We start from the raw sequence: 56,907 nt of genomic DNA on the forward strand, positions 1-56,907 counted from the left end.
CAGCACACCGAGCATCGGCGTGGTGCTGTTCGGCGACGTCCACCATACGATCGGCGACCTGCTGCGCCAGGCCGATATGGCGATGTACGAGGCCAAGGCCGCCGGCCGCGCCACCTTCCGCTTCTTCGATCCCGGCATGCAGGCGGCGGTCGATGCCGCCACCCGGCTGGAAGCCGACCTGCGCCAGGCGCTGGCGGCGCGCCAGTTCGCGCTCCACTACCAGCCGGTGGTCGACGCCGACGGCAGCCTGGTCGGGGTCGAGGCCCTGATCCGCTGGCACCATCCGCAGCATGGCCTGGTCTCGCCAGCCGCCTTCATCGGCCAGGCCGAAAAGGCGGGCCTGATCGTCGCCATCGGCGACTGGGTGCTCGAAGAAGCCTGCGCCCAGCTCGCGGCCTGGGCCGCGCACCCCGCGGCGGCCCGCCTGTCGGTCGCGGTCAACGTCAGCGCCGGCCAGTTCCACGGCAGCGGCTTCGTCGACCGGGTGCGCGCCATCCTCGAACGCAGCGGCGCCGATCCGCGCCTGCTCAAGTTCGAGCTCACCGAAAGCATGCTGTTGCACGACGCCGAGGACATGGCCGGGCGGATCGGCGCCCTGCGCGCCTGCGGCATCGGCTTCGCGCTGGACGACTTCGGCACCGGATATTCCTCACTCAACTACCTGCGCCGCCTGCCGCTCGACCAGCTCAAGATCGACCAGTCCTTCGTGCGCGACATGCTGGCCAGTCCCAGCGCCGCCGGCATCGTGCAAGCCATCGTGCACCTGGCCGACAGCCTGGGGCTGGACCTGGTGGCCGAAGGCGTCGAAAGCGCCGAACAATGGCGCCACCTGCGCGACCTCGGTTGCGAGCGCTTCCAGGGCTTCCTGTTCGCGGCGCCCATGCCGGCAGCCGAACTGATGCATCGCTACCACCTCGGGGCCGCCGTCCGCGCGGCCTGATCCCCGTCCTCGCCTTGTTCCCGGCCGTTTGGCCGGGGCGTTTCGTCTCATTCTTGCTACCTAGTCACAAATAGGAATAGGAATGATTCGTATTTGTGTCTAGAATGTTGCCGGTTAGACCTCTTTACATAAATTTACAGCTGTAATTACAGCCCTCAAAACAACAACGGAACCGAGATGCCCACACCTACTTTCCACGCGCCGCTGCTGCGCCGCACCCTGCTCAGCCTCGCCATCGGCGCCCTGCCCTTCGCCGCCCACGCCAACGTCGGCGGCGCTGCCGCACCGGCCGACATGGCGACCGTCGTCATCTCGGCCTCGGGCTTCGAGCAGACCATCCGCGAAGCGCCGGCCTCGATCACCGTGCTGACCCGCGAACAGCTCGAGAAGGAACGCTTCGGCAACCTGGCCCAGGCCCTGGAAAGCGTGGAAGGCATCGACGTCGCCGCCGCCGGCGACAAGACCGGAGGCATGAACATCAGCGTGCGCGGCATGCCGAGCGACTACACCCTGATCCTGATCGACGGCCGGCGTCAGAACGCGGCCGGCAACGTGACGCCGAACGGCTTCGGCGGCACCTCGACCAGCTTCATGCCGCCGGTGAGCGCCATCGAGCGCATCGAGGTCATCCGCGGCCCGATGTCGACCCTGTACGGTTCGGACGCGATGGGTGGCGTGATCAACATCATCACACGCAAGGTCGGCAAGCAATGGGGCGGCACGGTGTCGGCCGACTACACCCTGCAAGAGGAATCGCGCTTCGGCGACGTCAAGGGCGCCAAGTTCTACCTGAACGGTCCGATCGCCACCGACGTGCTGGGCCTGGCGCTGCGCGGCAGCGTCCTGCGCCGCAATGAAGCGACCATCAGCTACGACAACCAGAACGGCGAAGTGAACCTGAACATGGGTTCCAACCCTGTCAAGGCCAAGGTCGACAACGTCGGCGCGCGCCTGGCCTTCACGCCCAACCGCTACCACGAGTTCACCCTGGACGCGGACCGCACCCGCCAGACTTACGACAACTCGCGCGGCCAGGTCGGCACCCAGAGCGTGCAAGGCGGCTATGCCCCGGAACAGAAATACAACCGCGACCAGGCCACCCTGGCCTACAAGGCGCGCCTGCCATTCGGCACCTGGGACAGCAGCTATATGGTCAACAAGACCGAAACCATCGGTCGCACCATCCCACCCGGCACGCCGGGCATGGTCGCCGGTAACGCGCGCGTGCTGGAAGTGGAAAGCAAGGTGTTCGACACCAAGCTGCTGGTCCCATGGGGCAACCACCTGACCACCATCGGCGCCCAGCACTGGGATGCCGAGATGATCGACGGCGTGGCGCCCGAAGCATTCGCTTTCACCCAAAAAGCGCTGTTCCTCGAAGACGAATGGCGCTTCCACGAGCGCCTGGCCCTGACCCTCGGCGCGCGCTACGACGACCACAGCATCTTCGGCGGCCAGACCAGCCCGCGCGCCTACCTGGTGTGGACGACGTCGCCGCGCTGGACCTTCAAGGGCGGCATCAGCAAGGGCTATAAAACCCCGCGCGTCGAGCAGCTCTCGCCCGGCATCAACGGCTTCGGCGGCCAGGGCACGATCCCCCTGGTCGGCAGCCCGAACCTGAAACCCGAAACCAGCGTGACCACCGAACTGGGCGCCTACTTCGACAACGGCGCCGGCTGGACCGCCAACGCGACCGTGTTCAACAACGAATTCGAGGACAAGATCACCAGCGGCACCGGCCTCTTGAACTGCTCCTACCGCCTGGGACCCAACCGCCCGGGTTGCGTCAGCTTCGGCAACTGGCCGAACGTCGATGCTTTCGGCCAGTCGATCAACGTCGACGAGGCGGTGACCCGCGGCCTGGAGCTGGCGACACGCTTCCCGATCGCCGCCGGCTGGGCCGCGAGCGCGAACTACACGTATACCGAGAGCGAGCAGAAAAGCGGCGCCAGCGCCGGCAAGCCGCTGTCCGACACGCCCGAGCACTCGCTCAATGCGCGCCTGACCTGGGACATCTCGCCGCAGTGGAACACGTGGCTGCGCGCCGAATACCGCAGCGAGCGCTATCGCGACCCGGGCACCTCGGCCGCCACCCGCGCCGCCAAGGCGACGCTGGGCGACTACAAGGCCTACGGCATGCTGCACCTGGGCACCGCCTACCAGCTCAGCCCGACCATCTCGATCAATGCCGCCGTCTACAACCTGCTCAACAAGGACTTCGTCGACTACCGTCCTTACCAGTCGTCGCCGACGGCGGCGCCGACCTATAGCAGCGTGTACGTCAACAATATGGATGGCCGTCGTCTGTGGGTGTCGATGAACGTCGACTTCTGACCAATCCGGTCAGCGCTTCTTCTTGCCTGGCTTTGGGCAGGGAAAGCGCCGGCGCAGCTCAGCCAGCACCAGCGGCGCCGCGTTCTCTTTGAGTTCGGCCGGCTTGCGCGTCGCCTTCAGGCGGCGCACCACGGCCAGGTTCAGTTCTTGCGGCAGCACTGGCCTCGCCAGGCACCATTCGCGGCCATGGCCGGCATCCTTGATGCCGTTCAGGTAAGCGTCCACCTTTTCGCGGTTGATGTAGTCGAGCTGGGTCTTCGGCTCCCTGAGCCGATGCTCGACCACTTCCTGGCCGGTCATCGCATTGAACGGATACACATAGGGAATCGCGGCCAGCGCGCCGGCTGGCATGCAGGCCACGAGCGCTATCCAGGCGCCGGCTTTCATGGAGTCTCCTGTGGAGCAATCAGCGCCCCATGGTGCGGCGGCGTCCCCTGGCGCCGCTCGCGGCCCCTCAATCGTGCGCCAGCCGCAGGTCCGGGTCGGCGTCGAACACCCCGGCCAGCCAGTCGGCAAAGGCGCGCAGGCGCGGATTGGCGATGCCGCCCTGCGGATACAGCAGCGACACCGGCATCGGCGTCGGGCACACGCCCGGCAACACCTCCACCAACCGCCCCGCCTGGCCACGCAGCTGGTAGCGCGCCAGCTGGGTCAATCCCAAGCCCTGCAGCGCGAGAATCAGGTTGGCGTCGGCGTCGTTGACCGAGACACTGCCTTTCACGGCAACCTTGCGCACCCCATCCGCCTCCTGCAACTCCCAGTCGAAGGCGCGCCCGGTGCGGCCCGAGAAATGAACGATGCCGTCGTGCCCCGCCAGCTCGTCGAGCGAGGCCGGCACGCCGCGCCGAACCAGGTAGTCGGGCGCGGCCGCGATCGTGAATTGCATCAGGCCGATGCGGCGCGCCACCAGGCTGGAATCGGGCAGCTCTCCCACCCGCAGCGCGCAGTCGATGCCCTCGCCGGTCAGGTCCACCAGGCGGTCGCCGATGCCGATGCTAAGCTCAATGCCGGGCCAAGCGCGGCGGAATTCGGCGATACGGGGCAGCACGATGGCGCGGCCCAGGGCGCCCGGCAGGTCGATGCGCAACCGTCCCTGCATGCGGCGCCCGTCGACGCCCAGGAAATCGGCTTCCGCCGTCTCGATCGCGGCCAGGATGGCGGCGCATTGTTCATAGTAGCGTTCACCGTCCCGCGTGAGCGACAGGCGGCGCGTGGTGCGCTGCAAGAGCTGGGCGCCCAGGTGGCGCTCGAGGTTCTGCATGGTCGCCGTCAGCGAGGCGCGCGGCAGGTTGAGCGATTCGGCGGCTTTCGTGAAGCTATTGGCCTCGACGATCCGCACGAAGGTCTGCATCGCCTTCACCTTGTCCATGATTGTTCACATTAAATGAATTGTATGTGGGCATTATGCCCTAATTATCTTTGCCTCATGCCTGCCTAGAATGGAACTGTTCAAATAGCCCATCGAGGAGCACGCCATGACAACAAGCACCCAAACATATATATCGAGCGGCATGACGATGCTGCTGGCCGCCGCCGCCGGCATCATCGTCGCCAACCTGTATTACGCCCAGCCGCTGGTCGGCCCGATCGGCGCCGCTCTCGGCATGCGCCCGGCGGCCGCCGGCCTGGTCGTCACCCTCACCCAGATCGGCTATTGCCTGGGCCTGCTGTTCATCGTGCCCCTGGGCGACCTGGTCGAGAACCGGCGCCTGATCGTGAGCGGCCTGGTCGCCACCGGCGCCGCGCTGGCGCTGGCCGCGAATGCCGGCGCGGCCTGGCAGTTCCTGCTGGCCGCCCTGGCCATCGGCCTGGGCGCCGTGGTGGCCCAGGTGCTGGTGCCGTTCGCGGCCCACCTGGCGCCGGAAGCCACGCGCGGCCAGACCGTGGGCAAGGTGGTCAGCGGCCTGCTGCTGGGGATCATGGTGGCGCGTCCGGTGGCCAGCGTGCTGGCCGGCTTCGGTGGCTGGCAAGCCGTGTTCGGGATCGCCGCGGCGCTGGTGCTGCTGCTGGCCGTGGTGCTGCACTTCAAGCTGCCGCAGCGGCGGCCGGCCGCCACCCAGCGCTATGGCGCCCTGATCGCGTCGCTGTGGCCGGTGCTGGCCAACACCGTCGTGCTGCGCCGTCGCGCGCTGTACCACGCCGGCCTGTTCGGCGCCTTCAGCCTGTTCTGGACGGTGGTGCCGCAAGCCCTGGCCGGCCCGGACTTCGGCCTGAGCCAGAACGGCATCGCGCTGTTCGCCCTGGTCGGCATGGCCGGCGCGGTGGCCTCGCCGATCGCCGGTCGACTGGCCGATGCTGGCCATACCCTGGGCGCCACCGCGATCGCGCTGGCAGTCGGTGCGCTCAGTTTCATGCTGCCGCTGTTCGCTCCGCACTCGAAGCCATTGGCGCTCGGCCTGCTGGCCGTGGCGGCCATCGCGCTCGACGCCGCCGTCGCGGCCAACCTGGTGCTGGGCCAGCGCGCGCTGTTCGCCCTCGGCGCCGAGATCCGCAGCCGCCTCAACGGCCTGTACTTCGCCCTGTTCTTCGCCGGCGGCGCGCTCGGCTCGGCCCTCGGTGGCTGGATCTACGCCGAATATGGCTGGCATGCGGCGCTGGTGACCGGCATGCTGCTGCCTGCCCTGGCGCTGCCGGCCTGGTTGTGGGAAGCGGCCGAACACACGGCCAGCCGCCAGCAAGCCTGAAGCGGGGCCTGCATGACCGCCCCGAATGTGCTTAAATCAGGCATCGCAATCACTCCCGGGGCCAGCATGCAAGCCAATGAAACCACCCCGCCGGCCGCGCCGGCGGAACTCGACGAAGCCACCCTCGAATGGGTGCGCAAGGTATTCCAGCACGCCCGCGCCGGCGAGGCCGAGCCGCTCGGCGCGCTGCTGGCCCAGGGCTTGCCGCCCAATCTGCGCAACGAGCGCGGCGACAGTCTCTTGATGCTGGCCTGCTACCACGGCCACCACGATGCCGCACGCGTGCTGCTGGAGCACGGCGCCGATCCGCAACTGATGAACGATGCATCCCAGACGCCGCTGCACGGCGCCGCCTTCAAGGGTGACCTGGCGGTGACGAAACTGCTGCTCGACCACGGCGCCATCGCCGACCATGCGGGACCGGCGGGCAAGACCGCGCTGATGTTCGCCGCCATGTTCAACCGGGTCGAGATCGCCCGCCTGCTGATCGAACGCGGCGCCGACCCGTCACGGCGCGATGCCGACGGCGTCAGCGCCCACGATCTGGCGCAGCGCATGGGCGCAGCCGACACCGCGGCGCTGCTCGCGCCGACGGCCTGAGTCAGCGCCCCGGACGCCGGCGCAGGGTGAGCCAGGCCGCGGCCATGCCAAGGCCCGCGAGCAGCACGCTGGACGGCTCGGGCACCTCGCCCTTCTTCGGCTCGCCGACCAGCAGGCCGGACGAGCCCGAGCAGGCGGGTCGGTCATAGGCGCAGCCGAAGGGCTCGTCGCTGTGCGCGTTCAGCATCGTGAACAGGCTGCCCGCGCTGCCCAGCGTGAAGTGCGAATTGCCGTCGGTGGCGAAGATGGCGCCGCTGAGCAGACCGCCGGGCAGGAAGGTCACGTCCAGCTTGATCTTGTCATAGTAGTGCTGCGGCAGCTGGCGGTAGCCGTAGTCGATGTAGTTGTGCCGGTAATCGCCCGAGAACGGCTCTTCGTACCAGTAACGCAGCGACAGCAGGCTGTCCTGGGGATTCAGGCACGGTCCGTCCAGGTCGCACATATTCGTGAAGTCGAGGTAGAGGCTGCCCTTGGCAACCGCCGCATCGGAGAACACCAGTTCCAGGTTCAGGCCGGGCGGCATCGAATCGGCGGCCTCGACCTGCTGCCAGGAATACGTCACGGCGGCCTGCGCCGGCTGGGCCAGCAGCGCGGCCACGAACAACAACGGGGTAATACGAAACATCGACACGCTCCTCATGGTTACTCACCATGGATGAGCAAGAACCGGGCCTATGAACCTGCCGACGGCAACTCCTTGATTTATCGAACGATTTTTCGAGCATTGTAAATACACTGGCGCCGAGTGTTAAATTTCTCGACAACTCATCCATTCGGACTAGGTCGAAAAGATGTCCCGCCGGGCCTGTTTTTGATGTATTGTGAATGCATCTTAACCAGGAGGTCCGCATGCGCGCCAACCCTGCCACCGATCTGCCTCGCAACTCCCAACCCGGCCTGGCATCCGGCGATGCCCCGCTGTGGCGGCTGGGCTTTCGCCCCTTCTACCTGCTGGCCGCCGCCTTCGCCGCCGCGGCGGTGCCGGCCTGGCTGCTGGCCTATCTGGGCCTGCTGCCGCAAGGGCCGGTGAACCTGCTGTGGCATGTGCACGAGATGGTGTACGGGTTCGCGGTCGCGGTGGTCGCCGGCTTCCTGTTGACGGCGGTGCAGAACTGGACCGGCCTGCCGACGCCGCGTGGCCGCAGCCTGCAGGCCCTGGTGCTGCTGTGGATCGCCGGGCGCTGCGCCGCCCTCGGCGCGCCGCCGCTGCTGTATGCCGTGGTCGACGTGGCCTTCCTGTTCGCGGTGGCGGGCGTGATCCTGCGCCTGCTGCTGCGCGCCGACAACCGCCGCAACCTGCCGATCTGCCTCGTGATTGCCCTGCTGGGGGTGTGCAACCTGGTCTTCCACCTGGCGATGCACGGCGTGCTCGCGGTCTCGCCGCTGGCGCCCGTGCACGGCGCGATCCTGCTGCTGGTACTGCTGGTGGCGGTCATCGGCGGCCGGGTCGGCCCCATGTTCACCCGTAACGGCGCGCCGGGCAGCCGCGCGCGCAGCCTGCCGCGGCTCGACCTGGCCTGCATCGCCTCGATCGCCGTGCTGGCCCTGTGCTGGCTGGCCGGGGCGCCCGGCTGGGCGCTGCTGGCGGCGGGCGTCGCGGCGTCGGCGTTCAATGGCGCGCGCTTCATCCTGTGGGATCCGCTGTCGACGCTGCGTACGCCGCTCCTGTGGTCGTTCCACCTGTCGTATGCGATGCTGGTGGCCGGCCTGCTGGCCCTGGGCCTGGCTGGCGTTGGCGTGGTCTCGGGCAGCGCCGCCCTGCATCTGCTGGCGGCCGGCGCCATGACCGGCATGATCGGCGCCATGATCACCCGCACCGCGCGCGGCCATACCGGCCGCACCCTGCAAGCGGGGCGCCCCGAGGTGGCGATGTTCGCGCTGCTGCCGCTGGCGGTCGCCACGCGCCTGGCCGCCAACCTGTTCGACGGCCCGGCGCGCGGCCACACGCTGGCCCTGTCGGCCGCACTGTGGTCGCTGGCCTTCGTCGTCTACCTGCTGCGCTACGGGCCCTGGCTGGCCAGTCCGCGCCTCGACGGCAAACCAGGATGATGGAGATGAGCGCACGAGACGCCTTACCCCCGGCCCCTGGATCGCCCGGCCCTGGCCGTGCTGGTCGACGTCTTCTACGACCAGGTCAGGCGCGATCCGCTGCTCGGCCCCGTGTTCGCCGGCGTGATCGCGGACGGCGAGTGGGACCACCACAAGGGACGCATGGTGGCGTTCTGGAGTACCGCGATGCTCAAGGCACGCGAATTTCGCGGCAACGTCTTCGGCAAGCACCAGGCCATGCCCCAGCTCACGCCGGCGCACTTCGCGCGCTGGCTGGCCCTGTTCGAGGACACGGCCGGCACGCTGTTCGCGCCGGCCGACGCCGACGCCCTGGTCGACGCGGCGCGCGGCATGGCGCGCGGCCTGCAGATCGGGCTGTTCGGCCGGGCCGCCTGAAGCGGAACTGCCCGTCAGCCAGCCGGCGTATATTTGCGTACCGCCACCGGACGATCGACCAGCGCCGGCAGGTCGGCCACCAGGGCCGCCATGTGCGCACTGGCGTCGTGCAACGCCACCGCCTCGGCATCGCGCCAGTATTCCACCATGATGAACTCGCGCGGGTCGTCGTTCGAACGCTGCAACTCGTACAGGATGCAGCCGGCTTCCTTGCGGGTCTCGCTCGTCATCTCCTGCATGCGCGCCGCGAGCGCGTCTTCCTGGCCTGCCTTTGCGTACAGGGTGGCGATGATGGTCACTTGTGGGTTCATGATATTCCTTCGTAATGGAGGCGCCACGGTCCGAAAATCGCCTGGCGCCGCCCAGCAGTATAGGACGTCCCGCGACCGCCTGCCGGGCGCCCACGATTTCCACCCAGGCATCCGCATCCCCTATAATCGTAGCCGCCCCCCGCCCTGCCCGGGGGCGAGCTACCACCACTACCTAGGATTCCGATGAAAGCCCTGCCTCTTGCCGTATTGCTCCTTGCCTCCGGTTCCGCGCTCGCCAATGACGCTGCCATCCTGAAATGCCGCGCCGTGACCGACGTCGCGGCGCGTGTAGCCTGCTATGACGCGATCCCTGTCGGAGCGGCCAGGCCGGCGGCGGCAGGCGCACCGGTGGCGGCGGCCGCCACCGCCGACGAACACTTCGGGATGGAAGCGGTGAAGCAGCGCGAGGCGCAGCCCAAATCGGTGCAGAGCACCATCGTCGGCAGCTTCGATGGCTGGGGTCCGGGTTCGCAGATCCGCCTGGCCAACGGTCAGGTGTGGCGCGTGATCGACGGCAGCGACGCGGTCCTGGCGCCGCGTAACGACGCCAAGGTCAGCATCGAACGCAATCTGCTGGGCACCATCTTCATGCGCGTGGACGGCACCAACGCCTCGGCCAAGGTGCGCCGCGTCCAGTGATTCATTCCAGCGGGCGCGCCATGTAGACCGCGCCCGCCGGATACGTGAGCAGTCCCGCATCGCTCGTCGCCCGAGGCGCGAAGCCGAAGCCGTTCCAGAAGCGCGTGCTGTCCTGCACCGAGACCAGCGCAGCATTGGACAAACCCAGGCCGCAGCCGAGGTCCAGCAGGTGCTCGACCAGTGCGCGCGCGAGGCCCTGCCCGAGCCCGCGCGGGTCGACCGCCAGGTCGTGCAGGTAAAGGGTGTCGGCATCCTGAGCGACCTCGAACGTTGCCCCCAGGTCGGTCACCCGCCCCAGGCGCGACGGGTAGGCGAACAGGTAGCCGCACACACCGTCGGCATCGCAGGCGGCCAGGCAGGTCGCGGCGGCCGCAATCAACCGCGCTTTCACCACTGCAGCCGGTTCCTGCATCGCCGGCGGATAGCAGGCCGCCTGCACGCGCAGCACGGCATCGAGATCGGCGGGCAGCATCGGGCGGATGGTCATTGGCATGGCGGATCGGGAAAAAGCGTGCATCGTAGCACGCATGACGCACACGCTTGACGGCGCCCGCCTCATCCCTCATTCTATATATTCTGACAACATCGCAACATCGCCTTCCAGCGCGGCCGACCGGGCAGCGCGGGGTACCAGAACTGCCGCCGGCCCACCTGGCCGGTGTCGCGTGAAGGACGGGCACATTGCATCCAGCCCCTAACCGACAGGAATCACTCATGAGCAGCATCGCCCCGGCGTCCACCGGCCGCATCGAATACATCCTCAACGCCAGCTGCCCGGCCGGCACCGGCATCGTCGCCGCCGTGGCGACCTTCCTCGCCGAGCGCGACTGCTATATCTGCGCGCTGGAGCAGTTCGACGACGATTCGACCGCGCGCTTCTTCATGCGCGCCGTGTTTCGCCAGCAAGAACATTCGCCGCCAATCGAGCAAATCCGCAACGAGTTCGCCGAGCTGGTGGCCGGCAGCCTCGACATGCAGTGGAAGATGTTCGACCCGCTCGATCCGGTGCGCACCGTGATCATGGTCTCGAAGACCGACCATTGCCTGGACGACCTGCTGTACCGCCGCCGCAACGGCGAACTGAATATGCAGATCACGGCAGTGGTGTCGAACCACCTCGACCTGCGGCCGATGGTCGAGCGCGAAGGAATCCGTTTCGTGTTCCTGCCGGTCGACAAGGACAACAAGACGCAGCAAGAGGCGCGCCTGTTCGAGATTTTCGAGGAGACCGGTTCCGAGCTGGTGATCCTGGCGCGCTATATGCAGATCCTGTCGGACGAGCTGGCGCGGCGCCTGGCCGGCAAGTGCATCAATATCCACCACTCCTTCCTGCCCGGCTTCAAGGGCGCCAAACCCTATCAACAAGCCTTCGACCGCGGGGTCAAGCTGATCGGCGCGACCGCCCACTACGCCACGCCAGACCTCGACGAAGGCCCGATCATCGAGCAAGTGCTGACCCGGGTCGACCACAACTACCGGGTCGACCAGCTGACCCGTGTCGGGCGCGACAACGAATGCCTGGCGCTGGCGACGGCGGTCAAGTTCCATATCGAGCGCCGCGTCTTTGTCGACGGCAACAAAACGGTGGTATTCCGCGGTCCCTGAGCAAAATTACAACTAAGCTCAGGAATGGGTGCGTCACCTAACCGTGACGCCCCCGCTGCACGGGTAAGGTCATGGCTTCTCATAGAAGGGAATGACCATGGAACTTCACCAGCAGTATCCGGTCCGCCTGCGTATCAACGGGCAAGACCGCGAATTCAACGTCGAGTCCTGGGTGACCTTGCTTGACCTGTTGCGCGAGCGCGCTGGCATGACCGGCACCAAGAAGGGCTGCGACCAGGGACAATGCGGCGCATGCACAGTGCTGGTGGACGGCAAGCGCATCAATTCCTGCCTGACCCTGGCGGTCATGCAAGACGGCAAGGAAATCACCACGGTCGAAGGCCTGGCCAAGGGCGAAGACCTGCACCCGCTCCAGCAAGCCTTCATCGAGTGCGACGCCTTCCAGTGCGGCTACTGTACCCCCGGACAGCTGTGTTCGGCGGTGGGCCTGATGAACGAGGGCCAGGCCCAGTCGCGCGACGACGTGCGCGAGCTCATGAGCGGCAATATCTGCCGCTGCGGCGCCTATCCGCAGATCGCGGACGCCGTGATCCAGGTGATGGACCTGCGCAAGAACCAAAGTGGCGACAAGCCGGCCTTCACGACCGGGGCGGTGCTCGCATGAATCCATTCATCTTCACCCAACCGAAGGACCTCGATGGCGTGCTGGCGGCCTTGAGCGCCGGCGAAGCGCGTCCGATCGCAGGCGGCACCAACCTGCTCGACCTGATGAAGGAAGGCGTGATGCGCCCTTCGCAGCTGGTCGACATCAACGGGCTCAAGGTCGAGGGCCTTGACCTCGATAAAGTCGAGATCGGCGACGACGGCGGCCTGCTGCTGGGCGCCCTCGCCCGCAACGCCGACACGGCCTACGACCCTCTGGTGCGCGAGCGCTATCCGCTGCTGTCGAGCGCGATCCTGGCCGGCGCCTCGCCCCAGTTGCGCAATATGGCGAGCAATGGCGGCAACCTGATGCAGCGCACCCGCTGCGTCTACTTCTATGACGTCGGCACCGCCTGCAACAAGCGCGAACCCGGCACCGGCTGCCCGGCCAAGGACGGCGTCAACCGCCAGCACGCGATCCTGGGTACGAGCGAGAGCTGCATCGCGACCCACCCGTCCGATATGTGCGTGGCCCTGCGCGCGCTCGATGCGACCGTGCACGTCCAGTCCAGCAGCGGCAAGCGGCAGATCCCCTTCGCCGACTTCCACCGCCTGCCGGAAGACCGTCCCGAGATCGACAACACCCTGCAGCCGGGCGAACTGATCACCCACATCACCGTCCCGCAGGCCGACCGCTTCATGGCCCACAGCGCCTACATCAAGGTGCGCGACCGCCTGTCCTATGCTTTTGCCCTCGTTTCGGTGGCGGCGGCGCTCGACCTCGATGCCGGCGGCACGATCAAGGCCGCGCGCATCGCGCTCGGCGGCGTAGCCCATAAACCGTGGCGGGTCGAAGCGGCTGAAGCCCAATTGGTGGGCAAGGCGGCGGGCGAACAGGCCTTCGCCGCCGCGGCCGACGTCATCCTGCAAGGCGCGCGCGGCTACGGCCACAACGACTTCAAGCTGACGCTGGCGAAGAACGCCATCGTCCAGGCCTTGACCAGCGCCGCCCGCGGCACCGATATCGCCAGCGGAAGCGGCCGCAATCCAGAGGGAGACCGAGCATGACCGACCTGATTCCAGAATTGCGCGCCCCGAGCGCGCCGGCCGGCACCGGCCGCGTCAAGAGCGGCATGGCCGTCTCGCGCGTCGACGGCCGCGCCAAGGTCACCGGCCAGGCCCAGTACGCGGCCGAAGTGTTCGCCCCCGACCTGTGCTACGGCGTGGTCGTCAGCGGCACCGTGGCCAAGGGCCGCATCACCCGCATCGACACCGTCGACGCCCTCACCGCGCATGGCGTGATTTCAGTGATGACCCACGAGAACCGCCCCAAGATGCGCTCCTTCGACATCGCCTGGAAAGACATGACGGCGCCTGCCGGCTCGCCTTTCCGTCCCCTGTTCTCGGACCAGATCTTCTACAGCGGACAGCCGGTCGCGCTGGTGATCGCCGACACCTTCGAGGCGGCGCGCCACGCTGCCCAGCTGGTGCGGGTGCACTACGACGTCGAAGAACACGAGACCAACCACTTGGAACGCCTCGACGAAGCCTACGAACCGAAAAAGATGAAGGCCGGCTTCACGCCGCCCAGCTCCACCGGCGACGGCGAAAAGGCCTTCGCCAATGCCCCGGTCAAGGTCGACTCGCAGTACTACAACGGGGTCGAACACCATAACCCGATGGAGATGTTCGCCTCCACCGTGATCTACGGCGAGGATGGCCACCTGACCATCTACGACAAGACGCAAAGCTCGCAGAACAGCCGCTGGTACGTCTCGCACGGCTTCGGTATCTCGAAGGACAAGGTCACGGTGCGCAATCCTTATGTGGGCGGCGCCTTCGGTTCCGGCCTGCGTCCGCAATACCAGCTGCCGCTGGCCGTGATGGGCGCGCTGCAGTTGAAGCGCTCGGTGCGCGTGGTGCTCACCCGCCAGCAGATGTTCAGCTTCGGCCACCGCCCCGAGACCTGGCACCGAGTACGCCTCGGCGCCGACCAGGACGGCACGCTCAAGGCGATCTGGCACGAGGCGATCCAGGAGACGTCGCGGCTCGAGGACTACGTGGAAGTGATCGTCAACTGGTCCGGCCAGCTGTATGCCTGCCCCGACGTCAAGCTGGGCTACCAGGTGGTGGCGCATGACCGCTTCACCCCGCTGGACATGCGCGCGCCGGGCGCCGCCCACGGCGTGCACGCGCTCGAAGTGGCGATGGACGAGCTGGCGTATGAACTCAAGATGGACCCGCTGGCCCTGCGCCTGAAGAACTACACCGACGTCGCCCCGATCGAGGACAAGCCGTTCTCGACCAAGGAGCTGCGCGAATGCTACCGCCAGGGCGCCGAGCGCTTCGGCTGGGACAAGCGTCCGCTCGAGCCGCGCGCGATGCGTGACGGCGAAGAGCTGGTGGGCTGGGGCATGGCGACCGGGATCTGGGATGCGATGGTCATGGTGGCGCGCGTGAGCGCCGTGATGCACGCCGATGGGCGCCTGGTGGTCAGCAGCGCGGCGACCGACATCGGCACCGGGACCTATACCGCGATGTCGATCGTGGCCGCCGAACAACTGGGCCTGCCGATGGAAAAAGTGACCTTCCAGCTGGGCGACTCGACCTTGCCGATGGCGCCGATCGAGGGCGGCTCCTCGCATATGGCGACCGTGGGTTCGGGCGTGCACGGCGCCTGCGAGAAGCTCAAGAAGACGCTGCTCAAGATGGCCACCGGGATCAAGGATTCGCCCATCGACGGCGCCCGCATGCGCGACGTCGAATTCGGCGACGGCGCCATCTTCCTCAAGAAGGATCCGGCGCGGCGCGTCGAGATCGCCAGCGTGCTGCGTGAGGAGGGCAAGGACAGCGTCGAGGAGAAGTTCTTCATGACGCCGCAGATGCTCAAGCAGCGCAAGTACGCGCGCGCGGTGCACTCGGCCGTGTTCTGCGAAGTGCGCGTCAACGAAAAGCTGGGCATGGTGCGCGTGACGCGCGTGGTGAGTGCGATCGCGGCCGGGCGCATCATCAGCGCCAAGACCGCGGCCAGCCAGATCAGCGGCGGCGTGGTGTGGGGCATCAGCCAGGCCCTGCATGAAGAAACCCATACCGACGAAAAGTACGGGCGCTTCATGAACCACAACTTCGCCGAATACCACGTGGCGGTGAACGCCGACATCCACGACATCGACGTGATCTTCGTGGAAGAGGACGACCGCATCGTGAGCAAGCAGCTCGGCGCCAAGGGCGTGGGCGAGATCGGGATCGTGGGCGTGGCGGCGGCGGTGTCGAACGCGATCTTTCACGCGACCGGCAAGCGCCTGCGGACTACCCCGATGACTCCGGCCAAGCTGCTGATGGGCGATCGCGAGCTGCCGGTGCCAGCGCCGGTGTAAGCCGGTTCCGCTGGCGATATCCAGACGCCGACGGCCACCGCCGTCGGCGTATTCATTTTCGATTTTTCGGCTTCGGCTGTACAGTTTTTTCCGAACCTCGTCACACCCATGCGACATACGTATTTCCACGTAGTTGCATATCAATATGTTTACTGGTACAACCCTAGCTGCGTAAGACAACGCTAGAGCGCAGCGATGCACCGACAAAGGTGCGGGCCGCCGACCCCATACCAAGAACGAGATTGACGAGGACGACAAACATGAAGCTCAAGATGCTGTGCGCTGTCGCGTGCCTGGCTGCCTTCGGCAGCGGCCTGGCCCAAGCCCAGAACTACCCCACCAAGACCATCACCATGATCGTGCCGTTCGCGGCCGGCGGCCCGACCGACACGGTCGCGCGCCTGGTGGCGCAGTCGATGGGCACCACCCTCAAGCAGCAGATCATCATCGAGAACGTCGGCGGCGCCGGCGGCACCATCGGTGCGGCGCGCGCGGCCAAGGCCTCGCCCGACGGCTACACCCTGTTCCTGCACCACATCGGCCAGTCGACCGCCCCTGCCCTGTACCGCAAGCTGCCGTACAACGCGATCGACAGCTTCGAGCCGATCGGCCTGATCACCGACGTGCCGATGACCGTGGTCGCCCGCGGCAACTTCCCGGCCAAGGACATGAAAGAGCTGATCACCTACGTCAAGGCCAACAAGGACAAGGTCACCTACGCCCACGCCGGCCTGGGTTCGGCCTCGCACCTGTGCGGCATGCTGCTGCAGACCGCGATGGGCGTCGAGCTGACCACCGTGCCCTACAAAGGCACCGGCCCGGCGATGAACGACCTGCTGGGCGGCCAGGTGGACTTCATGTGCGACCAGACCACCAACACCACCAGCCAGATCAAGAGCGGCAAGATCAAGGCCTATGGCGTGACCACCAAGACCGTCGTGCCGTCGCTGCCGAACCTGCCGACCCTGGCCTCGGGCGCGCTGCCGGGCTTCGAAGTGGGCGTCTGGCACGGCCTGTACGCGCCGAAAGGCACGCCGAAGCCGGTCGTGGACGCGCTGGCCAACGCCCTGCGCGCCTCGCTGCGCGATCCGAACGTGGTCAAGCGCTTCAACGACCTGGGCACCGAGCCGGTGCCGACCAACCAGGCGACGCCGGAAGCGCTGCGCACCCACCTCAAGCAGCAGATCGACCTGTGGGGTCCGATCATCAAGAAGGCCGGCGCTTTCGCCGACTAAGCATGAGCATGTGATATCACGCACCGTGCCGGTCCCACCGGGACGGTGCGTTTTGCTGTACCTGTCTTACCTGTCTTACCTGCCGCACCGTAGCTGAAACACATTTCGAACCACTGCATCTGTAACACCGCATTTGCACCACAAAAAAAGGGGACCACCACGTGCCAGCATTCATACGCCACCCAAAGGATTTTTGGAGTGGCATCGTCTTTCTCTTATTCGGCCTCTCCGCCATAGTCATCGGCCAGGACTATGAAATGGGCACGGCCGGCCGCATGGGTCCGGCCTACTTCCCGTCCGTGCTCGGCGGCCTGCTGTCGCTGGTCGGTGCTGCGTCGCTGATCCGCTCGTTCTTCCGCGAGGGCGAACCGATCGGCCGCCTGTACTGGCGCGAACTGGCCCTGGTGCTGGTCGCCGTGCTGCTGTTCGGCTTCCTGGTGCGCGACGCCGGCCTGATTCCCGCAACCCTGGTGCTGATCATGATCAGCTCCTACGCCGGCCAGAAATTCAACCTGGCCAAGGCGATCGCACTCGCGATCGGCGCGGCGCTGTTTGCGGTGGGCCTGTTCGTCAAGCTGCTTGGCTTGCCGATGCCCATGTTCGGTCCCTGGTTCGGTGGAGCATAATTAAAAATGGAACTCTTCAGCAATCTCGCACTCGGCCTGGAAACGGCCTTTACGCTCCAGAACCTGTTCTACTGCCTGGTAGGCGTGTTCGTCGGCACCGCCGTCGGCGTGCTGCCGGGCTTGGGCCCGGTCGCCACCATCGCCATGCTACTGCCGGCCACCTTCGGCCTGCCGCCGGAATCGGCCCTCATCATGCTGGCCGGTATCTACTACGGCGCGCAGTATGGCGGCTCCACCACCGCGATCCTGGTCAACCTGCCGGGTGAATCGTCTTCGGTGGTGACAGCCCTTGACGGCTACCAGATGGCGCGCAACGGCCAGGCCGGCAAGGCCCTGGCGACCGCCGCCATCGGCTCGTTCTTTGCCGGCACCATCGCCACCGTGCTGCTGGCCGTGGCGGCGCCGCCGCTGGCCGATATGGCGCTCGAATTCGGCCCGGCCGAGTACTTCTCGCTGATGGTGCTCGGTCTGGTCGCCTCGGTGGTCCTGGCCAGCGGTTCGCTGCTCAAGGCGATCGGCATGGTCCTACTGGGCCTGTTGCTGGGCGTAGTCGGCACCGACGTCAACTCGGGTTCGGCGCGCTACACCTTCGACTTGCCCGAACTGGCCGATGGCATCAACTTCGTGATCGTGGCGATGGGCATGTTCGGTATCGGCGAGATCATCCGCAACCTGGAGCACGACGAAAGCCGCAACCTGGTGATGAAGAAGGTCCAGGGCCTGATGCTCAACAAGGACGATTTCAAGCGTATCTTCTGGCCAGTCATCCGCGGCACCGGCCTCGGCTCGATCCTGGGCATCCTGCCGGGCGGCGGCGCCATGCTGGCCTCGTTCGCCTCGTACTCGCTCGAAAAGAAAGTCTCCAAGAACGCGGCGCAATTCGGCAAGGGCGCAATCGAAGGCGTTGCGGCGCCTGAAGCGGCGAACAATGCGGGCGCCCAGACCTCGTTCATCCCGATGCTGACCCTGGGCATTCCGTCGAACCCGGTGATGGCGCTGATGATCGGCGCGATGATCATCCAGGGCATCCAGCCAGGTCCGGCCGTGATGACCGAGCAGCCTGGCCTGTTCTGGGGCCTGATCGTCTCGATGTGGATCGGTAACCTGTTCCTGGTGGTGCTGAACCTGCCGATGATCGGCATCTGGGTGCGCATGATCATGGTGCCTTACCAGCTGCTGTATCCAGCTATCCTGCTGTTCTGCGCAATCGGTGTGTTCAGCCTCAACAACAGCACCTTCGACGTCTACCTGATGGCGATCTTCGGCCTCCTGGGCTACCTGTGCGCCAAGCTGGAACTGGAGCCTGCGCCGATGCTGCTCGGCTTCATCATCGGACCGATGATGGAAGAGTACCTGCGCCGCGCCCTGCTGCTGTCGCGCGCCGATCCGATGGTGTTCATCGAGCGTCCGATCTCGGGCGTGATGCTGGGCCTGGCCGCGGCGGCGATGATCGTCGTGCTGCTGCCGTCGCTGCGCAAGAAGCGCGAAGAGGCGTTCCAGGAAGACTGATTCGACAGCACGCAAGTGCCACCCAGCGCCGGCCCTCACAGGCCGGCGCTTTTTTTTTGCTCAGTCGGCGCGGCGGCGCATCCAGCCGGCGACGAGGGCCAGCGCCGCGAACGACGCCACCGCGACGTCCGCCGAAACACGCTGCATGACGAAGCCGAACGCCATCGCACCCAGGGTCTGGCCCACCGCGAGCGCGAGAAAGGCCACGGTCACGCCGGTCGCGGGCCGTTCGGGCAGCGCCGAGATGCCCCACACCAGATAGACACCGGTCAGCATCAGGTAAGCGGCGCCGAACACGCCGCCGCCCGTAAACACCAGCCACGGCGGCGCGCCATCCAGGGCGACCGCGGCGACCGCCAGCCCCAAGGCAATGTGAAACACGAGGTGCACTGCGCGCATGCCGAAGCGGGCAATCAAGGATCCGGCCATGGCCCCCACCACGCCCGCACACCCCATCACGGTCCACAGCATGCCTACCTGGCGGCCGCTCCAGTCGAGATTGGCCGCCAGCAGGTCGGCGCCGAAACTCCAGACCACCGTGCTCGCGGCCCCGCTCAAGCCCGCGGCCGCGGCCAGGCGCTTCAGGTCGGGAGTCAGCGGCGGCAGCAAGGGCGCGCGCCCGGCCGGCTGCGCGGCCGCGCCGGCCAGCACCTTCAGCGTGGCCCAGGCCATCAGGATGGCGGCGCCGGCAAAGCCGGCATAAGCCAGCCGCCACTCGGCGCCCGTCAGCGCCGCGACGGGGCCGGACAGGGCAACGCCGGCGCTGGTGCCGGCATTGATGAAGGTATTGGTCGCGTCCTGGCGCGCCGCAGGCACCATCGAGGTCACGGCGGCCGCCAGCGCCGGCGAGGCGAGCCCGGTGCTCGAGCCGGCCAGGATGACGAAGGCGGCCAGCCAGGCGGGCGCGGCGCTGGCGGCGATCCCGATCATGCCGATGGCGCCGGCAGCTCCCGCGGCGACCGCCACGCGGCGCGGGCCGATCCGCTCGGTCAGCCATGCCGCCAGCACGATCGCCAGGCAAAAGCCGAGGAAGGAGCCGGCCGAGATGATCCCGGCCAGCGTGGACGAAAGCGCGAAATCGTCGGCGATCGCCGGCAGGAACAGGCCAAAGGCGAAGCGCGCGAAACCGTAGCAGACCGCGATCAGGCCGAAGCCGGTGGCACCGAGAATGATGGTCCGGTTCATGCCGCGCGCGCCGCTGCAACCAGGTCCAGCGCCGCTCCGCATGCCGCCTCGATCGCGGCCGCCCCCTGCCAGGCACTGGCCGCCACCGCACCCTCGAACAGCAGCACGATGCGCTCGGCCAGCACGTCGTCGGCGCGCCCGAGATCGGCCCCGACGATACGGGCCACATGCCGGCGCAGCCTGGCCTTGTGGGCCAATACCGCCGCGACGATCGCCGGTTCGGCGCCGCCAGTCTCGCCAAGGATGCGCAGGAACAGGCAGCCGCGCGCGCCTTCGCGGCCGATCCAGCCTGCCAGCGCGTCGAACAACGCCCGCACGTCGAGCGCGTCGACCTGCTCGAAAAAGCGCCGGTCGCGCGCAGCGAGCACTTCGCCCACCAAAGCGGCCTTGCTGCCGGCATGCTTGTACAGGGTGCGGCTCGACATCCTGGCCGCGCGGGCCAGGGTGTCCATATTGGTGGCCATGTAGCCGTGCTCGTAGAACAGGCGCTCGGCGATCTCGAGGAGTGCTGGGTGCGTATCCATGGCCCCAGTGTAAAACGATCGTTTTACACCGGGGGCGCACGGTTGGTTAATGGACCTCGTCCTCGCGCGGCGTGCTGGCCGCTGCCGGCGCCTGGCCTCCAGTGTCGTCATACGCCAGGCGCGCCGGCAGCCGCAGGCGCCACACGCAGCCCTTGCCCGGCGCACTGTCCAGGTCGAGCGACGCGCCCAGCTCGGCGGCGCGCTCGCGCATGCCGGGCATGCCCCAATGGCCGGCGCGGCCCGCACGGCCGGCCTCGTCGATGCCGATGCCGTCGTCGCTCACGCCCAGTTCGAACTCGCGCTCGCCGTAGCGCAGCGCTACCGCGATCCGGTTGGCCTCGGCATGCAGGAAGGCGTTGCGCACCGCTTCGCGTCCGATCGCCAGCACCTCGTCCAGCACCGGCGCGCGCAGGCGCCGCGGGGCGCCCTCGCCCTCCAGGGCAAAGGCCACGCCATGCTGGGCCGACAGGCGCCGACCGTGGGCGTCGAGCATGGCGGCCAGGTCCGCGCCTTCCTGCGCGGTGCGCAGTCCGCCGACCTTGTCGCGCCCTTCTTCCAGCACCTCGGTGGCCAGGGCCAGCGCTTCCTGCATCAGCGGCCGGGTTGGCGCATCGTCGGGCGTGCGCATGGCGATGCGGCGGAAATGCATGATCAGGCCCTGCACCGACTGCAGCAAGGTGTCGTGCAGGTCGCGTGCGATCCGTTCGCGCTCGATCACGCGCGCGTCGAACATCCGGCTCAGGCGCCGGATCGCCATGCGCAGGCGCAAGCGGTGCAGGCCATAGGCGGCCAGGATGAAGGCCAGCGCGCAGGCCAGCTTGAAGGCCCAGGTCTGGGCCATGGTCGGTGGGATCTCGATCCGCACCCGCGCGCCTTCCTCGTTCCACACGCCGTCATCGTTGGCGGCCTTGACCCGGAAGGTATAGGCGCCGGGCGCCAGCGGGGTATAGAAGGCCGAGCGGCGGTTGCCGGCGTCCTGCCAGGCGCTGTCCACGCCCTCGAGGATGTACTGGAACCGCACCCGCCGCGGCAACGACAGGCTCAGCGCCGTATAGTCGATGCGTACATTCTCCGGGGCCGCCGGCAGGGTGACCGTAGCACCCAGCGGATAGCTGTCGCGGCCAATCGACACGCCCGTCACGTGCACCGGCGGCACGACCCGGTTGCTGACGCTGCGCAGCGGATTGAAGTTGAACACGCCGCCCGTGGTCGAAATCACCAGATCGCCCAGCGGCGTCTGCACCATCGATGGAATCGGATACATCGGCGCCGGCGCGCCCATCAGGCCATCGTTCTCGTCATATTGCAGGAAGCGCACACGGTAGGCGGGGTCGGCCAGGGCGCGCCGCAAGTCGGCAGCTGCGATGAAGGCCAGGCCGCCGGAACCGTTGACCCACAGGCCGCCGTCGGCAGCCAGTACCAGGCCGGTGCCGCCCTGGAACTGCTCGCCGCCCTCGCCCTGGATGCGGACGGCGCGCTTGCCATCGAAGTAAGCCAGCCCCTCGTCTCCGCCCAGCCACGCGCCCCTGGCATCGGGCAGGATCGCCAGCACCGTGCCGACGTCGATGCCCTGCTCAGCGCCGATCTTGTCGACCTTGCCATCACGCAGGATGGCGAGACCGTTGCCGACCGAGCCGAACCACAGCCGGCGGTCGGGGCCGGCCACGATATTGGCGGTCGGGGCCGGCCACGATATTCGTGGTCGGATACAGCGACAGCGCCTTGATGCCGCCGTTCTGGGTCCAGATCCCGTCTTCATGCGCCACGGACCGCGCGGTCCGAGCGAAATCCACAGGCCGCCGTCCGCATCCTTGGCCATCGCATAGATCGGCTGCTGGACCAGGCGCTCGACTTCGGGCGGCAATGGCACCTGGATGCGCTTGAGGCCATCGAGCCGCCACAGGCGGCTGTGCGTCCCGTACCACACCGTGGCGCCGGGATCGCGGTATATCTGGTGCACGACCGTGTTCACGTTACGCTCAGGCGCGAAGTGTTCGGGAATGGTATTGACGTCGAGGAGAAAGGAGTGATCGATCCACAGCGCGCCATCGGGGCCCGCGGCGAGCGGCCGCGCTTCTCCACCGTAGGCCGGCAAGGCGATCTCGCGCATCCGGCCACGCCGGAACTGATCGAGCCCGCTCTCGGTCACCAGCCAGATATTGCCCTCCCGATCTTCGAACACCAGCCTGGCGTCGCGGCCGCTCAGGCCCTGGCGCGGCGTGAAGCCCTGGGCATGCGGGCGGGCATCCACGTCGAGCGCGATGCGCAGCACGCCGGTCTTGTGCGGAAACCAGAAATTTCCCTGGCGGTCGATGTAGGGATTACGGACGTAGTGCAGGCGCTTGAGCAGGTTTTCGACGTACACCGAGGTGGGTCCCGGCGTCAGGCGCCGCACCCCGGGGCGGTTGGGATCGAAGTTCCACACCACGCCGCCCGGCCCCAGCAGCAGACTGCCCGGCAAATCCTGCGAACCGACCGGCGTAAAGCGCGACTCGCCCCGGCGCATGGCATACAGGAAGCTTGCGCTCTGGCCCCAGACAGTCCCTTCCGGGTCGACCTCGACGTCGAACACCGTCTTGGGAATGTTCATTTCGACTTCGACGCTGCGCCATTTCTCCCCATCGGGTTCGAGCACGTGGAGGCCCCGGCCCGAGGCCAGCCATAGCCGCCCGTCGGCGCCGGCGGCCACACGCGGCACCTGCCCGATCGGCAGGTTGTGCCGTTCGTCGAACACGCGCACCCGGCCGTCCTTGATCAGGTATAGCCCGCCGAACCTCGGCGACACCCACAGGGTGCCGTCCGGGAGCGTGCCGACCTTCTAGATATTCGTCGACAGCTTCACGCCGGCAGGCGGCGTGTAGCGGCTGAAGCTCACACCATCGAAGCGAAACAGGCCGGCGGTGCTGGCGAACCACAGCCAGCCGTCCGGCGTCTGGGCGATGGCGCCGATGTTTGGCGGAACCCCGTCGCGCACCAGCCAGCGCGTATGCAGCAGCGGAATCGTTGGCAGTTCGGCGGGCAGCAACTGGTCCGCCGGCGCCGTGGCGTAGACGGCAGGACCCGGCGTCACCGCAGCCACCAGCGGCGGCGCGCAGCATATCAGCCCGGCGCCAAGGAGGATGGACGCGATACCTTCTTTCATGACAGCCCCTGAGTTTTTGTCGTGATTGGCGTGCCGTGCCGGCCTGGCCCTGCGGTGGGGCCGGACATGATGTGGTCGCGCGCGCTGTGTTTACATTACCTCGTTTCTTGTGGACAAATCAATATTGATGTACGCCAGTCAGTCGAACCGGCGCTGCATCGCCAGCAGCACGGCCCCCACCAGGCCCACCCACATCACGACCCAGAACAGGTCCTGCCCCGCGAGCAGGCCGGCCTGGCGCGCCATCTCGGCGCCGCCATCCAGAAGCGCGGTCGACTTCTCGGCCAGCCGCGACGAGTGCAGCGCCGTGCGCTCCTGCAGCGCGACATTGGTCACGCCGACGCCCAGCGCCAGGCCCACCTGGCCCAGCATGTTCTTCAGTTGCTGGGCATGCGCGAACACCACGTTGTCGGCCTGCAGATCCTTGAACGAGTGGATCGCGGCGGTGGCCATGCCGAGCGTCAGGAAGCCGCCGAACAGGCCAAGCCACAGCATCACCGTGTCCCAGGCGTCGGCGCGCGGATCGAGGGTCGCGAAGCGCCAGCCCAGCGCCGCCAGCATCAGGAAGCCGGTCACGAAGAACCGGGTCGGATGCGGATTGCGCTTGACCAGCTGCAGCATCACCGTGAACACGACGAACGTCGACAGCAGGCCGACGCCCTGCAGCACGCCCGCCTGTTCCAGCCCCATGCCCAGGCCCTTCTGTACCGCCAGCGGCAACAGGGTATTGACCATCCCGAGCACCGCGTAGCAGACCGCGAAGATGATCAGGCCCAGGCGGTAGCGCGCGCTGGCCAGGATGTTCAGGTGCAGGAACGGTTCGCGGCGGCGCGCCTTGAGCAGGCCGAAGGCCAGCAGCAAGCCAAGGCCCAGCGCCAGGTGGCCCAGCAGCGCGGCGCGTTCGCCGCCATGCCAGTCATAAGTCAGGTGCTGCAGGGCGTACAGCGTGATCGCGGCGCCGCCGCCGAGCAGGATCGCATCCGGCACGTAGAGGCGCGTCGGGGTGCCGTCCAGCGTGTCCGCGCCCACCGGCAGCCAGCGCGCCGCGATGCCGGCGCCGATCGCGGCCAGCGCCGCCAGCAGCAGGAACATGCCGCCCCAGGCCTCGTGCCCGACGAACTTCGCCGCGGCCAGGGGGCCGAGCGCCAGGCCGAGCGACAGCGCGCTCCCGAATGCCGCGATGCCCTGCAGGCGCTGGGGCGACGGCGGTATCAGATTCACCATCATGCGCGAGGCCGTCATGAACACGCCGCCGCCCATGGCCATCAACAGCCGGCCGCCGGCGAAGGCGGCCACGCTGCCGCTGCCCGCGCAGAGCCAGGCGCCGAGCATGTAGAACACCACGCCGCCGAGCAGGTAGTTGCGCCAGCCGAGGCGCTGCACCAGCACCGTCAGCTGAGAGATCGACAGCACCGCCACCGCCGCGTACAGGGCCGAGACGGTTGCGTATTCCTCGGGCGAGGCGCCGATGTGGCCCATGATGGCCGGGGCCGCGAACACCGTCATGCCCGTCGAGAGGAACTCGATGAAATTGAAGACGAAGATCCCGGCCAGCAAGGCCGGACGCGGAATGCTTACACTAGTGGGGGCGTTCATCGCCGGCCCTTTCCATCAACGCGACGCCACCGCGCCCGGATGGCCGAGCGCGCGCCGGATCGCCTCCTCGGCGCCATGCGACTCGGTCTCGAACACGACGGTCTTGTACTGCTGGCGCACGGCGCCGGCCTGCATCAGGCTCGGGCCCTGCTTGCCAGTGGTGTCGATTGCCACCTTCATCGACAGGCCCAGGCGCAGCGGGTGGCGCGCCAGGTCGGCCGGATCGAGCGCGATGCGTACCGGCACCCGCTGCACCACCTTGATCCAGTTACCGGTCGCGTTCTGCGCCGGGACCGCCGCGAAGGCGCTGCCGGTGCCGGCTTCCTGGCCGACCACGCGGCCATGGAAGACGACGTCCTTGCCGTACACATCGGAGGTGACCGCAACCGGCTGGCCGATGCGCACGTCCTTGAGCTGGGTTTCTTTCAGGTTGGCGGTGACCCACATCTGGTCCAGCGGCACGATCGCCATCAGGGGCGTGCCCTGCGCCACGCGCTGGCCGATCTGGACGTTGCGGCGGGCGACGATGCCGCCCACCGGCGCGGCCAGCGTGGTGCGCGCCAGGCCCAGCGAGGCGTCGCGCAGCTGGGCGATCGCGGCCAGTACGTCGGGATGGCTTTCGACCGTGGTGCCGTCGACCATGGCCAGGGCCGAGCCGACCTGCTGGCGCGCGGCCGTCAAGGCGGCGCGCGCAGCGGCCACGGCGTCTTGAGCGTGGCGAATATCCTCGCCCGAGACCGCGCCGGTGTCGGCCAGCTTGCGCCGGCGTTCCAGGTCGCTGGTGGCCTTGCCGAGATCCGCCTCGCGCTGGGCAACCGTCGCGCGCAACTGCTCGACGCCCGCGAACTGCGCCCGCACCTGGCGCGCCGATTTGGACAGCGCTGCCTCGGCGCGGTCCTGGGCCAGGCGCGCGTCGACTTCGTTCAGTTGCACCAGCACCTCGCCGGGCCGCACGAAATCGGTGTTGTCGGCCGCGATGCGGGTCACGGTGCCGCCGACTTGCGGCGTCACCTGCACCAGGTTGCCCTCGACATAGGCGTCTTCGGTGTGCTGGCTGTTCCAGCCGATGCCGAGCACCTCGGGCGAGGACCAGGCGATGCCGGCGGCGGCGGCCAGCACGGAGACGGTCAGGCCGATCGCGATCTTGCGGCGGCCCTGGGGAGCGTTGTTGGTATTCTTGGGGTCCATGGCGTTCTCTCGATTGATCAATGTACGGCCAGAGCCTGGTAGCCGCCACCCAGTGCGCGCACCAGGTTCACGTCCAGCTCGTAGGCGCGGGCGTCCAGGTCGGCCTGGGCGCGGCGCTGGGCCACCACCTGGGTCTCTGCGATCAGCACCTGCACGAAGTTGCCCAGGCCCGCGCGATAACGCTGCTCGGCCAGGTCGTAGGCCTGCTCGGCCGCGCCCAATGCCAGGTCCTGCTCGCGCACCCGTTCGCCCAGCCAGCGCAGCGACGTCAGTTGCGCCGTCACGTCACGCAGCGCCTCGACCACGGCGGCGTTGTAGGTCTCGACCGCAACGTCGAATTCGGCATTGCGCGCCGCGAGATTGCTGCGCAGCCGGCCGCCGTCGAGCAGCGGCAGGGTCACCAGCGGGCCGGCGGCGAAGCTGCGGCTGCCGCCCTGCAGCAGGCGGTCGAAGCCCAGGCTTGCCAGGCCGCCGGACACGCTCAGGTTCACGGTTGGATAGAACTGCGCTTTGGCGACGTCGATCTCTCCGCTGGCCGCTTCGACCTGCCAGCGCAGGGCGACCAGTTCCGGCCGACGGCCCAGCAGCGCGGCCGGAATATCGACCGGCGCCGCCGCCGGACGGTCCAGGCGCAGTTGCGGACGGGCGATCGATATGGCCGCGTCCTGGCCCTGCCCGCCCAGGGCAGCGATCTGGCCGCGGGTCAGCGCGATGGCCTCGTCCAGCGCCGCGATCTGGCCGCGCGCGGACGGCACGCCGATCTCGGCCTGCTTGAGCTCCGCCTTGCTGTCGAGCTGGGCGGAGACCCGCTGCTGCACCAGCTCGAGGATGCGGCTTCTCTGGCGCAGCTCGCGCTCGGCCAGGTCGCGCTGGGCGTACAGGTGGTCCAGACGCAGATAGGCCTGCACCACGGCCGTCGATACGGCAAGGCGCGCGGCCTGGGCTTCGGCCCGGCGCGCATTGACGCGGCCGGCGGCGGCGGTCACGCCCGCTGCGTTCTTGCCCCAGAAATCGAGTTCATAATTCAGGTTGACGCTGGCGTCGTTGACCCACTGCCAGCTGCCGGCCAATGGCTTGGGCACGCTGCCGTTTTCGCTGTAGCGCTGGCGCGCGGAACGGACCGAGGCATTGGCCTGCGGCCCCAGGCTCGCTGCGGCCAGACCCTCGAGGGCCGCCGCCTGGCGCACCCGCGCGAGCGCGCCGGCAATCGTCGGGCTGGCATCGCGTGCATTCGCCACCAGCTGGTCGAGCTGGGAATCGCCATAGGCGCGCCACCAATCCTGGGCTGGCCAGTCGGCGGTCTCAGTCGCCAACGACCCAATAGCGCGCGATGAATTCGTAGTCGCGTCCTGATTCAGGCCGGCCAATTGCGGCTGCGCACCCATCGACACGCAACCACTGAGAACGAGCATCGCAGAAACAAGCGCCAGGCGGGTCGATAACCGGCATGGCGTGGGAAGAGATGGAAGCATGGTGTGCCTCGGCAAAGAATACTGAATAGCCGAAGCATAGTTGCTCTGAGTTATTTAGGCCATGCCGTAAGCGGCATGGGGATTATGCAGATTCTGCATAACCGTCCTCCGCGCCTAGCGTATTGGTGAGTGTCGTGAGCACGAACTCGCGCAGCCAGCGGTTGGCCGGGTCGCGATGGCTGCGCTCGTGCCAGTACAGCGCCAGCTGCAGCGGCGGCAGCTCGACCGGCATGGGCGCCAGCACCAGGCCAAGGTCGCGCGCCAGCGGCCGCGCCAGGCGCAGCGGGATGGTGGCGATGGCGTCGGTATGCAGCGCGATGTGGGCGGCCGAGGTGAAACTCGGCACGTGGCACAGGATGCGCGTGGGTTCCAGCAGCGTCTCGAGCTTGCGGGTCACGGCCACGTTGTGGTGGCTCGTATGCTCCATCTCGATCAGCACGTGGCGGTGGGTCAGCCAGGCGTCGCGATCGAGTTGATCGGCCCAGGGATGGCCGCGCCGCATCAGGCAGGCGTATTCGTCGTCCCACAGCTTGCGCTGGCGGATGTTGTTGAGCAGGTGCGGAAAGCGGCCGATGGCCAGGTCGATGTGGCCGCGTTCGAGCTGGGCTTCGAGCGAGCCCGGATCGATGTGCACACTGCGCAGCTGCAGGCCGGCGGCGCCGTTTTCCAGCTTCGCCAGCCCATCGAGCAGTTGCGGCAGGATGTTCACCACCGCGCCGTCGACCATGTACAGGCCGAAGGAACGGGTGGCGGTGAGCGGATCGAATGCGGCCGGGCCGCCTTCGAGCTGGCGCGCCGCGTCCAGCACCGCCGCCACCGGACCGGCCAGCTCGAGCGCGCGCGCGGTGGGCTGCATGCGCTGGCCCGAACGCACCAACAGCGGGTCGCCGAAATGGCGCCGCAGCTTGGCCAGCGCGCGGCTGACGGTGGGCTGGGTCATGCCGAGCAGTTCGGCGGTGCGGGTGAGGCTGCCCTCGCGCAGGAGGCTGTCGAGGATCAGTAATTGGGAAAGGTCGGGGATCACGGCCGCATCATATCATTGCGGCAACTAGCACGTGATCCCCTGGAGGCCGGCTCAGCCGCCCAGCACCTTGCGCAGCGTGCGCGACAGGTCTTCGGCCGAGAACTTGGCGACATAGGCGTCGGCGCGCACGTTCTTGACGTGTTCCTCGTTGGTGCTGCCCGACAGCGACGAGTGGATCACGACCGGCAGGTTGCCGAAGCGGTTGCTCGACTTGATGTTGCGGGTAAGCGTGAAGCCGTCCATCTCGGGCATCTCGAGGTCGGTCAGCACCATGGCCACGCGGTCGTACACGGTGCGGCCTTCGGCTTCGGCCGCGGCGGCGATCGTGCCCAACTGGTCCCAGGCTTCCTTGCCGCTCTTGGTCATGATGTAGGGCAGGCCCATCGCGTCCAGGCCCTGCTCGATCAGCGCGCGCGCCACCACCGAGTCGTCGGCCGCCAGGATCACGGAACCCGGCTTGATCGAGATCTTGGCGCCCACTGCCTGTTCCATGTTCTCGCGCTCCTGGGTCGGGTTCAGGTTGCGGAGGATCGTCTCGACGTCCAGTACCTGGGCCAGGCGTGCCGGCTGGCCGTCCTGCTCGGGCAGGCGCGCGATGCTGGTCACCATGCCGCTGCCGGCACTGTGCTCGGCGGTCATCACCTGGCTCCAGTCCAGGCGCACGATTTCTTCGACGCTCTCGACGGCGAAAGCCTGGGTGGTGCGCGCGAACTCGGTCACCAGCATGATGTTCAGGCCGGTCTTGGGCTTGACGCCGGTGATGCCCGGCAGGTCGAGCACCTGGATGATCTGGCCACGCAGGTTGACCACGCCCAGCACGTGGCGCGGCGCGCCGGCCACCGCCGTGATTTCGGGCATGGCCACGATCTCGCGGATCTTGAAGACGTTGATGCCGAACAGCTCGTTATGGTTGCCCTGCTCGTCACCGCCCAGGCGGAACAACAGCAATTCGAATTTATTGGTGCCGGTCAGGTTGCTGCGTTCGTCGACTTCTTGTTGTACCGATTTCATGTTCCATCCTGGATTAATAGTGCTGTACGGAAACCGTTGCGGAAGTCATTGTAGTCGTGCGGCTCTTTCTTGGGTCAATACGACGCACGAGCCTTGCTGATTTTGCCGGAACCAGTGCAAAAAAACCACGGATTGTCACACGAGGCCAGTTAAGTAATATACGCCGATGACAACAAATACCGCCGCCGTCTTGATCATGGTGACGGCGAAGATGTCGCGGTAGGCTTCGCGGTGGGTCAGCCCGGTGACGGCCAGCAAGGTGATCACGGCGCCGTTGTGCGGCAGCGTGTCCATGCCGCCGCTGGCCATCGCCACGACCCTATGCATCACCTCCAGCGGGATCCCCGCGCTATCGGCGCCGCGGATGAAGACATCGGACATCGCCGCCAGTGCGATGCTCATGCCGCCCGAGGCCGAGCCGGTGATGCCGGCCAGCGAGCTGACCGAGACCGCCGCGTTCACCAGCGGATTCGGGATGCTGCGCAGCGCATCGCTCACCACCAGGAAGCCCGGCAACGCCGCGATCACGCCGCCAAAGCCGTATTCCGAGGCCGTATTCATCGCCGCCAGCAGCGCGCCGCCCACCGCCGCCTTGCTGCCGTCGGCAAAGCGCTTGGCCACCCGTCCGAATGCGGTCGCGATCACGAACAGGATCCCCAGCAGCAGTGCCGCCTGCACCGCCCAGATCGCGGTCACGGTCTTGATCGTCGTCGTTACCGGCGTCGAGATGCCCGGCAGGATCTCAGGCGGCACCGTGTGGCTGTCGCCGCCGTACCAGATCGGAATCATGCGGGTGAAGACGAAGTTGGCCACGCCCACCAGCAACAGCGGCGCCACCGCCAGCAGCGGATGCGGCAAGCCGCCGGCGCCCGTGTCCACCCGTTCCGGTTCGTTCACCAGCGAGGTGCCGTAGCCCTCCCCTTTGGCGGCGGCGGTGCGGCGGCGCCATTCCAGGTAAGTCAGCCCGACCGCCAGGATGAACAGCGCGCCCACGGTGCCCAGCACCGGCGCCGCCCACGAGGTAGTCTGGAAGAAGGTGGTCGGGATGATGTTCTGGATCTGCGGGGTGCCGGGCAAGGCATCCATCGTGAACGAAAAAGCGCCCAGCGCGATCGCCCCCGGCAGCAGGCGCTTGGGAATGTCGCTCTGGCGATAGAGTTCGGCCGCGAATGGATACACCGCGAAGACGACCACGAACAGCGACACGCCGCCATAGGTGAGCAAGGCGCATACGGCGACGATGACGGCATTGGCGCGCGCCGCGCCGATGTAGCGGATCGCGGCCGCCACGATGGACTCGGAAAAGCCGGATAGTTCGATCACCTTGCCGAACACCGCGCCGAGCATGAACACCGGGAAGTACAGCTTGACGAAACCGACCATCTTTTCCATGAAGATGCCGGAAAAGACCGGGGCGACCTGCGCCGGGTCGGTGAGCAGCACGGCGCCGAGAGCGGCGACCGGCGCAAACAGGATGACGCTGTAGCCGCGGTAGGCGGCGAACATCAGGAAGGTCAGTGCGGCCAGGACGATCAGGAAGGACAAGTCGACTCCATGTGATGGCGTGTAAAGACGTCATCATTATAGAAAAGGAGCGCGGCCTTGGGCCAGCATTTGCGCCGATGCGGCGCATGCTTATGCAGGCAGCATCGGCAAGCCACGTCGTTCCCGCGCAGGCGGGAACCCAAGTTTGCACGCATATCGACAGCGCAAGCAAACTTGGGTCCCCGCCTGCGCGGGGAGTCGTTACTGCCAGTGGCAGTAACGACGGCGCCTACTAGGCAACGTTGTCCTCGACCCGCGGCGTCGTCGAGCCACTGGCCAGCGTGATGCGGGTGCGCTTGGCCAGCGGCGCGCTCGGCGCGGCGCCATTGGCGTCCAGCGGCTTGACCTTGGTGAACACCACGCTGAAGGATGCCGGGGTCACGGTCGCCACCGCATAGCCCTGGGCATCGTGATCGGCATAGGCGAAGGCCGGATTGTTCGCGCGCAGCACCTGGTCGAAGCCCTGCGGCGTGGCCACCAGCGGCGCCAGCGGCGTGCTGCCGGCGCCGGCCCGCAGGTACTGGTAGAACGACGAGCTGCTGATGCCTGCACTGACGAAGTCCACCGCCACCGGACGGCCGCTACGCGGGTCGTTGCTGTCGTAGATCACGCCGCACTGGAAGGCGTGCAGGTCGCCCGTGATCGCCACCACGTTCTTCACGTCGTTGCTGGCCAGGTGGCCCAGCATCTCGGCGCGGTAGGACGGGAACCCGTCCCAGCCGTCGGCGTTCACGATATACAGGTTGTTGTACGGCGCCGGCGCCAGGGTGCGCATGTCGAGCCACATGCGGTTGAGGGTCACTTCATTACCCCACACTTTCCAGGTCGCCGTCGAGCCCTTCATGGTGTCCTTCCACCACTGGGTCTGCGTCGGTCCGAGCAAGCCCGGATTGCGGCCCAGCGCCGCCTTGGCGCCTGCCTCGAACTGCGCCAACAGCGGCTGCGGCACGAAGTAGCGCGAGCCGATCGAATCGTCGCCGTTCACCGGGTCGCCTTGCAGCATGCTGGCGTAGGCCGCTTCATTGACCACGTGGTCGTCGCGGTACAGCCGCTGGTCGGTCATCACCAGGTGCATCAGGGTGCCGAAGCGGAAGTCGCGGTAAATGCGGATATTGTCGTAGCCGGCCTTGTTCAGGTCGAACGAGACGTCGCCCCAGTCGATCGGCATGTACTCGGCCCAGGCCTGGGTGGCGTTGCGGCGGCGCGAGGTCTGCTGCTGGTTGGCGTTGTCGTAGGTCTGGTGGTCTTGCCAGCAATCGTCCGAGAATTCATGGTCGTCCCAGATCACGATCATCGGGCACTTGGCGTGCAGCGCCTGCAGGCGCGCGTCGCCGCGATAGGTGCGGTACAGGGTGCGGTAGTCGGCCAGGGTGTTGGCGTAAATCCCGCCGCCTTCGATCCTCACGCCATCGGGCAGGTTGATGCGCGCATGGGCCGGCTCGGCGCGGCCGGACTGGAAGTCGGCGCCGACCGTCTCGTAGACGTAGTCGCCCAGGTGGACGATGAAATCGAGCTCCTCGGCCGCCAGCATGCCCATCGCGGCCCAGTGATTGACGCTCCAGTCCTGGCAGGTCATCCAGGCGAAGCGCATCTGCGCTGGGGTGCTGGCGGCGCTTGGTGCGGTTTTGGCCTGGCCCACCGGGCTCAGGTCGGCGCCGGCGCGGAAGCGGTAGTAATAGCGGGTGGCCGGGGCCAGGCCGGTGAGCTTGGCACGGACCGTGTGGTCGTAGGTCGGCACCGCCCTCAGCTCCACCACGCCGGTGACCTGGGTGAATGCCGCATCCGTCGCCACCTCGAGCTGAAGCTCGACTTCTTCGCTGCCGCTCTTTGGCGCGCAGCGGGTCCAGAATACGATGCTGCCCTCCTTCGGATCGCCGCTGGCGACGCCCAGCGGGAAGCTGAAGCTGCCCTGCGGCGGTGTGTCGTCCGAGCCGCCGCAAGCGGCCAGCAGGCCGCCGGCGCTGGCGACGGTGAAATATGCGCTACTGCGTAAGAAGCTCCGACGATCCACTTGCCACCTCCCTGTTGAAAATGTGTCGGCAGTCTAGCGAGCCGATATTTCCGAGGCATGACAGGGCGAAGCGCGGCCTAGAACAGGGTTTGCTGCGGGCTGGTGAGATTGGCGAAGCTGTCGCCCAGGAAGGGCAGGATGGCGTCGGCCACCGGTTCGAGCTGGCGCGTGAGGTAGTGTTCGTAGTCGATGGCCCCGTGGCGGGCTTCCATCGGCTCGGGGCCGTTCAAGGTCATCACGTAGCGGATCCAGCCGCCCTTGCGGTACAGCGCGGTGCGGCCATGGCGCAGGTGGTGCTCGTCGGCCATGCGCGCCGCGCGCACGTGCGGCGGGACGTTGCGCTGGTACTCCTCCAGTGGCCGGCGCAGGCGCTTGCGGTAGACGAGGTCGTCGTCGCATTCGCCGCGCAACATGCGCGCAACCAGCTCGCGCACATAGTCTTCATAGGGCTGGCCCTTGAAGATGCGCTCATAGAGGCCCTGCTGGAAGGTCTGCGCGAGCGGCGTCCAGTCGGTGCGCACCGTCTCCAGGCCTTTATAGACCATCTCCTCGCCGCCGTCCCTGGTTGCCGCCAGGCCGGCGTAGCGCTTCTTGCTCCCTTCGTCGGAACCACGCACGGTCGGCATCAGGAAGCGGCGAAAGTGCACGTCGTACTCCAGTTCGAGCGCGCTCTCGATGCCCAGTTCGGCCTGCAGATGCGTGCGCCACCAGCCGTTGACGTGGTCGACCAGGGCCTGCCCGATGCGGCGCGCATCGTCTTCGGCATGTTCGCGCCCCAGCCAGACGAAGGTCGAATCGGTGTCGCCGTAGATCACCTGGTAGCCCTGCTCCTCGATCAGTTCGCGCGTGCGGTGCATGATGTCATGGCCGCGCATCGTGATCGACGAGGCCAGGCGCGGGTCGAAGAAGCGGCAGCCGGTGGTGCCGAGCACGCCGTAGAAGGCATTCATGATGATCTTCAGCGCCTGCGACAGCGGCGCATTGCTGTCCTTCTTTGCGGCTTCGCGGCCGGCCCAGACCTGGGTCACGATGCCGGGCAGGCAGTGCCTGGTGCGCGAAAAGCGTCCGCCGCGATAGCCCGGCACCGTGGCTTCCTCGGGCTCGCGCAAGCCCTCGACCAGGCCGAGCGGATCGATCAGGAAGGTTCGGATGATCGACGGATACAGGCTTTTGTAGTCCAGCACCAGCACCGAGTCGTAGAGGCCCGAACGCGAATCCATCACGAAGCCGCCGGGACTGTCGGCGCCGGCGACGTCGCCGATATTGGGTGATACCCGGCCCTGGCGGTGCAGCAGCGGCATGTACAGGTGCTCGAACGCCGCCACCGAACCGCCGCTGCGATCGGCCGCCAGCCCGGTCACGCTGGCGCGCTCCAGCAGGAAGGCCATCAGCTTCGTTTTATCGAAGATGCGCGTGACCAGCTCGCAATCCTTGAGGTTATACCAGGCCAGCGCCGGCTTGTCCTCGGCGAACATGCGATCGATCTCGGCCATGCGGTCGTGCGGGTTGTCGATCGCCTTGCCTTCGCCCAGCAGGGAGCGCGACACGTTCTCGAGACTGAAGGACGGGAAGCTCCAGGTGGCCGAATGCAGGGCGTCGATGCCGTCGATGACCAGGCGGCCGGCGATGCAGATGAAGTAGTGTTCCTGCTTGCCGCCATGCTCGCGCCACTCGATCGCGCTGCCGTCGCGGCCCAGGCGCAGCGGGCGATTGAAACGGTCGGCGTGCTTTTGCAGCACCCGCATGTCGAACTGGATCAGGTTCCAGCCGATGATGGCGTCGGGGTCGTGGCGGATGAACCACTCCTCCAGCCGGTCGAGCAGTGCGAGGCGGGTGTCGCAGTATTCGAGTTCAAAATCCCGTTCACCATCCTCTCCATTGGGTGGCCCGAGCATATAGACCTGGCGCTGGCCGCATCCTTCGAGCCCGATCGAGCGCAGCTCGCCCTGGAAGGTGGTCTCGATGTCGAGCGAGACCGTGCGGATCGCCGGCCGGTAGCCGGGTGCCGGCTTCAGGACAGCATCGACCAGCAACAGCGGATCGCCGTCGACCGGCGTGCCGCCAAAACTCACCGGCGCCGTGATGAAGCGCTCCATCAGGTAGCGTTCGGGCGGACGCACGTCACCCTCGAATACGTCGAGACCGTGCTGGCGCAGCTGCTTTTCGATGCGCATCAGCTGGCGGTATTTGCGGCAATACAGGCCGGCGACCGGCCGGTGGCGAAAATCGAGCAGATCCAGCGGCCGCAACTCCCATCCGCGCTCATCGACCAGCAACTGCTCGACGGTGGCGCGTTGCTCTTCCGGGATGAAAGCCACCGGCTTTTGTACCGGCAGGCGCAGGCGGCGCGGTCCGGCATCGGTGGCGAGCCAGAACTCGACCTCGCAGCCGGCGGCGGTGTCGCGCCAGTGGCGCGTCAGGAGAAAGCCGGTCTCCATCAGCGGTAGCGCTGCAGCTCGGCCTCGGTGAAGCCGGCCTGGCGCCGGCCTTCGATATTGAACGGTCCCTTGAGGACGGGCGCCTTGTAGCGCACGGTCAGTTCGTCGTAGGTGGCAATCGGCTCCAGACCGCGTTCCTCGCACAGGCTGAAGTACCAGCGGTTGCCGATCTCGACGTGCCCTACTTCGTCCACCAGCAGCCGGTCGAGGATCAGGGCCGCGGCCAGGTCGCCGGCCTGGGCGATCTTCTTGCGCAGCGGCGGAATCGCATCGAGCCCGCGCGCCTCCAGGGTGCGCGGCACCAGCGCCATGCGCGCCATGACGTCATCACTCGTCTTGGCCACCATCTCCCACAGGCTGTCGTGGCCGGGGAAGTCACCGTAGGCATAGCCGAGCGTGGCCAGGTGGGCGCTCAGCATCGTGAAGTGCAGCGCTTCTTCGTCGGCCACGCGCAGCCAGTCGAGGTAATACTGTTCCGGCATGCCATGGAAACGCCACAGCGCATCCAAAGCCAGGTTGATGGCGTTGAATTCGATGTGTGCGAGGGCGTGGACCAGCATGGCCCGGCCCTCGGGCGTGCCCATCGAGCGGCGACCGACCTGCAGCGGAGGCACCAGTTCGGGACGGACCGGCCGGCCGGGGATGCCGGCGGACGCGACGAGCGCGATGCCGGTGTCGATGCGCACGTCCCCGGCCTGGCAGGCGGCAGTCAATGCGGCGACCGCGTGGGCCTTGGTTGCGGGATCGGTTTCGAGCAGCGCGTGCAGCGCGGCGGCGCGGAGTTCCATCGTGTGATCTGTTCTGGCGAAAGACGGCATTTTACTCAATATTGTCCCATCCTCACTGTGCTTGCCGCGCGAGGTGGGCGGCCAGCACGGGTTTCGGCGCGACGACATGTCCATCTTTCTCACCGAGCAAGGATTCACTCCATTTTTGATTCTCGCCAATTCAAATCGCAGGTCACATGAAATACTGGTCGCCAGTCAATCTCTCCGACACTCAGCATGCCCATCTCCCTAATTAATCAGCTCACTCGTTTGAACAGCGAGGAGCGTGTCTATCTGTTGATGTACCCTGAGAATGCCAACGTGATCAAGACCGCCGTCAAGTAGGCAGTCGACGAGACCCAACGACGATTTGGTGGAAATAATTGGAACGACGCAGGCGATGCGTTTCGCCACTGCTTCTGGTCTGCAATACTATCCAGAGACTTGGGATACATGCATGCGCTCCGATATACCACGGCGCATGAAACCTTCCCTGAAAATCCTGCTAAAGAAAAAGCAATGGACATGCATAACAACGCCATCGGCTTAAAAATTGGACGCGCAGGTGGTTCGGACCAGATACTCAGCGATCGGTGCGCTGCCGCCATGCGTTCCGGTGAACTCAAGGTCGCTCCATGATGAGATCGACGATGCGCTTATGCTGTCCAATCCTGTTGGCAATACTCACGCTTTCCGGATGCTGGTTGAATTCGGTTGAAGATCAAGCTAGAAAGCTTGGCCAACGAAAGTTTACTCCAGCAGCTTGGGGCTCTGCATCGCAGGTGGAGCGGGCAGAAATGACAGCTTCCTTTCTGGATCAGTACGACACAAAGAACTTCACTCGAAAAGACATCGAAGCCTTACTTGGTACTCAAACTGGATACTACGACTACGATTCGAACATTGTCTATGTCGTCGGGCCAGACACCGTGAAGAATATGTATGGCAAGGGCTATTTGCTAATTTTCGAGGCAAATAAGAACAACGGCAAGATAGACAAAGTTTTCTTCGATCCGGAGGTCCAATGATGCAGTTGACAGCTTTCACATTTGCCTGAGCAGATGCACATACATCTTGCTGCCCCGCGGATTTTCCGGTCGGCCGACCAGGTTCAAGGTCACCTGGCCCAGGTCATCGCCCTCGCTCAGCACACACGCCGAATTTACCACCATGCTGCGGTCGACCTGCCGGAACACCTCCGGTCGAACTGCTGCAGCAAGGCCTTCAGTGGAACCTGGATCAACGAGAAATGGCCACGGATCTATACAACAAGGTGATCGGCCTTAGTATTACCCCAGCGCCAGCCTCGAACCAATTATTCGGTCGACTTTATGTCTGCGCCTTGCGATCTGGCCAGTGAAAAGTAATCAGGCCGTAAAATGTCCAGATGCGAACTCCGCCGCAAATGTTATTGATTTCGATTCTACTCGCGGGCTGCTGGAACTCAGTCGAGAATCAAGCCAGCAAATTGGGAGCGCGTGAGTTCAATGCTCAGACATGGGCGACCGCCACAGACCTGCAGCGAGGAGAAATGACCGCATCGCTGCTGAAAAAACACGATGTAACCTCGTACCATAGAAAAGAGATTGTAGCGCTGCTGGGTGAACCAACCGGCTACTACGACTACGACACCAACCCTGCTTATTTCGTTGGACCCACTACGGTCGAAAGTATGTATGGAAAGGGTTACCTACTGGTCTTTTTGACAGACAAGAGCAATGGCGACGTCGACAGCGTGATGTTCTTCCCGGAGGTCGAGTAGCGTCACAGCTAGCCTACATCTGCCTGAACAAATGCGCATACACGGGACTCACCCGCGGCTTGTCCGCCCGCCCGCGCAGGTTCAAGGTCACCTTGCCCATATCGTCACGCCCCGCACTGATCACGCACGCCATATTCACCACCATGCTACGGCTCACCTGCCGGAACCGGTCCGGATCGAGCTGCGGCAGTAAATCCTTCAGCGGCACCCGGATCAGCGCCTCGCCGTCCGCCGTCGCCACGTTCACGTACTTGTCGACCGCCTGGAAGAACACGACGTCCGCCACCGGGATCATGCGCACCACGTTGCCGACCGCCGCCCGCACGGTGGTCAGGCGCTCGCTTGACGCTGCCGCCGGCAGCAGCGCCTGGAGCTGGCCGAGCAGCTGGCCCAGCGCGTCCGCATCCGCGACGCCCGCTGCTGGCGCATACCGCGCATCGACCAGCGCGCGCAGGCGCTCCACCGTCTTGCCCAGCCGCCCCGCGCTGACCGGCTTGAGCACGTAGTCGACCGCGGCACGCTCGAAAGCCTCGACCGCGTAGTCGTCGAAGGCGGTCACGAACACGATGTGCGGGAACGGCTGCGGCCCCTCCCAGCGCTCGGCCAGTTCCTCGGCCGCCTCCAGCCCGGTCTGGCCCGGCATGCGGATGTCGAGGAACAGCACGTCCGGACGGAGCGCCAGCGCCTGCTCCACCGCCACGAGGCCATTCGGCGCCTTGCCCACGATGTCCAGTTCCGGCCACAATCCCTGCAAGGTCTTGGCCAGGGTAGCTGCGAGGATCGGTTCGTCTTCTGCAATCAGGGCGCGGGTCATGCGGTGGTCTCCAGGGGAAGGGTCAGTCGGGCCAGCGTGCCTTGTGGCGAGGCTGGCGTCAGGGACATCGTCGCGCGTTCACCGTACAAGGCCTCGAGACGCTCGCGGGTAGTCGATACGCCCACCCCGCTTCCGCGCCGACTAGACACCTGCATCAGGCCCAGTCCGGTGTCGCATACCTCGATCATCAGGCTGTCGCCGGCCACGCTGGCCTTGACGACGATCTCGCCGCCATCGACCTTTGGCTCCAGCCCGTGCACGATCGCGTTTTCCACCAGCGGTTGCAGCAACATCGTGGGCAGGCGCGCCGTCTTCAGTTCGGGCGGCAGCTCGATGCGATAGGCCAGCCGCTCACCCATGCGCACGCCCATCAGGCCCAGGTAAGCGTCCATCGCCGAGAATTCCTGCTCCAGGGTCGTGCTCTCGGCGCGCGAGACGCTCAGGGTGGCGCGCAGGTACTGGATCAGCTGGTCGAGCATCTCGCTGGCGCGGTCGGGGTCGATGGCGATCAGGCCCTGCAGGTTGGCCAGCGTATTGAACAGCATGTGCGGCTCGATCTGGGCCTGCAGCAGACGCAGTTGCGCCTGCAGGGCCTGGCGCTCGATGATCTCGGCGCGCAGCCTTGCCGCAGCATGCTCTTCCTCGATGCGGCGCAGGCGCTCGCGGTATCTCACCAGGACGACCATCATCATGGTGCCCAGCATGGTGAACAAGACCATGCTCATGCGGGCGGGCGTCGGATACTCGGCCAGCGTCGGCGTGGGGATCCCGAGCATCATACCGCCGACGCGCAAGCCCGTGAAGTGCGCCACCGGCGCCGTCGCAACGGCCAGCGCCAGGAAAGGCGCCCATTCGCGCACGCCCCAGCCGCGCCGGTCCCACCATAGCAGCCGGCCGCCGTTGACGATGGTGAAGGCAACGATGCCGATGACGATCGACACCACCAGATTTTCGACGAAGTGCCCGGACACCAGGCCGATGAAGATCGCCAGCACGGCACTGACCGCGATCGACAGCGGCAGGTCGGCCAGCAGGCGCCGCAGGCGAGAACGCGGCGCAGGCAGGAGAGATCGGATGGGACTGGACATGCTGGCTCGCTTGACTGAAAGTTAAGCCATTGTGCCCAGCAGGCGGGTGTCCGGCAAGCCGCGTTGCGACGAACCGGAGAAAGGATGGCGCGAAGCGGCTCCGGCGTCGACCGAAGCCGCTTCGCGGCGGCACCTCGAAACGGCGCTTAGAAGCGGTAATTGACCTTCACCGACGCCACCCGGCCGCGCGGATCGCCCTGGGTGTAATCGAAGAACGCGGTCGACGAATCCCACGACGGACGCTTGTCGCCCAGGTTATGCACGATGAAGCTGACGGTGGCCGCCTCGGTCGCCTTCCACGCCAGGTTCAGGTCGAAGGTGCCATATGGCTTGACGCGCTCGCCCGGGCGGGTGGTCTGCTCGTAGCCGTCGACGTAGTTCCACACGAGCGTATTGCTCCAGTCCTGGATGTCCCAGGTCAGGCCCGTCACGCCGCGCCACTTCGGGATCGAACCGAAGTAGTTGTTGCCGGCGCCGTCGGACAGCGGCCGCCCGACCGCCAGCGGCTGTTCGAACGACAGCACGCGGCTCAGTTGCGCGTTCACGGTCAGCTTGCCGTACGCGGCCAGCGGCTGTACGTGGCGCAGGTCGATGTCGAAGCCGGATACCGAGCGGTTGCCCTGGTTCGCATACTGGCGGTAGAGGGTCAGGATGCGGCCCTGGGCGTCGCGCACGATCTTGCCCGGGGCGCTCGCTTCGTTGGCGATGATGTTGTCGGCCGACTCGGTGCCGATCACACCTTCCGTGCGGATGCGGTAGAAGTCCAGGCCCAGGCTGGTGCGGTTGTTCGGGGCCAGCACGATGCCGAAGTTGGCATTGGTCGAACGTTCCGGCGACAGGTCGGGGTTGGCGATCGTCAGGTTGGTGATGCCGCGCGCCTGGGTCGGCGAGATCGGATCGCGCGGATCGACCACGTTGCCGTAGCTGACCGAGGTCGAGTTGGTGATCTCGGGCAGCGACGGTGCACGGAAACCGCGCGACAGCGTGCCGCGCACCAGCAGCCACGGCGCCGCCTGCCAGCGCACGCTGGCTTTTGGCGAGAAGGCGCTGCCGAAGTCGTCGTAATGGTCGCCGCGGCCGGCCAGGTTGACGCTCAGGTCTTTCAGCACCGGCACGTTCAACTCGGCGAACAGCGCCGCCACGTCGCGGCTGCCGTCGATGATGTTGATCGCCGGGCGCAGCTCGGTGCCCGACAAGACCGCGGTGGAGGTCTGCGAATCCATCTCTTCACGGCGCCACTGGGCGCCCACGGCGAAGCCGAGCGCGCCGGCCGGCAGCTGCGCCAGCTCGCGGGTGGCGCTCAGGTCGACGGTGGTGAGCTTCGATTCGGCCGGGCGCAGGGTCGACAGGCGCAGGCGGTTGCGTACTTCTTCGCTGTTATTGGCCTGGTTGACGAAGTCATAGCTGCCGTCGGCCAGCACCTTCTCGAATTCATAGCGGTTGACGAAGTTCTGCACGGTTTCCTTCAGCTCGCTGCCGGAATGACCGACCGAGGCATCGTATTCCCAGCCGCCGGCATAGCCTTTCACGCCGGTCAGCACGCGGAAGAACTCGACGCGGCCCTGCTTCATGCGCGGGCCCAGGTCGAACAGGGTGGCGTTGAACGGCAGCGGCGTGGCGCCGGGATTGTTCGGATGGCCGACCGGCAGCACGACGTTGATATTGTCCAGCTGCTGGGTGCCGTTGTTCCAGGCGCGCAGCCCGGTGCCGACGGTCAGCGGCGCGCTGAAGGTCTGGTCGGCGCGCGAGCGGCCGTACAGCACCTCGGCATAGGCCTCGTGGTCCTGGCCCAGCTTGACGGTGCCGCGCAGCGAGGCATGGGCGCGCTGGATGCCCGGGATCAGGGTCTTGTAGGTGGCCGGGTTATAGGCCAGCACGTTACCGCTGCGGCCCGGGGTGATCTCGCCATAGGGCTGGACCGCCAGCGGACCCGCATTCGCGCCGGATGCACCGCCCAGCCACTGGGTCGGATCGTTGTTGACGTAGTTGGTCGGCACCCAGGCCAGGGTGCCGTTCGGGTTGCCGCGGAAGTCGCTGCCCGCCATCCAGCCCACCTGGTCCTGCTGCAGCTTGTCGCGCCACTGCGCGTCCGCCGAGAACACGACGCTATAGCCATCCTCGACCAGCGAACCGAAGCCGGTCTGCAGGGTCACGCTCTTGTCGTCCTGGCCGGTACCTTCGGTAGAGCGGCCAACCTGGGCGCTGATCTCGGTGCCCTTGAATTCTTTGTAGAGAATGATGTTGACCACCCCGGCGACGGCGTCCGAACCGTAGACCGACGAGGCGCCGTCCTTGAGCACCTCGATGCGCTGCACCGCCGCCATCGGCAGGCTGTTCAGGTCGACGAAGACTTCCTGCAGGTTTTGGGCGGTGGCGTAGGGGCTGACGCGCTTGCCGTTCACCAGGATCAGGGTGTTCTTCTGGCCCAGGCCGCGCAGCGACAGGCCAGCGGTACCTGCCGAGAAGCTGCCGGTGAACTGCTCGTTGTAGCTGTTGCCGCTGTTGGCAGAGATCGAGCGGATCACGTCGGCGATGCTGGACTTGCCGGTGGCGGCCAGCTCTTTCGTCGAGATGAACTGGACGGCGCTGGCGCCTTCCTTCTGGGTGGTACGGATGTTGGAGCCGGTGACGACGACTTTTTCGATGTCCTGGGCGGTGGCGTGTTGCGAGAATGCGGCGGCGAGCGCCACGACGATAGCGAGTGGTTTGTGCATGGTATTCCTGGTGGTGGTCTACCCGCGGGCGGCGCTCAAGGCCCCGCAGCGGGCGTGCGCTCCCTGCCCCATCCTCGATGGACGGGTGCGGAAGACGGCGATATGGGTCAGGCGATCAGTGGCGGCGCATTCGACAGCATGCCTCGACCTTGCCCGGCATGAGTGCCGTGCGGGTTCGTGGAATGCGGTGCTGCGAATGGGTCATGGCTGATTGATCGTTGAATTACGGTGGAAGACGCATAATACCGGGCGGAAATGCTATGCCAAACGAATAAATAAATACAAGCTTATGCAAATCGCCATCGAAACGCGCGGTCGACCACGCAATTGACCGCACTTGCCCAACATGTCATATTGCAATTTTTTCCACCTCAAGGAAGTCTACGCATGCGTCATCTTGTCTCTGCCCTCGGCTTCAGTGTCGTCCTCGCCGGCTGTGCAGTTCAGGCCGAAGCGCCACGCGCGGCCGCACATTCGGCGCTGACCGCCCAGATTTCGGCCGACTCGCTGCGCGGCCACCTGTCCTTCCTTTCGTCCGACCTGCTGGAGGGCCGCGGTACACCATCGCGCGGCGTCGACCTGGCCGCCGAATACATCGCCGCCCAGTTCCGCCGCGCCGGGCTCGAAGCGGCGGGCGATGACGGCTACTACCAGACCGCCAACTGGCAATACGCCAGGCGCGGCGAAAAGGACATCACGATCACGGTCACGGCCGGCGGCAAGACCATCGAGGTGCCGCTGGACGGCGCCTCGGCCAACTTCGTCGATCCGGTTACCCTCAAGAACACGCCGGCCGTGTTCATGCAATGGCAGGCGGCGCTGGACGACAAGAGCGCGGCCAACGGCAAGGTGCTGGTCGTGCCCGCGGCGGCGATTCCCGGCGCGGCCGCCACCCTGCAATCGAAGCTGCAGAGCAAACCTGCGCTGATCGTGATGATCGACCGCGAACGCCGCCACGGCCGCACCCAGGGCGGCTGGCTGATCGATCCGAGCCAGCCGGTGGCCAAGGACGGCCCGCCGGTCGTGCTGCTGCACGCGGCCGACGTCGCCGGCACGCTCGAACAGGGCGGCGCCAGCGTGGCCGCCAAGGTGGTGGCGCCGACCGTCAGCCCGCTTAAGCTGCGCAATGTGATCGGCGTCCTGCGCGGGTCGGATCCGCAACTCAAGAGCACCTACGTCATGCTCAGCGCCCACTACGACCACCTTGGCATCCGCGACGGCGAGATCTATAACGGCGCCAACGACGACGGCAGTGGCACTGTGTCGATGATCGAGATCGCCGCGGCCATGGCGGCGCAAAAGGAGCGCCCGCGCCGCAGCATCGTGTTCGTCGCCCTGTTCGGCGAAGAGCTGGGGCTGCTGGGATCGCGCTATTACGCGAAGAACCCGGTGCTCCCGCTGAAGGACACGGTGATGAACCTGAACCTCGAGCAGCTGGGCCGCACCGATGACAGCGAGGGCCCGCAAGTGGGCTCGGCGACCATGACCGGCTTCGACTACTCGACCGTCGGCACGACCCTGCAGCGCGCCGCCGGCAGCACCGGCATCCGCTTCTGGAAGCATCCGACCAATAGCGACCGCTATTTCGCGCGCAGCGACAACCAGGCGCTGGCCGACGCCGGCGTGCCGGCCCACACGCTGGCGGTGGCCTTCGGTTTCCCCGACTACCACGGCAAGGACGACACCTGGGACAAGATCGACTACGACAATATGGCCCGCGTAAGCCGCATGATCGCCGTCGCCCTGCAGGACATCGCCAACGACCAGGCCAAGCCGGCATGGACTGACGTCCCCAACGCCGCCAAGTACCGCGAGGCGGCGCGCGCGCTGCACGGCGCGCCTTGACGTCAGCCTCCACGTGATCGCCAGCCTGTCGATCCGCCCAGCCGGCGCGCCCGCGCCTGTGCAGGTCGACAGCATGCGGCTGCTCGCCGGCAGCGGCGCCGAAGGCGACCGCCATCTCGACCCACTCTCCCCACGCCAGCTACTGCTGGCTTCCTGTACCAGCTACGCCGCCCTTCTGCTCCCGCCGCAGGCGCTGCGCGAAAACCTCCTGCTCGACGACGACGTCGACCGCCTGCCTTCCGGGACGGTGCTGCAGATCGGGGACGAAGCGAAGGTGCGCCTGATGTTTGCCTGCGAAGCGTGCGGACGGCTCGACCTGCATGGCGAGCGGCTGGCGGCCAGGATCGGCGCCCGGCGCGGCGTACTGGCGCGCGTGGTCGAGGGCGGCGTCATTCGTCCCGGCGATCCGGTGCGCGATCTCGGCCAGGGCTTCGCATCGTGGCCGGACGACTGGCGCCTGCGCATCGCCCAGGTGCTCGACGCCCTCCCTGCTGGCGCCGTGGTCGAATACGCCCAGTTGGCCCGTCTGGCGGGCATCCAGTCCAGCTATTGCCGCGCCTTTCCACGTCTGCTGCGCGGGCTAGGCGCCGCCTACGCGCACAAGGCCGTCGCGGCGCGCACGCTCACTTCCCAGCCGCGCTGGACGGGTGCAGGCCTGTTCGATCATGACGCGCTTCCGCCTTCCCGCCCAGGATCTCCTCGCTGATCCATGCCTTGACGGCCGCCGTATCGAAAATATTCCCACTGAAGACCCGGCTCGGACGATGCGGAATATTATCCCCCCGCTCGCGGCCGTCACGCGTCACGACCGGCACTTCGATCACGCCATTCTTGCTCGGCAGCGGCGCCCCGAACCCGGTGCCGGTGCGCGAGTCAACCGACGTCTCGACGCCCACCTGCTCGACGCCCGGGAACCGTTTCAGTTCATCGACGAACACCATGCACGCGCTGGCGCAGTTGTAGTCGGTCAGCAGCAATACCCTGGCCTTGACCGGGTTGACTGGTTCCCTTGCCGGTTTCGGGATGCCGCGCGCATTGGGCGGCGTGACGAAGACCGTCTTCCCGGCCTCGACGGCCTGGCGATACTTGACGTAGCCTTTGTCGAACACCTTGCCGTCGACAGGAGGTATGAGCTCGCCGGTCTCGGCGGCTTTGTCGGCGGCAAAGAACGCCATGATCTCGGGCGTAGTCCGGTAGACGTGCGAGATCTCCAGGCGCGAACGGGCGTGATAGTCGGCATACTCCTTGCCATACAGCGCGCGAAGGAAACCCATGAACCACTCATAAGAGCCGCCGCCGTTGCCACGCACGTCGAGGACGATGACGGATTTGTCCCGCAATGCCGGCGCATCGGCCATGAGTTGTTTGAACGCCTTGCCTTCGGCCTGTGTCTGCATGTGGAATATACCCATGCGCACCCAGGAACCATCGGCGCCGAATGGCGTGACGCCCGTGACCCGGTCGGTGAATGCGATCGCGCTGCGCATATCCGCCGCAAACCTGCTCGCCGCGACCGTCTGCCAATCGAGGGCGACGTCGCGGCCGCCGATCCGGCAGCTGCGCGGTCGCGGCACGAAGGGGCTGCCGGCGTCCCGGAAGACCAGGGGCGCGGCCCGCACCTTGGTCGACTCCACGCCGGCGATCAGCTGTTCGTAGGTGGCGACACGGCCCACCAGCGCATCCATCGGCTGGCCGTCGCATTGCTTGATCTCCTGCCCGGCGAGCTCGCTGCCCTGGGTGGCCACGAGGTAGCGGCCGCCACGATAGGCTGCCATGAAGCCAGGCCACTGGTAGGTGGACGGAGTCAGCGTATGGCGCAAGACCAGATGCAGGTCCTGGAGGGAGCCGACGAAATGGCCAAGCGCGTGGCGATAGCCGGCGTAGCTGTCGACGCGCATGGACTCGGCGTCGAACGTGCGCCGCGCCGTGGCCAGCTTCGCGTTGAAATCGCCGTTCGCCGGGTAGACAGCGGAGATGGATTGGCGCTCGATCCAGTCGTTGATGAAATCCGCGTCCGCCCGTGCCATCGCGGCCCAGGGATTCTGCGGGGCCGCCGCAAGCGCGAGCGACGCGTGCAGGCCGCACAGACCGAAGGCAAGCGCCTTGATCGCGTGAGGCAGTGATAACGTGCTTGTCATGATTCCTCGTTGCTGTCGATGGAAGTACATCGCAGCAAGAGTTTTACCATGTCCCGGTCGCTTCGAATGGATCGCCAATTGCGATTGTGTGTCGCAGATCGTGCGCTACCGCTGCGACGGCGCCTTCGGCTTGAGCCGCGCAACACCCAGGATCACCAGCGCCAGCCCTCCCAGCTGGTAGATCGACAGCGGCTCTCCCAATAGCAGCCATGCTGCGAACAAGGTCAGCACCGGCCCCAGATTGCCCACCGCCGCCGCCTGCGCCGCGCCCATGCGCCCGATCGCCAGCGCCAGCCAGTAGATCGGCAGCGCGGTCGACACCACGGCCATCAGTGCGCCATTGAGCCAGACCGTCGGCGGCAGCGCCGGCAGCATGGCCAGGTCGCCAGCCGCCACAAAGTGCCCCAGCACGAAGATGCACGAGGCGCTGCCGGCCAGGCCGGCCAGGCGCATGGAGCCGATCCGGCCCACGAGCGCGCCGGTGCCGAGGTAGTACAGCGCATAGGTCACGGCGCTGGCGAATACCCAGGCCGAGCCCACCATCACGTCGCGGCTCCAGCCGGTCACCTGCAGGTCGTGCACGAAGCCGATGCCCAGGCCCAGATAGCAGATGGCCAGCGCCTGCAGGGTGCGCGCCGAAGGCCGCTGGCGCGTGAGGGCAACCTGGAACAGCAGCACCAGGGTCGGATAAAGGTAAAGGATCAGGCGTTCCAGCCCGGCGGTGATGGTTTCGAGCCCATAGAAGTCGAACAGGCTGGAAAGATAGTAGCCAAGAAAACCCAGCACGGCGATGTGGATGCCGTCCTTGACGGACAGCGGCTCGGCGTCACGGTCGCGCGCCAGCCAGGCCAGCCACAGGAACAGCGGCAGCGCGAAGCCCATGCGCAGCGCCAGCAGGGTCAGCGCATCGACGGGCGCCGCCGCATAACCCAGCTTGACGAATACCGCCTTCATGCTGAAGCCGACGGCGGCCAGCACCGCGTACAGGCGGCCATCCTGCGACCAGCTGCGCAAACGTACTTGGGTGGGACTCATGATCGGGCTTCGGTGGCAAAGACCTTATTCTGCCGAGAAAGCTTCCACGTTAGAATGCGTCAATCCTGGACCAGGCCTTCGCGTTTCGAGAAACCCATGCACTTCGACCTCACCGATCTTCGCCTGCTGCTCGCCATCGCCGACGCCGGAAGCCTGAGCAAGGCCGCCGAGCGCTTCCCGATCGCCCTGTCGGCCGCCAGTAACCGCCTGCGCGGCTTCGAGGACGATTGCGGCATCGCCGTCTTTACGCGCTCCGCCAGCGGCATGACGCCGACGGCGGGCGGTCGATTCATCCTCGAGCGCGCCGCGCGCGTGGTCAGCGAGGCCGACCAGCTGCGCGACACCGTGCGCGAACTACGCGGGCCGCAGCGCGGGGCGGTGCGCCTGGCCGGCACCACGGTGGCGATCAGCACCTTCCTGCCGGCGGCGCTGGGGGTGTTCCTTGCCGATCACCCGTCGGTCGACCTGCAGCTCGAGGAGCGCACCAGCCGCGACATCCTGCAGGCGGTGCGCGACCGCGACATCGAGATCGGCATCCTGGACGGCAACGTGGCTACAGGCGACGTGATCTCGCTGCCGTTTCGCACTGACCGCCTGGTGCTGCTGGTGCCGAACGGCCACCCACTCGAAGAACGCACGGACACCCGGATGCGCGACGCCTTCGAGTTCTCGTTCGTCTGCCTGCCGGCCGAGCGGCCGATGCAGCACTTCATCGAGTCGCGCGCGGTCCAGAGTGGGCGGCCGCTCAAGGTGCGGGTGCGGGCGCCCAGCTTCGACGCCATCGCCCAACTCGTTGCACAGGACGCAGGCATCGCCATGCTGCCCGAGGCCGCGGCAAGCCGCTTTGCACGCGAGCTGCCTGTTGGCATCGTGCTGCTCGACGAAACCTGGGCCAATCGGGAACTCCGGGTGTGCTTCGCCGATCCGACTACGCTATCACCGCATGCCGAAACGTTGTTACGTTATCTAGCGCACAGCCGATGAGTGTTGGAAATGTTGTAATGCTTTCGTCGCGCACGATTGCGGTCGTAGCGTGAGTCAAAGAATTAGCAGTAGGTGTAAGCTAAACGACAACATTTATTTTAAGGAGCACACCATGAAAACCACCATCGCCCTCTCCGCCCTCATGCTGTCCGTCGCCGTTCTGGCCACCGGCTGCAACAAAAACGACAATATGGGCCCAGCGCAAGAAGCCGGCGCCGCCGTCGACAATGCCGGCCGCGCCGTGGCCAATGAAACCCGCGAAGGCGTGGCCGCTGCCGACGCCGCCGCCGAGCGCGCTGGCGACCGTATCGAAGCTGCCGGCGACCGCGCCGAAGCCGCTGCCGACCGCGCTGGCGACCGCATCGACAACGCCACCGCCGAAGTGCGTCAGGAATCGCGTGAAGCGGCCGCCGAAGCCAAGGATGCCGTCAGCGACACCACCGCCGCTGCTGGCCGCAGCGTCGAACGCGCTGGCGAAAAAATGCAGGACGCTTCGAAATAATCGTTCAGCGTCATCGGCATGAGCCAGCCGCGTGGCCGGGTAACCGGCTGCGCGGCTCGTCGTTCTTCTCGTCCTCGCCCTCGTCCTTCCAGGCACTCATCGTCGCCTGTCTCTGCATCGCCTCGTCCGTATCGCACGCCGCACCGCAGTTGCCCTCGCACCATCTCGACAATGGCGTAGTACACGCGCGTGTCTCGGCAGTGGCCGGCGGTCGGCTGCTGTCGTTCGCACTGGCCGGCAAGCCCAATTTCCTGCTCATCGACGAAGCCGCGGGCGACTACGACACGGCGCCGGATGCGGCCTCTGGCCACGTCCCCTACCAGGGGCACGAGGTATGGATTGGACCGCAGCGCGATTGGTGGGCCTACCAGGACGTCAATCCCGCGCGCGCCGCGGCGAAAGCTGCCTGGCCACCGGATCCCTGGTTGAGCCTTGCGAAGTACACACTGGTGGAAAAGAAGCGGGACAAGATCGTACTCGACGGTCCGGCCAGCCCCGTGTCCGGCATCCAGCTGCGCAAGCGCTACGCCCTGGTCGCAGGCAAGCCGGACAGCCTGCGGCTAGACGCCGAGGCGACTAACCGCAGCGGCAAGCTGGCGGGTCGCGACATCTGGTTCAATACGCGCGTGCCGGCGCACACGATGGCCTATGTGCCGGTGGCGGCGCGGGAAGACGTTCGGATCGAGCCGGCTGGAGCGCTGCACTTCACGCTGGGCGGCGGCCTGCTGTCGCTGGATTTGCCGATGCCGGGTGACGCCCCACGCAAGGGCAAACTGTTCGCCCAGCCGTCACACGGATGGCTGGCGGCGTTCCGCGATGGCCAGGCGCTGGTGATCCAGTTCGCCCACCAGCCTCGCGCCGCGATCCACCCGGCCCAGGGCCAGGTCGAGCTGTACCAGGACGCCGACGCGCGCGCGGCGGACAAAGGCATGCTGGAGCTGGAAGTGCACGCGCCCTATGTCGAACTGGCGCCCGGCGCGGCGATGCGGGCGTCGGAACATTGGACCATCCTTCCTTACGACGGCCCAGCCACCCGCGACGCCCACCTCGAGTTCCTGCGCCGGCATGCGGCGCACCTCGGAATATCACTCCCGTAAGAACGGCGTCTCGGCCACGCCCTTGACACCGGGACGCAACAAGACCACGGCGCCGGCATCCCCACCAGTGCCCGGATCGATCGACGTCACCAGCAGCAGGTCGAGATCCGGCCCGCCGAAAGCGCACATCGACGGCTTGGCCATCGGCAGTTCGATCTCGCGATCGAGCTTGCCCGCCGGGGTGTAGCGCTGCACCACGCCGCCATCGTTGGCGCAGGTCCAGTAGCAACCGTCGGCATCGACCGCGGCGCCATCGGGCCGGCCCTTCTGGCCGTTCAGGTCGAGGAACACCCGCTGGTCATGCGGCAGGCCGGCGTCGACGTCGTAGTCGAAGGCCCAGACCATGCGGCGCTGCGGGTGGGAGTCGGACAGGTACATCGTCTTCCCGTCCGGCGACCAGGCCAGTCCGTTCTGGGTCAGCATGTTCGAGACCACCGGCCCATGCAGGCCGTCACGGCCCGAGTAGCGATACAGCCCGCCGACCGCGCGCGCTGCCCCCATGTCCATGAACATGGTGCCACTCCAGAAACGGCCCTGGCGGTCGCAACGGCCGTCGTTGAAGCGCATGCCCTCACCCAGCTCCGCCGCTGGGGGCGCGGCCAGCCGGCTGGCGCCGACCGAGCCGTCGTCGTTCAGGTCGAGATGGAAGATCCCGCTTTCCATCCCCGCCACCAGTCCGCCGCCGCTGCTGCCGGCAATGCAGGCCACCATTTCCGGCGCCAGCCAGCGGCGCAGTTCCCCGCTGGCGTGGTCGCGCCGCCAGATGCGGCGGGCGGGAATGTCGACCCAGTACCAGGCCTGTTCCCCCGCATGCCACATCGGGCTTTCACCGGTCGCGCAATGCACGCCGGCGACGATTTCCATTTCCATCGACATCCTTACAGGTCCTTGATTTCACGGTGCTGCGGCACCAGCGCCTTCATCACGCACCAGGCGACCAGGTAGGCCAGCGCGCAGATCGAGAACATGATCATATAGCCGGTCGACAGCTGGCCCAGCGCGCCATAATGATCGAACAGCCAGCCACCGAGCTTGGTCAGCAGCACGCCGCCCAGGCCGCCGGCCATGCCGCCGATGCCGACCACCGAGCCGACGCTGTGTTTCGGGAACATGTCCGACACCGTCGTGAACAGATTGGCCGACCAGGCCTGGTGGGCCGAGGCGCCGATGCCGATCAGGATCACGGGAATCCAGAAGCCCAGGTAGCCCAACGGTTGCGCCAGCAGCACCACCAGCGGGCACAGCGCGATCAGCAGCATGGCGCGCATGCGGCCATGGTAGATGTCGGCGCCGCGGTTCAGGAAGTAGGTCGGCAGCCAGCCGCCGCCGATGCTGCCCACCATCGTCATGCTGTACAGGACCGCCAGCGGCAGGATCATGGCGGTGGCCGACATGCCGTATTGCGCCGACATGTATTTGGGCAGCCAGAACAGGAAGAACCACCACACGCCGTCGGTCAGGAATTTACCGGCGACGAAGGCCCAGGTCTGGCGGTAGCCGAGCAGCTTGAACCACGAGCTTTTCGCCACTTGCGTATTGTCGACCGCGGCTGGGCTGACGCCGGCGTCGCTGTTGATGTAGGCCAGTTCGGCCGCGCCGACGCGCGCCGAGCGTTCCGGCACGTCGTACAGCCAGATCCAGATTCCCATCCAGACGAAGCCGATGGCGCCAATCACGATGAAAGCCGCCTGCCAGCCCCAGAACTCGGCGATCACCGGCACCGTCAGCGGCGCCAGGATGGCGCCGACGTTGGCGCCCGAATTGAAGATGCCGGTCGCGAACGAGCGCTCGCGCTTGGGGAAGTATTCGGCGGTGGCCTTGATCGCGGCCGGGAAGTTGCCGGCTTCGCCGATGGCAAGGATCGCGCGACCGATCATGAAGCCGGCGATCGACACCGGCACCACGGCCAACCCGATGGAGGTGAACACGGTATTGACCGCCTCCCCGATCCAGATCGCGTAGGCGTGGGCGATGGCGCCGAGCGACCAGACGACGATGGCCACCACGTAGGCGCGCTTGGTGCCCATGCGGTCGATCACGCGGCCGGCAAACAGCATCGAGATGGCGTAGACGAACTGGAAGGTGGCCGCGATGTTCGCGTAGTCGGTGTTGGACCAGCCGAATTCGGCGGACAACATCGGTGCGAGCAGGCTGAGGACCTGGCGGTCCAGGTAATTGATGGTGGTGGCGAAGAACAGCAGTGCGCAAATCGTCCAGCGATATTTGCCCACCACCGTCTGCGCCGGTGCGAGGTCGATGACTTGCTGATTCATGGTGATCAGTTCTTTACAAGTTAAAACAGCCGGTGTCTCCCCCGGCTGGTGCTGCGACAGAAACTTAAGGCGTTACGCTTTCCCTCCAGCTTGCAGGGTGCCGTCCTGCAGGCGCGCGAGACCCAGCGGATTCTCATCGCGCAGCGCTTCCGGCAGCAGATTGGCAGGCAGGTTCTGGTAGCACACCGGCCGCAGGAAGCGGTCGATCGCGCTGGCGCCGACCGAGGTCGTGCGGCTGTCGCTGGTGGCCGGGAACGGGCCGCCGTGGACCATCGCGTGCGCCACTTCGACGCCGGTCGGGAAGCCGTTGAACAGCACGCGGCCCGCCTTGCGTTCCAGGATCGGCAGCAGTGCGCCGGCAACGCCGTGGTCCTGGGCCTGGGCGTGGACGGTCACGGTCAGCTGGCCGTGCAGCGCCTCGGCCGCCTTGAGCAGCTGATCGGCGTCCCTGAAGCGCACCAGCACCGCGGCCGGGCCGAACACTTCGTCCTCGAGCGCCGCGTTGCCCAGATAGGTAGCGGCATCGCACACGTACAGCGCGGCGCGCGCGGCGCAACCGGTGCCCTGCTCGCCGCCCTGGGCGACCAGCTGCAAGCCCTCGACCTGGCCGAACTTGGCCACGCCGGTGTTGTAGGCCTCGTGGATGCCGGCGGTAAGCATGGTGCCGGCGCCCTTGCCTGCCAGCGCTTCGCTGGCGGCCTTGACGAAGGCGTCCAGGTCGGCGCCTTCGAGCGCGAACAGCAGGCCCGGGTTGGTGCAGAACTGGCCGACGCCCAGCGTCAGCGAATCGACGAAGCCTTGCGCCAGGCCGGCGCCGCCGGCCTGCAGCGCGGCCGGCAGCAGGAACACCGGATTCACGCTGCTCATTTCGGCGTAGACTGGAATCGGCTCGGAACGGCCGGCGGCGGTGCGCATCAGCGCGGTGCCGCCCTGGCGCGAACCGGTAAAGCCCACCGCCTTGATCGCAGGGTGCGCCACCAGTTGCTGGCCGACCGTGCGGCCATCGCCGTACAGCATCGAGAACACGCCTTCGGGCACGCCGGCTTCTTTCGCCGCGCGCTGGACGGCGCGGCCGACCAGTTCCGAAGTGCCCGAGTGGGCGGCATGGGCCTTGACCACGACCGGGCAGCCGGCCGCCAGCGCCGAGGCGGTGTCGCCACCGGCCACCGAGAACGCCAGCGGGAAGTTACTGGCGCCGAACACGACCACCGGGCCGAGGCCGATCTTGCGCAGGCGCAGGTCGGGACGCGGCGGCGTACGGTCAGGCAGCGCGCTGTCGATCGTCGCATCCATGAAGTAACCGTCGCGCACCACTTTCGCAAACAAGCGCAACTGGGTCACGGTGCGCATCCGCTCGCCTTCCAGGCGCGCCTGCGGCAGGCCGGTTTCAAGCATCGCGCGCTCGATCAGTTCCGGGCCCACGGCCAGGATCTGCTCGGCGATCGCTTCCAGGAAGCGTGCGCGCTGTTCGAGCGGCAGCGCGCGGTAAGGGTCGAATGCCTGGCCAGCCAGCGCGCAGGCGCGCTCGACGTCGTCGCCGGTCGCCTGGCCGAAGCCCGGCTCCAGGTTGGCGCGGGTGGCCGGGTTGAAGCCGAAGGCCTCGCCAGCGGTGCCGCGCACGCACTGCTGGCCAATGATCATTTCACCGAGAATCGTCATGATCACAGCACTCCGTTCTTCTTGAGCAGGTCGAGCAGCATCGCGTCTTCTTCGGCGGTCAGGTCGGTCAGCGGTGGACGCACCGGACCGGCGCCATGGCCGACCAGGCGGGCGCCGGCCTTGACGATGCTGACGGCGTAGCCGGCCTTGCGGTTGCGGAGCTCGAGGTAAGGCAGGAAGAACTCGTCGATCAGGCGGTTGGTGGTGGCGAAATCGTCGTTGGCGGTGGCGTGGTAGAAGTCCATCGCCAGTTGCGGCACGAAGTTGAACACGGCCGACGAGTACACCGGGGTGCCCAGGGCTTTATAGGCGCCGGCATACACTTCCGCGGTCGGCAAGCCGCCCAGGTAGCTGAAGCGGTCGCCCAGCTTGCGCCAGATCGAGACCATCAGTTCGATGTCGCCGTTGCCGTCCTTGAAGCCGATCAGGTTCGGGCAGCGGTCGGCCAGCTTGGCCAGCGAATCCGGGGTCAGGCGGCAGTTGGCGCGGTTGTAGACCACGACGCCGATTTTCACGGAGCGGCACACCGCTTCGACGTGGGCGATCAGGCCGTCCTGGCTGGCTTCGGTCAGGTAGTGCGGCAGCAGCAGCAGGCCCTTGGCGCCCTGGCGCTCGGCTTCCTGGGCATGCGCGATGGCGGTGCGGGTCGGGCCGCCGCAACCGGCCAGGATCGGCACCACGCCGGCGCAGGTGTCGACCGCGGTCTTGATGATCTGGCCGTATTCCTCGCCATGCAGCGAGAAGTATTCGCCGGTGCCGCCGGCTGCGAACAGCGCGGTCGCGCCGAACGGCGCCAGCCATTCGAGGCGTGCGGCATAGCCTTTTGGATCGAACTCGCCCTGCGCGTCGAAGTCGGTGATCGGGAAGGACAGCAGGCCGTGCGACAGGACTTGCTTGAGTTCATTTGGTTGCATTGCTAAGGTCTCCGTTGGTCTAGGTGTTGGACGAAAAAGAAGTGCGATGAATCATGTTGTAAGTCATCGTACAACCTAAAATCAGCAAGGGCAAGCAAAATGTGATGCGAATGTCAGTTCAGGGAGCTTTCCAGGCGGCGCTGTGCCTGGACCAGTCGCTCGCGGCTATTGGAGAGATGGGTGCGCATCGCCGCACGTGCGGCTTCGGCATCGCGGCGCTCGATGGCGCGGAAGATATCGTCGTGCTCGCGGCTGACGCGCTCGAGGAAATCGGCCGGCTTGTCCTGCTCCAGCTTGGGCGTATCCAGGCGCGCGCGCGGGATGATCGCATTGCCCAGCTGCTCCAGGATATCGACGAAATAGCGGTTGCCGGTTGCCTGCGCGATCAGCAAATGGAAGCGCTTGTCGGCCCCCACCGCCGACCTGCCGTCGGCCATCGCCTGCTGCATCTCGAGCAGCGCGCCGGCCAGCTCGTCGACCTGGTTCTCGCTGCGGCGGCCGGCCGCCAGGCCCGCCGTCTCGGTCTCGACGCCGATGCGCAGTTCGAGGACGGACAGCACGTCGCGCAGGGTCAGGATGTTCTCGGCATCGAGCCCGAGCCCGGCCTGCTGGCGCTCGATCACGAAGGTCCCGATGCCGTGCCGCGTCTGCACGTAGCCGGCCGCCTGCAGGTGCGAGATCGCCTCGCGCACCACGGTGCGGCTGACGCCGTGCTGGGTCATCAGCGACGATTCGGTCGGCAGCTTGTCGCCCGGCTTGAGTGTGCCCTGGCGGATGGTGCCACTGATGTGTTCGACCACGCCTTGGGCGAGATTGCGGTGCTTGCGTTGTGGCAGATTCATGGCGATTTGCTGGTGAAAGATGAGGGAATTATACGCGGATGGATAGTTGATGCCACAGTCATCAGACATCTTATCTCTCTCGCATGAGCTCAGGTTCAGTACCGGTATAGCCACCTTGCAGAATTGGCCCGACCAAACTAGAATCGTCTATCAAAAAAACATCAGGAGACTTCATGCCGTCCGTTCGCCTCACTCCCCTGCTCTCTCTACTGCTGGCCGGCGCCGCCTGGTCCGCGCCAGCGGCGCACGACCGCGTGATCCTGGTCGGCGACTCGACCATGGCCAGCAGCACCGGCTATGGCGACGCCTTGTGCGCCCGTCTGACACCCGAAACCGCCTGCCTGAACCTGGCGCGCGGCGGGCGCAGCTCGGGGAGCTTTCGCGCCGAAGGCCGCTGGGATGAGGTGACGGGCTTGCTGCGCGATGGCG

At 66.7% G+C, this 56,907-nt stretch carries 50 protein-coding genes and 1 pseudogene (2 of these 51 cut by a window edge); 23 read left to right on the top strand and 28 right to left on the bottom strand.

Translation table 11 applies throughout. The features are described from left to right. Positions 1-940, top strand: the 3' portion of a protein-coding gene (locus FVD38_RS14670) for a bifunctional diguanylate cyclase/phosphodiesterase (protein ID WP_229493681.1). 1,763 nt of this gene lie to the left of the window's left edge; the window shows 940 of its 2,703 coding nt (coding positions 1,764-2,703); the start codon falls outside the window, past its left edge; its stop codon occupies positions 938-940. A gap of 177 nt (positions 941-1,117) precedes the next feature. Then, on the top strand, positions 1,118-3,274 hold the full coding sequence (locus FVD38_RS14675) for a TonB-dependent receptor domain-containing protein (protein WP_147935490.1): 2,157 nt from the start codon (positions 1,118-1,120) through the stop codon (positions 3,272-3,274). A 9-nt stretch (positions 3,275-3,283) separates the two neighbouring features. Here the strand turns inward: FVD38_RS14675 and FVD38_RS14680 are convergent, their stop codons facing one another. Next, positions 3,284-3,661, bottom strand: coding sequence for a Rap1a/Tai family immunity protein (locus FVD38_RS14680; RefSeq protein ID WP_147935491.1), 378 nt, complete (start codon positions 3,659-3,661; stop codon positions 3,284-3,286). Positions 3,662-3,728: 67 nt separating this feature from the next. Further along, positions 3,729-4,643 (bottom strand): LysR family transcriptional regulator, encoded by a 915-nt coding sequence (locus tag FVD38_RS14685; RefSeq protein ID WP_147935492.1) that lies wholly within the window; start codon positions 4,641-4,643, stop codon positions 3,729-3,731. Positions 4,644-4,749: 106 nt separating this feature from the next. Here FVD38_RS14685 and FVD38_RS14690 point away from each other — a divergent pair, with 106 nt between their 5' ends. Continuing rightward, entirely contained in the window at positions 4,750-5,958 is a 1,209-nt protein-coding gene (locus tag FVD38_RS14690; protein ID WP_147935493.1) for an MFS transporter, read from the top strand. Positions 5,959-6,024: 66 nt separating this feature from the next. After that, complete coding sequence (locus tag FVD38_RS14695; protein ID WP_147935494.1) at positions 6,025-6,558, top strand: ankyrin repeat domain-containing protein; 534 nt, start codon at positions 6,025-6,027, stop codon at positions 6,556-6,558. Position 6,559: 1 nt separating this feature from the next. Here the strand turns inward: FVD38_RS14695 and FVD38_RS14700 are convergent, their stop codons facing one another. Then, complete coding sequence (locus FVD38_RS14700; RefSeq protein WP_147935495.1) at positions 6,560-7,183, bottom strand: PEP-CTERM sorting domain-containing protein; 624 nt, start codon at positions 7,181-7,183, stop codon at positions 6,560-6,562. 224 nt (positions 7,184-7,407) lie between these two features. On the opposite strand from FVD38_RS14700, the gene FVD38_RS14705 reads away from it, so the two are divergent. Together FVD38_RS14705 and FVD38_RS14710 are read left to right on the top strand one after the other, a co-directional pair. Further along, a complete protein-coding gene (locus tag FVD38_RS14705; RefSeq protein ID WP_147935496.1) occupies positions 7,408-8,607 on the top strand; it encodes an NnrS family protein in 1,200 nt (399 codons plus the stop codon). Between the two features lie 57 nt (positions 8,608-8,664). Further along, the gene (locus FVD38_RS14710) at positions 8,665-9,003 is read left to right on the top strand and encodes a group III truncated hemoglobin (protein WP_229493683.1); all 339 of its coding nucleotides are present in this window, start codon (positions 8,665-8,667) and stop codon (positions 9,001-9,003) included. Positions 9,004-9,017: 14 nt separating this feature from the next. Here the strand turns inward: FVD38_RS14710 and FVD38_RS14715 are convergent, their stop codons facing one another. Then, the gene (locus FVD38_RS14715; RefSeq protein WP_187271600.1) at positions 9,018-9,314 is read right to left on the bottom strand and encodes a putative quinol monooxygenase; all 297 of its coding nucleotides are present in this window, start codon (positions 9,312-9,314) and stop codon (positions 9,018-9,020) included. A gap of 183 nt (positions 9,315-9,497) precedes the next feature. Here FVD38_RS14715 and FVD38_RS14720 point away from each other — a divergent pair, with 183 nt between their 5' ends. Continuing rightward, positions 9,498-9,953 carry a hypothetical protein gene (locus FVD38_RS14720; protein ID WP_147935499.1) on the top strand — a complete coding sequence of 152 codons (456 nt, stop codon included), beginning with the start codon at positions 9,498-9,500 and terminating at the stop codon, positions 9,951-9,953. Between the two features lies 1 nt (position 9,954). On the opposite strand, the gene FVD38_RS14725 is transcribed toward FVD38_RS14720, so the two are convergent. After that, complete coding sequence (locus FVD38_RS14725; RefSeq protein ID WP_187271601.1) at positions 9,955-10,446, bottom strand: GNAT family N-acetyltransferase; 492 nt, start codon at positions 10,444-10,446, stop codon at positions 9,955-9,957. 221 nt (positions 10,447-10,667) lie between these two features. Here FVD38_RS14725 and purU point away from each other — a divergent pair, with 221 nt between their 5' ends. The 7 genes from purU (at position 10,668) to FVD38_RS14760 (ending at position 18,908) form a co-directional block, all read left to right on the top strand. Beyond that, on the top strand, positions 10,668-11,558 hold the full coding sequence (gene purU, locus FVD38_RS14730) for a formyltetrahydrofolate deformylase (RefSeq protein ID WP_147935501.1): 891 nt from the start codon (positions 10,668-10,670) through the stop codon (positions 11,556-11,558). 97 nt (positions 11,559-11,655) lie between these two features. Further along, positions 11,656-12,183, top strand: coding sequence for a (2Fe-2S)-binding protein (locus tag FVD38_RS14735; RefSeq protein ID WP_147935502.1), 528 nt, complete (start codon positions 11,656-11,658; stop codon positions 12,181-12,183). Further along, on the top strand, positions 12,180-13,229 hold the full coding sequence (locus FVD38_RS14740) for an FAD binding domain-containing protein (RefSeq protein WP_147935503.1): 1,050 nt from the start codon (positions 12,180-12,182) through the stop codon (positions 13,227-13,229). Before FVD38_RS14735 ends, FVD38_RS14740 begins: the two co-directional genes overlap by 4 nt. Further along, a complete protein-coding gene (locus FVD38_RS14745; RefSeq protein WP_147935504.1) occupies positions 13,226-15,538 on the top strand; it encodes a xanthine dehydrogenase family protein molybdopterin-binding subunit in 2,313 nt (770 codons plus the stop codon). Before FVD38_RS14740 ends, FVD38_RS14745 begins: the two co-directional genes overlap by 4 nt. Positions 15,539-15,798: 260 nt before the next feature. After that, positions 15,799-16,773: a tripartite tricarboxylate transporter substrate binding protein BugD gene (locus FVD38_RS14750; RefSeq protein ID WP_147935505.1), complete on the top strand. Its 975-nt coding sequence runs from the start codon at positions 15,799-15,801 to the stop codon at positions 16,771-16,773. A 161-nt stretch (positions 16,774-16,934) separates the two neighbouring features. After that, positions 16,935-17,399: a tripartite tricarboxylate transporter TctB family protein gene (locus FVD38_RS14755; protein WP_123071110.1), complete on the top strand. Its 465-nt coding sequence runs from the start codon at positions 16,935-16,937 to the stop codon at positions 17,397-17,399. 6 nt (positions 17,400-17,405) lie between these two features. Next, a complete protein-coding gene (locus FVD38_RS14760; protein ID WP_147935506.1) occupies positions 17,406-18,908 on the top strand; it encodes a tripartite tricarboxylate transporter permease in 1,503 nt (500 codons plus the stop codon). Between the two features lie 60 nt (positions 18,909-18,968). Here the strand turns inward: FVD38_RS14760 and FVD38_RS14765 are convergent, their stop codons facing one another. The 13 genes from FVD38_RS14765 to FVD38_RS14825 all read right to left on the bottom strand — a co-directional run bounded on the left by FVD38_RS14765 (position 18,969) and on the right by FVD38_RS14825 (position 36,832). Further along, positions 18,969-20,093: an MFS transporter gene (locus FVD38_RS14765; RefSeq protein WP_147935507.1), complete on the bottom strand. Its 1,125-nt coding sequence runs from the start codon at positions 20,091-20,093 to the stop codon at positions 18,969-18,971. After that, complete coding sequence (locus tag FVD38_RS14770) at positions 20,090-20,617, bottom strand: TetR/AcrR family transcriptional regulator (protein ID WP_147935508.1); 528 nt, start codon at positions 20,615-20,617, stop codon at positions 20,090-20,092. The genes FVD38_RS14765 and FVD38_RS14770 overlap by 4 nt, the downstream gene beginning before the upstream one ends. Before the next feature lie 46 nt (positions 20,618-20,663). Continuing rightward, the gene (locus FVD38_RS14775; RefSeq protein WP_147935509.1) at positions 20,664-23,402 is read right to left on the bottom strand and encodes a sensor histidine kinase; all 2,739 of its coding nucleotides are present in this window, start codon (positions 23,400-23,402) and stop codon (positions 20,664-20,666) included. Positions 23,403-23,435: 33 nt separating this feature from the next. Further along, on the bottom strand, positions 23,436-23,759 hold the full coding sequence (locus FVD38_RS14780; RefSeq protein WP_147935510.1) for a hypothetical protein: 324 nt from the start codon (positions 23,757-23,759) through the stop codon (positions 23,436-23,438). Between the two features lie 138 nt (positions 23,760-23,897). Beyond that, on the bottom strand, positions 23,898-25,355 hold the full coding sequence (locus FVD38_RS14785) for an MFS transporter (protein ID WP_147935511.1): 1,458 nt from the start codon (positions 25,353-25,355) through the stop codon (positions 23,898-23,900). A 15-nt stretch (positions 25,356-25,370) separates the two neighbouring features. Beyond that, positions 25,371-26,543 (bottom strand): HlyD family secretion protein, encoded by a 1,173-nt coding sequence (locus FVD38_RS14790; protein WP_147935512.1) that lies wholly within the window; start codon positions 26,541-26,543, stop codon positions 25,371-25,373. A 17-nt stretch (positions 26,544-26,560) separates the two neighbouring features. Further along, positions 26,561-28,015 carry an efflux transporter outer membrane subunit gene (locus tag FVD38_RS14795; RefSeq protein ID WP_147935513.1) on the bottom strand — a complete coding sequence of 485 codons (1,455 nt, stop codon included), beginning with the start codon at positions 28,013-28,015 and terminating at the stop codon, positions 26,561-26,563. Positions 28,016-28,097: 82 nt separating this feature from the next. Next, positions 28,098-29,039 (bottom strand): LysR family transcriptional regulator, encoded by a 942-nt coding sequence (locus FVD38_RS14800; RefSeq protein WP_147935514.1) that lies wholly within the window; start codon positions 29,037-29,039, stop codon positions 28,098-28,100. A gap of 51 nt (positions 29,040-29,090) precedes the next feature. Next, the gene (locus tag FVD38_RS14805; RefSeq protein ID WP_147935515.1) at positions 29,091-30,050 is read right to left on the bottom strand and encodes a chemotaxis protein; all 960 of its coding nucleotides are present in this window, start codon (positions 30,048-30,050) and stop codon (positions 29,091-29,093) included. A gap of 135 nt (positions 30,051-30,185) precedes the next feature. After that, positions 30,186-31,595 carry a GntP family permease gene (locus tag FVD38_RS14810; RefSeq protein ID WP_147935516.1) on the bottom strand — a complete coding sequence of 470 codons (1,410 nt, stop codon included), beginning with the start codon at positions 31,593-31,595 and terminating at the stop codon, positions 30,186-30,188. Positions 31,596-31,827: 232 nt separating this feature from the next. Then, positions 31,828-33,606 (bottom strand): alkaline phosphatase D family protein, encoded by a 1,779-nt coding sequence (locus tag FVD38_RS14815; protein ID WP_147935517.1) that lies wholly within the window; start codon positions 33,604-33,606, stop codon positions 31,828-31,830. Between the two features lie 77 nt (positions 33,607-33,683). After that, positions 33,684-36,044 (bottom strand): DNA polymerase II, encoded by a 2,361-nt coding sequence (locus FVD38_RS14820; protein ID WP_147935518.1) that lies wholly within the window; start codon positions 36,042-36,044, stop codon positions 33,684-33,686. Further along, positions 36,044-36,832: a ferritin-like domain-containing protein gene (locus tag FVD38_RS14825; protein WP_147935519.1), complete on the bottom strand. Its 789-nt coding sequence runs from the start codon at positions 36,830-36,832 to the stop codon at positions 36,044-36,046. The genes FVD38_RS14820 and FVD38_RS14825 overlap by 1 nt, the downstream gene beginning before the upstream one ends. Before the next feature lie 336 nt (positions 36,833-37,168). Here FVD38_RS14825 and FVD38_RS26655 point away from each other — a divergent pair. The 3 genes and pseudogenes from FVD38_RS26655 to FVD38_RS26660 form a co-directional block, all read left to right on the top strand. Continuing rightward, a pseudogene (locus tag FVD38_RS26655) lies at positions 37,169-37,450 on the top strand (DUF6973 domain-containing protein); the annotation flags it as partial. Next, a complete protein-coding gene (locus tag FVD38_RS14835) occupies positions 37,447-37,839 on the top strand; it encodes a hypothetical protein (RefSeq protein WP_147935520.1) in 393 nt (130 codons plus the stop codon). The pseudogene FVD38_RS26655 and the gene FVD38_RS14835, both read left to right, overlap by 4 nt. Before the next feature lie 503 nt (positions 37,840-38,342). Continuing rightward, positions 38,343-38,573 (top strand): hypothetical protein, encoded by a 231-nt coding sequence (locus FVD38_RS26660; protein WP_147935521.1) that lies wholly within the window; start codon positions 38,343-38,345, stop codon positions 38,571-38,573. Positions 38,574-38,586: 13 nt separating this feature from the next. On the opposite strand, the gene FVD38_RS14845 is transcribed toward FVD38_RS26660, so the two are convergent. The 3 genes from FVD38_RS14845 to FVD38_RS14855 all read right to left on the bottom strand — a co-directional run bounded on the left by FVD38_RS14845 (position 38,587) and on the right by FVD38_RS14855 (position 43,189). Further along, entirely contained in the window at positions 38,587-39,387 is an 801-nt protein-coding gene (locus FVD38_RS14845) for a LytR/AlgR family response regulator transcription factor (RefSeq protein WP_147935522.1), read from the bottom strand. After that, the gene (locus FVD38_RS14850) at positions 39,384-40,475 is read right to left on the bottom strand and encodes a sensor histidine kinase (RefSeq protein WP_147935523.1); all 1,092 of its coding nucleotides are present in this window, start codon (positions 40,473-40,475) and stop codon (positions 39,384-39,386) included. Before FVD38_RS14850 ends, FVD38_RS14845 begins: the two co-directional genes overlap by 4 nt. A 146-nt stretch (positions 40,476-40,621) precedes the next feature. After that, positions 40,622-43,189 (bottom strand): TonB-dependent receptor plug domain-containing protein, encoded by a 2,568-nt coding sequence (locus FVD38_RS14855; RefSeq protein WP_147935524.1) that lies wholly within the window; start codon positions 43,187-43,189, stop codon positions 40,622-40,624. A gap of 387 nt (positions 43,190-43,576) precedes the next feature. Between FVD38_RS14855 and FVD38_RS14860 the strand changes: the two genes are divergently transcribed. Both FVD38_RS14860 and FVD38_RS14865 read left to right on the top strand, forming a co-directional pair. After that, positions 43,577-45,034 (top strand): M20/M25/M40 family metallo-hydrolase, encoded by a 1,458-nt coding sequence (locus tag FVD38_RS14860; RefSeq protein WP_147935525.1) that lies wholly within the window; start codon positions 43,577-43,579, stop codon positions 45,032-45,034. A gap of 13 nt (positions 45,035-45,047) precedes the next feature. Continuing rightward, entirely contained in the window at positions 45,048-45,740 is a 693-nt protein-coding gene (locus FVD38_RS14865) for an MOSC domain-containing protein (protein WP_229493685.1), read from the top strand. Here FVD38_RS14865 and FVD38_RS14870 read toward each other — a convergent pair. Together FVD38_RS14870 and FVD38_RS14875 are read right to left on the bottom strand one after the other, a co-directional pair. Further along, the gene (locus tag FVD38_RS14870; RefSeq protein ID WP_187271603.1) at positions 45,658-47,172 is read right to left on the bottom strand and encodes a S41 family peptidase; all 1,515 of its coding nucleotides are present in this window, start codon (positions 47,170-47,172) and stop codon (positions 45,658-45,660) included. The genes FVD38_RS14865 and FVD38_RS14870 overlap by 83 nt on opposite strands. 105 nt (positions 47,173-47,277) lie before the next feature. Next, complete coding sequence (locus tag FVD38_RS14875) at positions 47,278-48,207, bottom strand: DMT family transporter (RefSeq protein ID WP_147935527.1); 930 nt, start codon at positions 48,205-48,207, stop codon at positions 47,278-47,280. 96 nt (positions 48,208-48,303) lie between these two features. On the opposite strand from FVD38_RS14875, the gene FVD38_RS14880 reads away from it, so the two are divergent. The 3 genes from FVD38_RS14880 (at position 48,304) to FVD38_RS14890 (ending at position 50,790) form a co-directional block, all read left to right on the top strand. Then, positions 48,304-49,191 (top strand): LysR substrate-binding domain-containing protein, encoded by an 888-nt coding sequence (locus FVD38_RS14880; RefSeq protein ID WP_147935528.1) that lies wholly within the window; start codon positions 48,304-48,306, stop codon positions 49,189-49,191. 112 nt (positions 49,192-49,303) lie between these two features. After that, on the top strand, positions 49,304-49,693 hold the full coding sequence (locus FVD38_RS14885) for a hypothetical protein (RefSeq protein ID WP_123070517.1): 390 nt from the start codon (positions 49,304-49,306) through the stop codon (positions 49,691-49,693). 149 nt (positions 49,694-49,842) lie between these two features. Continuing rightward, positions 49,843-50,790: a DUF4380 domain-containing protein gene (locus FVD38_RS14890; RefSeq protein WP_229493687.1), complete on the top strand. Its 948-nt coding sequence runs from the start codon at positions 49,843-49,845 to the stop codon at positions 50,788-50,790. On the opposite strand, the gene FVD38_RS14895 is transcribed toward FVD38_RS14890, so the two are convergent. From FVD38_RS14895 to FVD38_RS14915, 5 genes are all read right to left on the bottom strand, one after another. Beyond that, complete coding sequence (locus FVD38_RS14895) at positions 50,779-51,654, bottom strand: SMP-30/gluconolactonase/LRE family protein (protein WP_222706928.1); 876 nt, start codon at positions 51,652-51,654, stop codon at positions 50,779-50,781. The genes FVD38_RS14890 and FVD38_RS14895 overlap by 12 nt on opposite strands. A 14-nt stretch (positions 51,655-51,668) precedes the next feature. Further along, on the bottom strand, positions 51,669-53,063 hold the full coding sequence (locus FVD38_RS14900) for an MFS transporter (RefSeq protein WP_147935531.1): 1,395 nt from the start codon (positions 53,061-53,063) through the stop codon (positions 51,669-51,671). A 72-nt stretch (positions 53,064-53,135) separates the two neighbouring features. Next, on the bottom strand, positions 53,136-54,722 hold the full coding sequence (locus FVD38_RS14905) for an aldehyde dehydrogenase (NADP(+)) (protein ID WP_147935532.1): 1,587 nt from the start codon (positions 54,720-54,722) through the stop codon (positions 53,136-53,138). Positions 54,723-54,724: 2 nt separating this feature from the next. Further along, entirely contained in the window at positions 54,725-55,636 is a 912-nt protein-coding gene (gene kdgD, locus FVD38_RS14910) for a 5-dehydro-4-deoxyglucarate dehydratase (RefSeq protein ID WP_147935533.1), read from the bottom strand. Between the two features lie 113 nt (positions 55,637-55,749). Beyond that, positions 55,750-56,478, bottom strand: coding sequence for a FadR/GntR family transcriptional regulator (locus FVD38_RS14915; protein WP_147935534.1), 729 nt, complete (start codon positions 56,476-56,478; stop codon positions 55,750-55,752). Between the two features lie 173 nt (positions 56,479-56,651). Between FVD38_RS14915 and FVD38_RS14920 the strand changes: the two genes are divergently transcribed. Beyond that, on the top strand, positions 56,652-56,907 hold the 5' portion of the coding sequence (locus FVD38_RS14920; protein WP_147935535.1) for a rhamnogalacturonan acetylesterase. Its footprint extends 482 nt past the window's final position; the window shows 256 of its 738 coding nt (coding positions 1-256); its start codon is at positions 56,652-56,654; its stop codon lies off the right edge, out of view.

Origin of the sequence: Massilia arenae (assembly GCF_008014745.1) — a bacterium.
GTDB classification, from domain to species: domain Bacteria; phylum Pseudomonadota; class Gammaproteobacteria; order Burkholderiales; family Burkholderiaceae_D; genus Telluria; species Telluria arenae.

What these genes read in the sequence shown, in the direction of transcription:
- FVD38_RS14895 (WP_222706928.1), bottom strand. Translation starts at nt 51,654, where the DNA reads ATGGAAATCGTCGCCGGCGTGCATTGCGCGACCGGTGAAAGCCCGATG.
- FVD38_RS14875 (WP_147935527.1), bottom strand. Translation starts at nt 48,207, where the DNA reads ATGAGTCCCACCCAAGTACGTTTGCGCAGCTGGTCGCAGGATGGCCGC.
- FVD38_RS14750 (WP_147935505.1), top strand. Translation starts at nt 15,799, where the DNA reads ATGAAGCTCAAGATGCTGTGCGCTGTCGCGTGCCTGGCTGCCTTCGGC.
- FVD38_RS14690 (WP_147935493.1), top strand. Translation starts at nt 4,750, where the DNA reads ATGACAACAAGCACCCAAACATATATATCGAGCGGCATGACGATGCTG.
- FVD38_RS14850 (WP_147935523.1), bottom strand. Translation starts at nt 40,475, where the DNA reads ATGTCCAGTCCCATCCGATCTCTCCTGCCTGCGCCGCGTTCTCGCCTG.
- FVD38_RS14675 (WP_147935490.1), top strand. Translation starts at nt 1,118, where the DNA reads ATGCCCACACCTACTTTCCACGCGCCGCTGCTGCGCCGCACCCTGCTC.
- FVD38_RS14795 (WP_147935513.1), bottom strand. Translation starts at nt 28,015, where the DNA reads ATGCTTCCATCTCTTCCCACGCCATGCCGGTTATCGACCCGCCTGGCG.
- FVD38_RS14765 (WP_147935507.1), bottom strand. Translation starts at nt 20,093, where the DNA reads ATGAACCGGACCATCATTCTCGGTGCCACCGGCTTCGGCCTGATCGCG.
- FVD38_RS14740 (WP_147935503.1), top strand. Translation starts at nt 12,180, where the DNA reads ATGAATCCATTCATCTTCACCCAACCGAAGGACCTCGATGGCGTGCTG.
- FVD38_RS14700 (WP_147935495.1), bottom strand. Translation starts at nt 7,183, where the DNA reads ATGTTTCGTATTACCCCGTTGTTGTTCGTGGCCGCGCTGCTGGCCCAG.
- FVD38_RS14845 (WP_147935522.1), bottom strand. Translation starts at nt 39,387, where the DNA reads ATGACCCGCGCCCTGATTGCAGAAGACGAACCGATCCTCGCAGCTACC.
- FVD38_RS14720 (WP_147935499.1), top strand. Translation starts at nt 9,498, where the DNA reads ATGAAAGCCCTGCCTCTTGCCGTATTGCTCCTTGCCTCCGGTTCCGCG.
- FVD38_RS14805 (WP_147935515.1), bottom strand. Translation starts at nt 30,050, where the DNA reads ATGAAATCGGTACAACAAGAAGTCGACGAACGCAGCAACCTGACCGGC.
- FVD38_RS14790 (WP_147935512.1), bottom strand. Translation starts at nt 26,543, where the DNA reads ATGGACCCCAAGAATACCAACAACGCTCCCCAGGGCCGCCGCAAGATC.
- FVD38_RS14825 (WP_147935519.1), bottom strand. Translation starts at nt 36,832, where the DNA reads ATGGAACTCCGCGCCGCCGCGCTGCACGCGCTGCTCGAAACCGATCCC.
- FVD38_RS14780 (WP_147935510.1), bottom strand. Translation starts at nt 23,759, where the DNA reads ATGAAAGAAGGTATCGCGTCCATCCTCCTTGGCGCCGGGCTGATATGC.
- FVD38_RS14715 (WP_187271600.1), bottom strand. Translation starts at nt 9,314, where the DNA reads ATGAACCCACAAGTGACCATCATCGCCACCCTGTACGCAAAGGCAGGC.
- FVD38_RS14860 (WP_147935525.1), top strand. Translation starts at nt 43,577, where the DNA reads ATGCGTCATCTTGTCTCTGCCCTCGGCTTCAGTGTCGTCCTCGCCGGC.
- FVD38_RS14880 (WP_147935528.1), top strand. Translation starts at nt 48,304, where the DNA reads ATGCACTTCGACCTCACCGATCTTCGCCTGCTGCTCGCCATCGCCGAC.
- FVD38_RS14915 (WP_147935534.1), bottom strand. Translation starts at nt 56,478, where the DNA reads ATGAATCTGCCACAACGCAAGCACCGCAATCTCGCCCAAGGCGTGGTC.
- FVD38_RS14705 (WP_147935496.1), top strand. Translation starts at nt 7,408, where the DNA reads ATGCGCGCCAACCCTGCCACCGATCTGCCTCGCAACTCCCAACCCGGC.
- FVD38_RS14770 (WP_147935508.1), bottom strand. Translation starts at nt 20,617, where the DNA reads ATGGATACGCACCCAGCACTCCTCGAGATCGCCGAGCGCCTGTTCTAC.
- kdgD (WP_147935533.1), bottom strand. Translation starts at nt 55,636, where the DNA reads ATGCAACCAAATGAACTCAAGCAAGTCCTGTCGCACGGCCTGCTGTCC.
- FVD38_RS14685 (WP_147935492.1), bottom strand. Translation starts at nt 4,643, where the DNA reads ATGGACAAGGTGAAGGCGATGCAGACCTTCGTGCGGATCGTCGAGGCC.
- FVD38_RS14885 (WP_123070517.1), top strand. Translation starts at nt 49,304, where the DNA reads ATGAAAACCACCATCGCCCTCTCCGCCCTCATGCTGTCCGTCGCCGTT.
- FVD38_RS14735 (WP_147935502.1), top strand. Translation starts at nt 11,656, where the DNA reads ATGGAACTTCACCAGCAGTATCCGGTCCGCCTGCGTATCAACGGGCAA.
- FVD38_RS14855 (WP_147935524.1), bottom strand. Translation starts at nt 43,189, where the DNA reads ATGCACAAACCACTCGCTATCGTCGTGGCGCTCGCCGCCGCATTCTCG.
- FVD38_RS14695 (WP_147935494.1), top strand. Translation starts at nt 6,025, where the DNA reads ATGCAAGCCAATGAAACCACCCCGCCGGCCGCGCCGGCGGAACTCGAC.
- FVD38_RS14900 (WP_147935531.1), bottom strand. Translation starts at nt 53,063, where the DNA reads ATGAATCAGCAAGTCATCGACCTCGCACCGGCGCAGACGGTGGTGGGC.
- FVD38_RS14870 (WP_187271603.1), bottom strand. Translation starts at nt 47,172, where the DNA reads ATGACAAGCACGTTATCACTGCCTCACGCGATCAAGGCGCTTGCCTTC.
- FVD38_RS14905 (WP_147935532.1), bottom strand. Translation starts at nt 54,722, where the DNA reads ATGACGATTCTCGGTGAAATGATCATTGGCCAGCAGTGCGTGCGCGGC.
- FVD38_RS14745 (WP_147935504.1), top strand. Translation starts at nt 13,226, where the DNA reads ATGACCGACCTGATTCCAGAATTGCGCGCCCCGAGCGCGCCGGCCGGC.
- FVD38_RS26660 (WP_147935521.1), top strand. Translation starts at nt 38,343, where the DNA reads ATGACCGCATCGCTGCTGAAAAAACACGATGTAACCTCGTACCATAGA.
- FVD38_RS14760 (WP_147935506.1), top strand. Translation starts at nt 17,406, where the DNA reads ATGGAACTCTTCAGCAATCTCGCACTCGGCCTGGAAACGGCCTTTACG.
- FVD38_RS14820 (WP_147935518.1), bottom strand. Translation starts at nt 36,044, where the DNA reads ATGGAGACCGGCTTTCTCCTGACGCGCCACTGGCGCGACACCGCCGCC.
- FVD38_RS14725 (WP_187271601.1), bottom strand. Translation starts at nt 10,446, where the DNA reads ATGCCAATGACCATCCGCCCGATGCTGCCCGCCGATCTCGATGCCGTG.
- FVD38_RS14785 (WP_147935511.1), bottom strand. Translation starts at nt 25,355, where the DNA reads ATGAACGCCCCCACTAGTGTAAGCATTCCGCGTCCGGCCTTGCTGGCC.
- FVD38_RS14680 (WP_147935491.1), bottom strand. Translation starts at nt 3,661, where the DNA reads ATGAAAGCCGGCGCCTGGATAGCGCTCGTGGCCTGCATGCCAGCCGGC.
- FVD38_RS14835 (WP_147935520.1), top strand. Translation starts at nt 37,447, where the DNA reads ATGATGAGATCGACGATGCGCTTATGCTGTCCAATCCTGTTGGCAATA.
- purU (WP_147935501.1), top strand. Translation starts at nt 10,668, where the DNA reads ATGAGCAGCATCGCCCCGGCGTCCACCGGCCGCATCGAATACATCCTC.